Origin of the sequence: Paenalcaligenes hermetiae (genome assembly GCF_039543645.1) — a bacterium.
GTDB classification, from domain to species: Bacteria; Pseudomonadota; Gammaproteobacteria; order Burkholderiales; family Burkholderiaceae_B; genus Paenalcaligenes; species Paenalcaligenes hermetiae.
Genome location: NZ_BAABKD010000009.1, coordinates 229950 through 287620 on the forward strand (window position 1 = coordinate 229950; position 57671 = coordinate 287620).

A 57671-nucleotide genomic window follows, 5' to 3' on the forward strand; every position below is an offset into this window, starting at 1 on the left:
CTAAAAATGGGGTTTTCACCTAGAAAAAAGGGCATTTATTTTTACTTTAGATGGCTAAAATTAAGAAGTAAACTATTTATTCGGAGAGTCACTATGGAACCCACTGGGCTCGTAGACCAATTTGCACGCAATCATTTACCGCCCTTAGATCAATGGCCTGTTTTATTACTGGACAACAACCCAGACATTGCCTACCCAAAACGACTCAATGCGGCCATCGAGCTCCTGAGCCAACAAGTGCATAATGGCTTTGGCGACCATATCGCTTTAGAGTGGCTGGAGAATAATGAAAAAAAGCACGTCACCTATCGAGAGCTCGACCAGCTCAGTAATCAAATTGCTCATGTTTTTGTCGAGGACATGGGGTTAGTCAGTGGTAATCGCATTTTATTACGTGGTCCCAACAACCTGATGATGGCAGCGAGCTGGCTCGCCGCACTTAAAGCGGGTCTGGTCACCGTACCCACCATGCCCTTACTGCGTGCCGTAGAACTTAAAACCATTTTAGATAAAGCCGAAGTGCAAGCGGCTGTGTGCGACCAACGCTTAGCCGAAGAACTAAACTACTGCATGGATCCAGAGCACCCTCATTACAGCCCTTTTTTGCAAACGGCTATGTTTTTTAACTCGGATCAAGCACAAAGTCTGGAACAGCTGGCTAAAACTAAACCTACGGATTTCTCCGCCTGTGATACGGCGGCAGATGATGTGTGCCTCATCGCTTTTACCAGCGGTACCACCGGTCAGCCAAAAGGCTGTATGCACTTTCACCGTGATGTCTTAATCATGTGTGACACTTTTGCCAAGCATATTTTACGCTTACAGCCACAAGATAAAGTTTGTGGTACCCCACCTTTAGCTTTTACTTTTGGATTAGGTGGTTTGCTCTGCTTTCCTTTACGCGCAGGAGCCAGCGCTGTACTAGCAGAAAGCCTAAACCCGCGCACGATGCTGGAGTACATCGATCGCTTTCAGGTCACAATGACGTTTACCGCCCCCACGTTCTATCGCCAAATGGCAGGACTTGTTCAAAACTTTTCCCTAAAAAGTCTGCACAGCACAGTCTCAGCGGGTGAAGCCTTACCACAGGCTACGCGAGAGTTATGGAAAAAAGCAACAGGGATCGAGATGATCGATGGCATAGGCGGCACCGAAATGATTCATGTTTATGTCTCTAGCCGTCCCGAAGACGTTCGCCCGGGAGCCATTGGACAAGTTGTGCCTGGTTTTGAGGCTCAGGTCGTGGATGATCAGCTGCAACCTGTTCCTAACGGTACCGTCGGCCGTTTGGCAGTACGCGGCCCTACGGGCTGTCGATACCTGAGCGACCCTCGTCAAACACAGTTTGTCCAAGGGGGATGGAATTTACCCGGCGATACATTCATCATGGACGATGATGGCTATTTATATTATCAAGCTCGCAATGACGATATGATTATTTCATCTGGGTATAACATTGCCGGTCCAGAGGTTGAAGACTGTTTGCTCAAACACCCAGCAGTAGCTGAATGCGGTGTGATCGGTATTCCTGATGAAGTTCGTGGCCAAATCCTAAAAGCTTTTATCGTGCTAAAAGACGAAGCAGAACCAAGCGAAGTATTAATTAAAGAGCTGCAAGATTTTGTTAAACAAAATGCCGCTCCCTATAAATACCCGCGCGCCATAGAGTTCGTGGAAGCGTTACCACGTACAGAAACCGGTAAACTGCAACGCTTTATGTTGCGTCAAATGGCAACCACAAACTAAGGAAAATAAATTTCGATGCGCAAGCCTCCCAATGGTGAGCGCATCGCCTCGATACTCCCCCCATACAGCAACACCAAATCGGCCACAATAGCCAAACCGAGCCCTGAGCCGGGAGCCAACTCGTCCGCACGCACACCCCGCTGAAAAATACGTGAATATGCTGAAGCGGCGATTCCTTTACCATCATCATCGATGGTGATTTTTAATGCATTTGGTCGACCTAAGGCCTCTGCCCGCTGTACTTGCACCTGTACCCGCGTTTCACACCATTTAAAAGCATTATCCAGCACGTTACCTAAAATCTCATGCAGATCTTGAGCCTCGCCTTTAAAGTACAACTCTTTTTGCCCTGAAAGCAGCTCAACCTGTACCGACTTAGGCTCATAAGCACGTTGCAGTAGTTTCACGAGACTATGCAAAGCGGGCAAAATCTCTGTGCGCACCCCTACGGTTTTTACCGCTGCCGCCACACGAGCGCGTGATAAATGATAATCCACTTGCTCTTGCGCAGCATGAATCTGCTGCAACACCAGTTGCGCAAGCTGCGGATCCGGTTTTTTCGCTGCATTAGCTAATACTGCTAAGGGTGTTTTAATCGCATGGGCCAAATTTCCCGCTTGGGTGCGCGCACGCTCAGTTACCTGGGCCTGACTACGCAAGACCCGATTAAACTCGGAAACCAATGGCTGGATCTCTTGTGGATATTGACCATCGATAGAGTTTGCGCGCCCCTCATGAACGGCCGCTAGTCGTTGGCGTAACTGGCGCAAAGGACGTAAACCCAGTTTTAGTTGCCACCATACCCCCACCACCAGCACACAGCCCAAAACCGCTAACGTTAACACCAGCATCCACACAAAACGCTGTAAAGGCTCAGCAATCCAGCTTTTTTGTGCCGCCACCCATACTTGATAACGTTGTGCATGAGAGGGCTCAGCTAACGCAATACTACGCCCTATCACATAGAGCTCCCCAAGCTCTGGATCCTTATAGCGAAACCACGTTTCTTTATCAATTTGTAAGCGCGGTGGGGTTAAGGTTTCATCCCATAAAGAATGCGAGAACAACAAAGGCTGGGACGACACATCAATCTGCCAATACAAACCGCTAAGCGGCTGCTCAAAGCGGGGGTCATTTAATGCCTGCGAAAGCCCCAGCTGCCCTGCTGAGTCCAGCGTCATCTGTGCAATCAATTGCATCATATGCATATTGAGTTCTTTATGCAGCTGTTCTTCAATATGTTGTTGAAAAAGCTGGTTCAGCAATGCCCCTGCTACCAATAAACTGCAAAACACCCACAGCATCGCTCCAACCAATAAACGCTGTGTTAGTGAGAGCTTGGTGAGCGTTTTTTTAAGCATGGGGGTTAATGAGCTTGTAGCCCAAGCCACGCACAGTTTGAATGTATTCTGCTGGAATTTTTTTACGTAAACGCCCAATAAACACGTCGATGGTATTTGAGTCTCGGTCCTGATCCTGAGCATAAATATGCTCGGTGAGATCAGCACGGGATACGACTTGCTCAGCGTGATGCATTAAATAAGCTAAAACCTTGTACTCGTGCCCAGTTAACGTTAAGGGCTGATGGGCAAATAAAAACTGGGATTGTCGTGTATCCAGCACCAAATCCCCACACACAAAGGTTGCACTGGCTTGCCCAGCGGCACGACGTAATAAAGCCCGTATGCGGGCTAAGAGTTCCTGAATATGAAAGGGTTTGGTTAAATAGTCATCAGCACCAGCATCAATGCCACTGACTTTTTCATGCCATGTATCACGCGCGGTAAGAATCAGCACTGGATACGTGATTTGTTCATTACGCCAACGTTTTAGGACGGTGAGGCCATCTACCTGTGGTAAGCCCAGGTCCAAAACAACAGCATCATAGCTTTCTACCGCCCCCATATAATGGGCCTGCTCGCCATCGGTAGCGGTATCCACCACATACCCCTGTGCTTGTAATGACTCGGTGACTTGTTGTAATAAGTTGAGGTCGTCTTCTACAACCAAAATACGCATGTTTATTTCCTTTGGGCTTTACGACTTTTTACTTTTAAGACCTCTGCTGTCCGGGCATCGACATAAAGCTTAAGCACATATCCCCCATGTTGCAACAAGCGAATTTTATAGATGTACTGATGGTGGTGACGATCCAAGTCCACATCGAGAACACGCCCTGGATACTGGTGATGAATTTGGCGCAAAACCCAACGAAGTGGTTTGATATCACCACGGTGCCGGGCTTCGCGCCGTTGCTCTGGTGATAGGCTCGAGGCGTGCGTGGGCATAGACACGGTCGTGCTCACACCAATCCATAAGCAAAGGGCTAAAAAAAAGAGACGCATGAAGGAGTTTTAGACTTGCACCAAATAAAAAGCATAGGACAAACAAGATGAACCGATGATGAACAACGGCTTCATTTTGGGTTCATCCGGATTCCTGCACAATGGAGTCATTGATGATTCGCGTTCCTTCTAAGGAGAAACAATGAAAGTAACGATCCCAACTTTAGCCGCTATCGCTACCACCGCTGCCTTAATCAGTGCCCCAGTCATGGCCACCCAGCCTGTTACCCCGATGAACACCATTATCGTTGCCGCCAATCAAGCCGATGCTCCGGACGTTAAAGGCGGTAAAGCACCTAAAGCTGAGCTTCCTGCTCGCTCCGAGTGGATGACACTCAAGCAAGCCTATGCAGCATTAGAAAAAGCCGGCTATCAAGACAAAGATATACGTAGTATCAGCAGTAGTCGCTACGGTTATATAGCACGTGTGGTCGACAAAGATGAAAAACGTATTCGCTTACTCGTGCATCCAACCGATGGCACCGTCACGATCCAAGAGCGTCGCAAAGACGATCGTCGTAAACACCGCCATCATAAAAACAACACAGATAACACCTAAACCGATTTTCTCTCGTTCTTTAGTTAACCTTAATTTAAAAAGGGCCTTCGTTTTCCGAAAGCCCTTCTTTTTTTACTGTCTATTTACCTAGCATACGTGGCATCACATCTTCCTCGCCACCAGCAATTCGGTGCTTAATTGTCATGACAATGTGCCCAGCAATCAATAAAAACAACAACCAGCCCAAATTACCGTGTAAGCTATTTCCTAAATCAACCATCCACTGAATTTTTTCGTCAGAACCGGATAAAATAGGAATCGTATTCCAATAGGTAAAAGGGCGACCGCTACCAATGGTACGTAACACTGCGATAAAAGGAACGGCTAGCATTAATACATATAAAGCCAAATGCCCAAGCTTAGTTATGGTGTTATTGTGTGGACGATGTTTGCTTTGACTAATCGCCCATAATATACGCAGCACACCTAACCATAAAATGGTAAAACCCACTTGCCCATGATATTGAAACACCGCTTTAGTAAAAGCAGCATCTTTATCAATAAAACGGGCACAAGCGGTTAAAAACATCCACGCAAATCCCAACGCCATAAACCAATGGAAAAAACGCGAAAGCGTACCATAACGCTCTGTGGTGTCACCCATCATCTACATCTCCTAATCAATATAACGATATAAACATCTCTTTATAGTGTACTGACCCTATATCACAAGGCAATTACTGCACAGACGGATGCGCTCCGTTATGCACCCATTCACGCCAAATGGCTACTAGCAAAGCCATCAGAACCGGACCGATAAATAGCCCCACAATCCCCATCGTTTTCACACCGCCCACCAAACCAAAAAAGGTAGGTAAAAAAGGAAGCTTGACCGGCCCACCTACTAAACGAGGGCGCAAGGTTTTATCCACAATAAATAGCTCGATAGCCCCCCATAAAAATAAAGCTATACCAGCCACGGTTTTACCAGAACCAACCAAATACAGGGAAACCAATGTAAAAGACAGCGGTGCGCCCCCAGGAATAAGCGCCATAAAGCCCGTCACGGCACCCAATAATGCGGGAGATGGAACGCCAGCAATCCAGTAAGCGATCCCTAATACGACCCCCTCGCCAAGCGCAATTAGCCCCATGCCTGTAACAGTGGAGTTTACGGTTGCGGGCACCACGCGTGAAAAACGCTGCCAACGCGTCGGCAAAATGCGCTCACCCACAATATCAATTTGCGCCAAAATACGATAACCGTCTTTATAGATAAAAAATAGCGTAATCAATAAAAACAACAGTGTGAGCAACAAATGAAAAACATTACCCGTAGCACTCAATACCATCCGGTATATATTACCCAAGTGCTCACCACTGACCATTTCGACCAAAGCCCCTAAAGCATGAGGCTCACCTAAATACAGTTCCCAGTATTCTGTGATCCTAGCACCAATAACAGGGAGTGACGGAATCCAATCCGGTACAGGCATGCCATATCGGTTTGCTGCCAACGCCCACACCACAAAAGAGCTAGCCTCTTTAATGACATAAGTTAAAGCAAATGACAGCGGAGCAATAATCACCCCAATCACAATTAAAATTGCTACCGTAGCGGCAACCAGAGATCGTCCTTTAAAATAAGCAAGTAGCCGCGTGTACGCTGGCCAGCTCGCCAAGCCAATGATTAAAGCCCCTAAAACCGGAACAATAAAATCTTTAAGAAAAAATAAACCCGCTAATACCACTAATAAAAGCAGCCAGCGGGCAATCAAAAACGGAGGGAGTACAGGTTGCATAAACGCGTCAAAAGGCCTTCAGAGGTGATGCAGGAAGTTGTCGCTTATGTGCGCCCTGGCGATAGTGACGCACAATAATATCAAATGCCTCGGAGCTAACAGATTGTCCTGTTAAAAAAGCATCAATATCCTCATAGCTTAAACCAAAAGCGGCCTCATCGGGGCGCAAAGGGGTTAAGGATTCTAAATCAGCGGTCGGCACTTTATGAACCAAATGCGAAGGTACGTCTAGCTGCATCGCTAAATCACGCACCTGCTGCTTAGTTAGTCCAGCCAGAGGCATCAGATCCGCAGCGCCATCCCCGTATTTGGTGAAAAACCCCATGAGCACCTCGGCGGCCTGATCACTACCCAATACTAGGCCGGCATTCGCTGCCGCTACGGCATAGCACACCACCATACGCTGTCGAGCTTTTACATTACCCAGTACAAAATCCTGCTGCTGAGGTGAAGAAAAATTTTGCCCGGCTTGTTTTAATGCGTGCTGAATGGCATCGGTTGCCGCCTGAATATTGATATGCAAAAAGCGATCGGGTTGAATATGCCGAATCGCGTCTTCGGCATCCTGTGCATCGGCTTGCACCCCATAAGGTAAACGTAACGCGATAAATTGCGCATCGTATTGCTCTGCGCGCAACTGCTCTACCGCTTGCTGTGCCATGCAGCCCACAACGAGCGAATCAATCCCACCACTAATACCGATCACTAAACTTTTGGCACCGCTTTGACGCACATAGTCTTTCATAAAAGCGATGCGCTCAGTGAGCTCCTGCTCGGCAGAAATCTCTGGTTTTACACCAAGTTCGGTAATAATTTGTTGTTGAGTACGTTTTTGCTGTGAGCTGAGCATGACACACCTATGTATTATTTAGGTAAGACTTGGCTGACATCACGCACGGCGCCTCGGTCGGCCGAGGTAGCCAGCGCCGCATAAGCACGTAAGGCTTGAGATACAACACGATCTCGCTGCTCTGTAGGCTGCCAAGCGTCTTTGCCACGGGCATTCATCGCATCGCGACGAGCCTGTAGTTCTTCGTCAGATATAGCCAAATGAATACGACGGTTTGGAATATCAATTTCAATGGTATCACCATCTTCGACCAAGGCAATATTACCGCCCTCTGCTGCTTCGGGAGAAGCATGGCCAATCACTAAGCCAGACGAACCACCAGAAAAACGTCCATCGGTCAATAAGGCCGCACTTTTACCTAGCCCCATGGATTTTAAGTAAGAAGTCGGGTAGAGCATTTCTTGCATACCAGGACCACCTTTAGGCCCCTCATAGCGAATAATTACAACATCGCCCGCTACGACTTTGCCATTTAAAATCCCATCAACGGCTGATTCTTGGCTTTCAAATACACGGGCTTTGCCAGTAAACTGCAAAATACTGTCATCAACCCCAGCGGTTTTCACAATACAACCATTTACTGCTAAGTTGCCATACATGACCGCTAACCCGCCATCCTGCGAATACGCGTGTTCTTTGCTGCGAATACAGCCATTTTCACGGTCCGTATCCAAACTCTCGTAATAACGATCTTGGCTAAAAGCGACCTGAGTGGGCACCCCACCTGGGGCACTACGATAAAATGTATCCACCGCTTTGGCGTTTGGCCCCATCACATCCCAGCGCTGAATGGCCTCGCCCAGTGTGCCGCTGTGGACATTGCCTACCTCTAGGTTTAGCAAACCAGCACGTGCAAGCTCGCCTAAAATCCCCATAATGCCACCAGCACGGTGCACGTCTTCCATATGATATTGTTCAGTCGCGGGAGCGACTTTACACAAGCAGGGAACATGACGTGAGATACGGTCAATATCGGCCATGGTGAAATCCACCTCGGCCTCTTGGGCGGCGGCGAGTAAGTGCAGCACCGTATTCGTCGACCCCCCCATTGCTACGTCTAAAGCCATCGCATTTTCAAAGGCTTCACGCGTGGCGATGCTACGTGGGAGCACCGAATCATCCTCTTGTTCATAATAACGCTTGCATAGCTCTACAATTAGCGAGCCGGCTGTCTCGAACAACCCACGGCGGCGCGCATGTGTGGCTACTAGGCTACCATTACCAGGCAAAGCTAATCCTAGGGCTTCGGTTAAACAGTTCATCGAGTTTGCTGTAAACATCCCTGAACATGAACCACAGGTAGGACAAGCGCTACGCTCAATATCAGCCACCTCTTCGTCACTGACAGAAGCATCTGCCGCTTGAACCATGGCATCTACTAAATCTAATTTACGCACCACGGTTTTACCGTCTTTAGCCATGACTTTACCGGCTTCCATGGGCCCACCCGATACAAAAATCACAGGGATATTAACGCGCAAAGCCGCCATTAACATGCCGGGGGTGATTTTGTCGCAGTTTGAAATACACACCATGGCGTCGGCACAATGGGCATTCACCATATACTCGACTGAGTCTGCAATCAGTTCACGCGAAGGCAACGAGTACAGCATCCCGTCGTGCCCCATGGCGATTCCGTCATCAACAGCAATGGTATTGAACTCTTTTGCTACTCCCCCTGCTGCTTCGATTTGGCGAGCCACGAGTTGCCCGAGGTCTTTAAGATGCACATGACCCGGCACAAACTGGGTAAACGAGTTAACAACAGCAATGATAGGTTTTTCAAAATCCCCATCTTTCATCCCAGTTGCGCGCCACAAAGCGCGCGCGCCGGCCATGTTACGGCCATGAGTAGAAGTACGTGAACGATATTGTGGCATTTGATAATCTCTAGCAAAAAAGCATAATAAAGCGTTTATGATAGACGGCTCTGCCGCTTTAGGCGAATACTATTCGTATTCTAACGCGAAGCTGTCCATCCTTCATCCTACCGGTGCCCGCCTGATCTGTCATTCATGGCACAATCAAGGCTTGGCAAAACTAACCCCTATTGTTGATTTCATCATGCAGCATCTTCATACCCCGATCTACCCCCGTGGGCTTCCCGCCCTAGAGCCCGAGTTATTACCGCTTTTAGATCAGCATCAAGCTCAATTAAGCGCACTAATTCAAGCCCATCAGGGTTTTTTACCCTATGATCAATGGATGCAAGCAGCTCTATATGCCCCCCATTTTGGCTATTACACTGGTGGCAGCACAAAATTTCATACCGCTGGGGACTTCACTACAGCACCAGAAATCACCCCCCTATTTGGGCAAACCCTAGCAAACCAAGTACAACAAATTCTACAACAATGTGCTGGGACAACAATTTTAGAGTTCGGGGCCGGATCCGGTGCGTTAGCGGAGTCCATACTGGTCAGCCTCAATCAATTGGGACTCCCTAACATACAGTACTGTATCTTAGAGCTATCTCCCACACTACGACAGCGCCAACAAGCCCGTCTTGCTCCATTTGCTAAGCAAGTCCAATGGTTGGAAACCTTACCGTCTGCTTTTACCGGTTGTGTTATCGCTAACGAGGTACTGGACGCCATGCCCATCCATTTGGTACAACGCGACCAAAATGGCACGATCCTAGAGCTAGGCGTTGGGCTCAACACAGATACATCTGCCTCTGCCCCGAGCCCTTTTGTTTTATTAGGTCGCCCAGCCTCAACCGAGTTGGCTCAGTTGGCACACTCTCGCCTACCTGATCTAGCTGGATACCGCTCTGAAATCAACTTACACGCTGAAAGCTGGATACAAGCCATGGGCCAATGGCTCAAAAAAGGTGCTGCTCTACTCATTGACTACGGCTTTAGTCAACGCGAGTACTACCACCCCCAACGCCATATGGGCACACTCATGTGCCATTTCCGTCATTTTGCTCATGACGAGTCCTTAATCCTACCTGGCTTTCAAGATATTACCGCTCATGTGGATTTTACCGCGATAGCGGATGCCGCTATCGCGGCGCAGTTAGATGTGCTTGGCTATGCCTCCCAAGCCCATTTCTTATTAAATAGCGGGCTACCACAACATTTAGAACAATTACAAACCCAACTCGATATGCAGCAACCCGCCCATCTTCAAAGCTGGACCCAACAAGTCTCTGCCGTACAAAAACTACTCTCCGAAGCAGAAATGGGTGAACTCTTTAAGGTTATGGCGATCGGCAAGCATATCGAGCCCCCTTTATTAGGTTTCACAGCTCGCGACCGTCGTGACTATCTCTAAAGGCGCGACACATGAATACCGTTCCTACTCAATCTTTTGCCCGCCATATCGCAATTTTGATCTTATTATGTGTGGGCTGTAGTTTTGCCAGTGCGCATATTGCCGCACGTATTTCCTTTGACCATGGTACAGGGCTACTAACGGCTGTGGTTTTTCGCTCGGGTATTAGCCTACTTTTACTCGCTCTGATTGCGCTTTGGCAAAAGCAAAGTCTGCGCATACGCTGGTCTATTGCCCCATGGCAAATCCTATTAGGCTTACTGATTGCAATACAAAGTATTTGTATTTATTCCGCTGTCACCCGTATTCCTGTCGGCATTGCGCTATTAACGGCTAATACCTTTCCTGCACAACTGGCTTTGCTTTCTTGGGCTTTAGGGGGGAAACCACCCAGCCGTAAAGCCAGTGTGCTCATGGGAATTATTCTCATCGGCCTGCTTCTGGCGCTTGATATCCCAAGCCTAATCGAAGCCGGCACGGACCATCTTTATATTTGGCTCACCGGCATTGCTTTTGCGCTTACCGCCGCCTTTTCTTTTTCTATTGGTTTGTGGGTCACCGAAAACAAACTCAAGCACCTTAAAGGCAGCGCCCGTAGTTTTTACACCATGCTCACCGTATTAATCACCACTTTTACGGCAGGACATCTAGGCGTAATGCCTGGCGGCCTTAGCTGGCCTGAAAGTGGTACTGGTTGGGGGACGTTGATCTTACTGAGTAGCTTATATGCGCTGGCTTTTATTACGCTTTTCATGCTGGCGCCCCGCCTAAACCTAGCTCAGAATGCGCCTGCGATGAATATCGAACCCGTGGCCTCATTAACCCTAGGTTGGATTATTTTGGGTCAGCAATTAAGTACCATGCAAATCATTGGGGGTGCCTTGGTGGTTTCTTGCATTGTGGCCTTTGCTTACGCTAAAGATGAGCGCTAATGGCAGCAAGGCGCGCCTGCCAGATAGCCTGGGGGATCGCCGCGCCCTGGCCCGCATAGTGCTTTGCAATCGCTCCGGCATCCACCGCACAAAAGGCGTGTGCCCACTGGCGCCACTGCTCAATGTCTAAGGGTATAGCGCAAGCAGCTGCTTGCAACACACTTTCAAAGCGCTCTGGGCGACGTAATACATCCATTTGCTGTAAAGCTTGAGCCACCTGCTCTGCACTCAGGTCTGACTGTAGCTGCTCAATAAACAACGGCACAAGTCGGACTAAATCCACATAGGCTGCAGGAGTGCGCAGCTGTTTAACCAATGCAAGGCGAGTAGGGCTTTGCCACAAGAGTAGTGCTAAGCGCTGTGCTGTAGTAAGCCCCTGCTGCACGGCTTGTGTCATCGCCTGCTCAATCTGCGTATTCACCACCAGCCCAGGCAAAATGCGCGTTAACGCCCCGCACTGTGCTAATACTGCCATCATACGCAAGGGCTGCTCAGTAGCCAATGCTTTATGCAGCTCTTGCCAGACCCGCTCAGGCACCAACGCATCAACCTCGCCATTTTCTACCAGCACCGTGGCAAACTGCATCGTGGTAGGCGCAATAGAAAAATCAGAAAAACGCGCTGCAAAACGCGCTAAACGCAACAACCGGACTGGATCCTCGATAAACGCATCGCCGACATGGCGTAATATACGTGCTTGTAAGTCCGCATACCCATGCAAAGGATCATGAAGCTGCCCCTGCGCGTCGACGGCCATCGCATTGATGGTAAGATCACGCCGTTGCAAATCGGCTTCCAGAGTCACGTCCACACCAGTATAAAACGTAAAGCCTTGATAACCACGCCCAGATTTACGCTCTGTCCGCGCTAAAGCGAACTCCTCTTTGGTACGAGGGTGAAGAAAAACAGGAAAATCCCCTCCCACTGGAATAAAGCCGCGTTGAGCAAGCTGCTCTGGTGTGGCACCCACAACGACCCAGTCTTTATCCCCTGCCTTCAACCCAAGCAATGCATCGCGTACCGCACCCCCTACCACATAGCAGTCTAACCCAGCTAACAACGGATCCTGTGGTCCAAATAAGGCTTGCAGCGCCTGCTGCTGCGTATCCGACAAGCGCATTAGGGTAGCTCCGTTTTTGCTCTTGCCTGCGGCGCAATCGTACCAAGCCGCTGCTTTAATGATTGCGGTTGACCGCTAAACACCATGGAATAGTAAGTGGCATTAGACAGTACATTTTTTACATATAAGCGGGTTTCTGTAAACGGTATGGTTTCAGCAAATATCGCCCCCTCTACAGGGCCTTGTAAACGTGAGCGCCAATTAATGGGACGCCCAGGTCCCGCGTTATAACCAGCCGAAGCCAATACCTCGGAACCATTTAACTGCTGTAATACCATATTTAAATAGTTTGTCCCCAAGACTGTGTTGACCTCAAAGTCATTGACCATGGCGGGCTTAAAGGTTTTCATACCAATTTTATTGGCAGTCCATTTGGCTGTTGCTGGCATAAGCTGCATCAAACCCGATGCCCCCACGCCAGAGCGGGCATCCGTCATAAAGCGCGACTCTTGCCGGATTAAGCCATATACCCAAGCGGGATCCAAGCCAATTAAACGTGCTTTTTCTGTAACTTTACCCTCAAATGGCGCAACAAAACGTTGGCTAAAATCAATTTCCTGTTTGGTCAGCAATGAGGTGTTTACGACCCGATCATAAACCTGATGGTGACGTGCTAGCTCTGCAGCGGCGCGTAACTGTCTATCGCTCATTCCTCGGATCCCATACCCCCACTCTGCAGTCGCTTCTGGGCGCCAACCCAGTTTAAATAACTCTAGCGCACGTAATAACGCTGGACGAGTCTGCACATCTTGCATATCGGCAGCAGTCACAGCAGGAGGAGCAGGCGGCAACGGAATAGCTCGCCCGAGCTCTTCATTAGCTAGCTGGCCATAAAAACCCAAGTCATCCGTAATCGACATAAAGGCTGCTTGCGCCTCGGTGCCTTTGCCTTGTGCTGCCAAAGCACGACCACGCCAATACACCCACACCGGCTCTGATGCCTGTCGAGCCGACATTTTTGCTATCGCTTGCTCTACCCGCACCCAGTCAATTGGATACTGCCGAAGCTCAGCCCGCACTTCCCAGGCATGGTTATAATCCGTTTTTGGGCTTTTCCCTGATTTTCTATACCAACGCGCAGCATCGTTTTCCACCCGCAAGGCCGGCACTAACCCAAACTGCCCCCACACCCAATCTATATTTTCTTGCGGCAGTTTGCTTTGCCACTTTTGTTCAATATATTGAGCCTGCGTGGCTCGATTTGCTTCACGAGCTAAGCGTGATAAAGCCAATGTGACAAGCTCCTGATCGGCTTGCCCTTGTACCGTGGTTTTCTTATCTAGCCATTGACGAGGCGTTTTCATCAAGGCAGTGTAATCCTGCATTTGTTTACCATCAAAAATAATGGCGGCAAAACGACGCGCATCGTTTGTTTTGCCCTGTTCTAAAGCGGCGCGCATTAAATCACGCACAGCCTGAAAGCCCACCACCTTATCGGACCATAGTTGGTCTAATAACGACCAGCAAGTCGCCCCAGGCCGAAACGAACGCAACAAAGCCTCTGTGTCTAAACGCTGCCCCTGCATATGTAAACCATAGGCCACCGCACAACGTACCTGTGTATTACCTAAGTCTGCTGGATTTAGCTGATTGATCAAAGCAAAATCACCGGCTCGCACCGCCGCAATGGCCCAATCCCCTTTTAAGCGTTGGGCTAAGTATTCATCATCATACTCACGTAAAAACTGCCACAACTGATCTGAAGGCACAGGACGTGTTGTATCGTAGAGCTGTTGACGCAAATGCCAATAGGCAGGATAAGCACCCAGCACCGGATCGGCTTTTGCCGGCTGGACCAACGCCTCTAACTGTTTCCAGTTTTTGGCTTGTACTGCCTCTCGAGCCTGTAAAACAGCTTGACGCGCTTGCGCTGGGACAGGCGGTAAGCCTTGCCAACGCATGGCGGGGGGTGGTGCTGCTTTTTGGCTAACTACTGTCTGGGTTTGGACTTGTGCATTCGAATCAGAGGGCGCATTAGCTCCAGCGCAGCCAACTAATAGCAAGCTGCCTACCCAAAGCGCCACTTGTGAAGAAAAACGTTGTCCAGACCAAAACCTGCCTGAAACCTGTTTTTTCTGATACCGTAATTGCATTACCATGTATTCGCCCTTTTAAAGAAAAGCTTATGTCTCTAAACCCAACTGATTTACGTCAAACCCTACTGCGCTTACGCGCCCAACAAGACCCAGCCGACTGCCGACGCGGTGCCCTATTGATGCGCGGCCGTTTATTTACGTGGTTAAATAGCTATAAAAAGCAATGGTCTCACCCAGATCGGCCTATACATATTGCTGCGTTTTGGGCATTAGCTCAAGAACCTGATCTACAGCCGCTTTTACAGCAATGGGCGGATGATAAGCAGTTACGTCTTAGCCTACCCTGTATAGTTGCAGAGAACGCCCCACTGGTATTTAAGCCTTGGCAGCCTACCACCCCCATGAAAAGCGCGCTGTTTGGCGTTCAAGAACCCGATACACTGGAGATTGCCCCCCATCCGGATATTATTCTTGTGCCCACGCTGGGCTTTAGTCGTCAAGGCGACCGCTTAGGTTATGGTAAAGGCTACTATGATCGCACTTTAGCACAGCTCCAAGCCCAATCCCACCCTTTTATTAGTATTGGAATAGCATGGGCTGTGGGCGATTTATCGTCTTATTCTTATCACCCTCAAGCCCATGATGTGCCACTTGATGCCGTATTAACTGACAAAGGCTGGGCGGTACCTGCCCCGACCTTTACAAGCTAAGACGATTAACAATATTCATGGTGGCTTCCGCGCCGTTTAGCGTGTAAAAGTGCAAGCCCGGCGCGCCACCATCAATTAAGTCTTGTGCCAATTGGCTGACCACATCTAAACCAAACGCCCGGATAGAGGCACGATCGTCACCAAAATCCGCTAAGCGTAAGCGAATCCACCGAGGAATTTCCGCCCCACACATATTTGAAAAACGTAACAACTGTGAGGAATTAGTAATAGGCATAATGCCAGGGATGATAGGAATCGTGACACCAGCTTTTTGTACTCGCTCCACAAAATCAAAGTAAGCACCAGCGCTATAAAAATACTGCGTAATCGCTGCGTCTGCTCCTTGGTTAACCTTATGGACAAAATGACGCACATCCTCATCAAAAGAAAGGGCCTGTGGGTGCATTTCTGGATAAGCGGCTACCTCGATATGAAAAGCGTCCCCACTGTGTTCGCGAATAAATGCCACCAGATCGCTGGCATAACGCAACTCGCCCACAACCCCTCCCATACCGGAAGGTAAATCCCCGCGCAATGCCACTAATCGCTTCACGCCTTTTTGTTGATAATAATCCAAAATCTCAGCAATATCGGCTTTGCTTGCGCCAATACAAGATAAATGCGGCGCCACATCAAAACCCAAGTTTTGTAAAAGCTGCACCGCATCCGCTGTACCCGAGCGGGTGGAGCCTCCTGCCCCAAATGTCACACTCACGTAACTAAGGTTTAACCCCATTAAGGATTTCGCTGAACGCACAAGTTTTTCCTGTGCGGCAATATCGCGCGGAGGGAAAAACTCCGCGCTAAGAATCGCTTTAGCACTCATTTATTTTTAAATTATGGAATAAGTTTAGACAATAAGCTGGTAGCGATACTGTACACAATCGCCCCAATAAACGCCCACCAGAAGCCTGTTACCGTAAATCCTTTGAGGATAGAGCCGGCCAGCCAGAATAACAGAGCGTTAATAACCAATAGGAATAAGCCCAATGTCACAATCGTGAGTGGCAGTGTTAATACTTGTAGCACTGGCTTTAGCAGCATGTTTAACAGCCCTAGAACAACGGCTGCTATCAGTGCTGAACCAAAACTAGCCACCTGAATACCGGGTAATAAGTAGGCTACGATCAATAAGGCTACGGCGTTTAAAATCCATACGAGTAATAAAGTCATCTTCCACGCTCCGTTATAAAAAGGGCATCTACCTTGCAGATGCCCAAAAAAAATTAATAACGATAATGATCGACCTTGTACGGCCCCTCTACGGGAACGTTAATGTATTTAGCTTGTTCTTCTGTTAGCGTGGTTAAATTCACACCAAGCTTAGCTAAATGCAGGCGAGCGACCTTTTCGTCCAAGTGCTTAGGCAATACGTATACCTTACCACTTTCGTAACGCTCACCGTGATTGAAAAGTTCAATTTGTGCAATAGTTTGGTTCGTAAACGACGCCGACATCACAAAAGAGGGGTGACCCGTCGCACACCCTAGGTTGACAAGACGCCCTTGAGCTAACAAGATGATACGCTTACCATCAGGGAAAATTACGTGGTCCACCTGAGGTTTGATTTCCTCCCACTCCAGATCCGCCAACGAGGCCACGTCAATCTCATTATCAAAGTGACCAATATTACATACAATGGCTTGGTCCTTCATGCGCTCCATATGCTCGCGTGTGATCACATGGTAGTTACCTGTGGCCGTCACAAAAATATCCGCCTTATCTGCTGCTTCTTCCATGGTAACGACACGATAGCCTTCCATCGACGCCTGCAAGGCACAAATGGGGTCGATTTCAGTAACCCAAACCTGAGCGCGTAGCGCTTGCAAAGCTTGCGCACAACCTTTACCCACATCCCCAAAACCACATACTACGGCGATTTTGCCAGCCACCATAACATCAGTGGCACGCTTAATCCCATCGACCAAGGATTCACGGCAGCCATACAAATTATCAAATTTAGACTTAGTCACCGAGTCATTGACGTTGATAGCAGGAAAGGCTAGCTCACCTTGTTTAGACATCTGATATAAACGCTGTACTCCCGTGGTGGTTTCTTCGGTAACGCCTTTAATCTGCGCCAAACGTGTGGAGTACCAGGTTGGATCCTGCTGCAAGCGTGCCCGGATACTAGCGAACATGACTTTTTCTTCGGAGCTACCTGGATGATCCAAAACGGATAGGTCTTTTTCTGCTTTTGCCCCCAGATGCAAGAGCAGTGTGGCGTCGCCCCCATCATCAAGAATCATATTGGCTTGTTCACCCGGCCAATTAAAGATCTCATGGCAATATTCCCAGTACTGCTCAAGGCTTTCACCTTTAATGGCAAACACGGGAATCTGGTTAGCCGCCATCGCTGCCGCCGCATGATCCTGAGTGGAGTAAATATTGCAAGATGCCCAACGAACCTCGGCGCCTAATGCCACTAAAGTTTCAATCAACACAGCGGTTTGAATTGTCATATGCAGGCTACCCGCAATGCGCGCGCCCTTTAGAGGCTGAGCGTCAGCGTACTCTTCACGCGTAGCCATTAGGCCTGGCATTTCAGTTTCAGCAATGGCGATCTCACGACGACCCCATTCGGCCAAACCAATATCGGCAATCTTGTAATCAGAAAAGGTAGACATAAAAGCTCCTGTGATGCGGTGATCAGAACAGGAGCAAAAAAATAGCTCACCTACTCTGATCACAGAATTAAGGTGAGCGTCGTTAAAACGATATCTGTTTTACTTCACAAACCTGAGCCTGGCCAATAACGGTCGCAACGCTCCTCAGGTTTGGGGGTGGCAGCAAGCCCTATACGGCGGATTTTACCATCCGCCACCATAGAAAGTGAAATTAAAGCGCCGCTTTTAACGCTGCTGCTTTATCCGTGGCCTCCCACGTAAATTCGGGCTCGCTGCGACCAAAGTGTCCATAAGCCGCCGTTTTTGTATAGATAGGACGCAATAAATCAAGCATTTGCACAATACCGCGGGGACGCAGATCAAAGTGATCACGCACCATCAAAGCAATTTGATCATCAGGAATGATGCCTGTGCCGTTGGTATAAACCGTAATGTTGATTGGCTCTGCCACACCGATTGCGTAGCTAACCTGAACTTCACATTGGCGCGCCAAGCCTGCTGCTACAATGTTTTTAGCTACATAGCGCGCCGCATAAGCAGCAGAACGGTCTACTTTAGATGGATCTTTACCTGAAAACGCCCCACCACCATGTGAGCACGCCCCCCCGTAAGTATCCACAATAATTTTGCGTCCAGTTAAGCCACAATCCCCGTTAGGACCACCAATCACAAATTTACCAGTAGGGTTCACCAAAAAACGGGTTTTTTCTGTGAGTAGACCTTCAGCAAAAGTGGGACGAATAATTTCCTCGATCACTGCCTCGTGAATGTCCTTTTGGCTGATTTCTGGATCATGCTGAGTAGACAGCACCACAGTATCGACCTCGGTAGGCTGACCGTCTACATAGCGGAAAGTGACTTGGGCTTTAGCGTCTGGACGCAGCCATGGCAAACGTCCATCTTTGCGTAGCTCGCTTTGACGCTGCATCAGACGATGCGAATACCAAATGGGCGCTGGCATTAAATCAGGGGTTTCATCGCAGGCATAGCCGAACATTAAACCCTGATCGCCAGCACCTTGATTCATGATTTCCTCAGGGGTGCGGTCTACACCTTGAGCGATATCAGGAGATTGTTTATCGTATGCAACCAACACCGCGCAGCTTTTATAATCAATGCCATAATCGGCATTATCATAGCCAATGCGCTTTAGTGTATCCCGTGCCACGTCAATGTAGTTCACATTGGCCGTGGTGGTGATCTCGCCAGCCAGCACAACTAAACCCGTATTACATAGGGTTTCAGCAGCAACGCGTGCGTTAGGGTCTTGGGTGAAAATCGCATCAAGAACAGCATCAGAAATCTGATCGGCGACCTTGTCTGGATGGCCTTCGGAAACGGATTCGGAAGTAAAAAGAAAATCGTTATGTGCCACAGTAATACATCCTGTAGGTTTTTAGTTAAAGCAAGGGCGTTGCACCACAAAAAAGCCTAAACAAGACATATCAGGGCGCGACGCTTTAGCGGGAATTTAGGTCTCTATATGAGAGTATCGCTCCGCAAGTTGTCGGTTAACTCAGCGATAGTTCTATTTTAAGCAAAAATAGCCGAAGATTCATACTATATTGTTATTTATCCACACCGCATTCACTTATTATGTTTTTGTTTCTGCTCAAACTGATTGCTAAACTCCCTTTACGCTGGCTTCATGGCATAGGCCGATGCCTTGGGGTTCTCGTGTATTTATTTCCTGGCCGCTATCGCAATCGTTTACGCACCAACGCTGCCCAAGCTGGCTACGACTCCCCTGCTTTTGCACGCCAAGCCGCAGCAGAAACAGGCGCCATGATTTTAGAAACCCCTAAAGTCTGGTTAGATACCCCAACTTGTTTACATAAATGTATATCCACTGATGAGCACGTCGTTACGCAAGCTCTCGCCGAGGGCAAAGGTGTATTGTATTTAACGCCCCACCTTGGATGCTTTGAGATCACAGCGCGTACCTTAGTCAAACATGGCCCAATTACCGTCATGTTTCGGCCGCCCCGCCAAGCTTTTATCGAGCCAGCTATGCGCGAATCGCGTAATATGCCGGGGTTAAACGCAGTGCCTGCCTCCGTACGTGGGATCCGTGAATTTTTACGAGCTCTCAAACGCGGCGAGGCTGTGGGCATGCTGCCTGATCAAGTCCCAAGCTCAGGTGACGGCATGTGGGCTCCTTTTTTTGGGCGCGCCGCTTACACCATGACTCTAGCCGCCAAGCTAGCCCTGCAAACCAATGTACCTGTGGTATTAACCGCGGGTGAACGCCTGCCCAAAGGGCAAGGCTGGCGTATTCACTATTTACGATTACACTTGCCTGAGCCTGCCACGCTAGAAAGTATGGTCTATGCAATTAATAATGCCATGGAAACCTTAATCCAACGTTTTCCCGCTCAGTACCTATGGAGCTACAACCGTTATAAAATCCCTCCAGAGGCGCCTGCTATTCCTTCTTCTTTACAACGTTAGTTATTGTAGGATTTTTACCCATGCGTCATTACCCAGTTTCTGCAGAAGAGGTCGCACGGTTTTTAGCGCAAAACCCACAGTTTTTTTTAGAGCGCTCCGACCTACTTTTAGGGTTACGCTTGCCGCACCCTCGTACCGATAAGTTAATTTCTTTGGCCGAACGACAAACATTGCTCTTACGAGAAAAAAACCAACGACTCGAAAAGCAAATCCACCAGTTTTTACATAATGCACGTGAAAATGAGCTCATTAGCCAAGCCTTACTTAACTGGACATGTGAACTCTTAGCCAAACCGCAAACCGCAGCACAGATTTGCGAAAAAATGTGTGCAAGCCTACAAAAACAATATGGCTTACAAAGTATTGAGTTGCGGCTCTGGTGGGATCAACACCCTTTCCCCGTTGCCGACACTAGCCCCAACATAAAGGCATGGGTAAAGCGAAGAGAGGCCCCCTATACGGGACCTGTGTCAGGCAGTCCAGCTGGTGCTTGGTTTAAACAACCCATGGTCTCAATGGCGCTTATCCCTCTGTATGCGTGGGATAAGTCACACTGTGTGGGGGCATTAGCGTTAGGATCGGATATGGCCTCTCGCTTTACCTACAACATTGGTACGGATTTTTTAGTGGCGATGGGGAAAATTTTTATGGCTATGTTAACTCGTTATTATGAACCACAAAAGCACATTGCCTGATACAGAAGCAGCTATTCAACAATGGTTGCAGCACCTGCAATCAGAGCAAGCGGCAGCAGACACCATCGCGGCTTACCGACGCGACCTGGCTCATCTAACCCGTTTATATCCACTGCCCTCACCAGCTCGTTACGCCCCCAACCATTTACAATTTGCCCTGGGGCAACTTCAGGCCGAGGGCATACAAGCGCGCAGTCTGGCGCGCATGCTATCAGCGTGGCGTAATTTTTTTAACTGGTTTAGTCAGCACTATCAAACCAACTATAACCCTACGCTCCATTTACGTGCCCCAAGCGGTCCCATCCCCGCACCCAAAATTTTATCCATTACCCACACTGAGAAGCTGCTGAACGCGATCCCTGACAAGGATGCCGATGCCGTGGCTTGGCGTGACCAAGCTATGTTTGAGCTTTTATATTCCAGTGGCTTACGGCTGGCTGAGCTGGTGGCACTGGATACCCACCCTTTTCAAACCCCACACTACCAATCCAAAGCGTGGGTTGACCTTGAAACAGCCGAGGTCACGATTCACACCAAAGAAGAACGTCAGCGCACCCTGCCCATCGGTAGTAAAGCCATTACCGCCTTAAAAAAATGGCTAGATAAGCGTGCCGAACTCGTTTCCCCTGCGGTACTCCACTCACCGCTGACTGATATGGACAGTGCTGCCGCATTATTTTTAGGGGTACGAGGCCAACGCATTAGCCCCCGTGTCATCCAAAAACAACTGCAGCAACGCGCCCAACAGGTTGGCATCCCTAAACCGGTGTTTCCTCATCGCTTGCGCAATAGTTTTGCTAACCATTTACTTGAGTCTTCGAATGACACACAAGGAGTTCAACAGCTGTTGGGACACGCCAATATCAGCTCCACACAAAGCCTCAGCCAACTAAGCGACGAACAGCGAGCCCAGTTTTTTAAACTGCACCCGCGTCATCAACGTCCACCCGAAACCTAGGGCTCTAGAGCCTCTAGCAATGCTTCACCATTCCACTGCATCATACCCAAATACGTAGACGCAGCATGCGGGGCTTTAGCCAAAGCATCTGAGTACAACGGTTTGCCTATTTTAGCGTGGGTTTCCCGTGCAATCTGCTCTAACAGTTTAGGGCTGGAGATGTTTTCCATAAACAAAGCTTTAACATGATTGTCTCGCATATAATCAATCAAACCAGCCAGCTCCTTTGCCGAAGGTTCAGCTTGATTCGACGCCCCCAGTAGGGACAAAAACTCAATATCATAAGCCTGCCCAAAATAGCCAAATGCATCATGCGAGGTCACTACCGTACGATTTTGATCGGGAATCCGTGCAAAATCCTCGACAAAGCGTTGGTGCAATTGCTGTATGGCCTGAGTGTAATCCTTGGCTCGCTGTGAGTAGTACACACTGTTTTCAGGATCGACTTCGATTAAAGCTTCAGCAATGTTTTTCACGTACACTTGCGCGTGGGCTAAGCTTTGCCACGCATGTGGATCGTACTCACCGTGGTCATGCCCATGATGGTCATGCGCATCATGATGATCGTGACCAGGCTCATGCTCCTCTTCGTACGCTCGTAACGGAATACCCTCAATCGCTTCCACTACCTTACCTTGATACCCCGCAGACTGTACAAGCCGTGGCAGCCAGGCTTCAAAATGGGCTCCATTGATCAGGACTAAGTCAGCCTTCTGTAGAGTTTTAGCATCACTCGGGCGTGGCTCAAAGCTATGTGCATCACTCTCAGGCCCTATGATTGCAGTAGAAACCACCTTATCCCCGCCCACCTGCTGCACCATATCTGCCAAAATGGAAAAGCTACTTACAACCTCGAGCGGCTTTGCTTGTGCTGAGCCTAGCGCCCAAATCCCAAAAGCTACGCCAAACCCAACGGATTTAATCCACGTGTTTATCATTCTTTCCCCCAGTACTTACTCGTTGATAAGCGCGTATGGAACGACGTATCACTTGCCAAATCCCATCATAACGCCCAAAAAATATCGATAAAAAATAGATGGTTCCTGCTACCAAAATAATGGCTGGCGAGGCCGGCACATCAGCATGAAAGGACAACAGCAACCCAAAATACGATGCCACCACCCCCAGCCCCCCAGCACAGGCCATTTGCTGGCTAGCTGAATGCACCCAAAACCGAGCTGATGCCGCCGGCAGCATCATAATCCCTACCACCATCAATGTTCCCAATACTTGAAAACCCGCAACTAACGTCATAACTAACAGCACAAGGAAAATCGCATGTACCCACCCCATACGCTTGGACTGCAAACGTAAAAAGAACGGATCCAAACAATCCATCACTAAGGGACGATAAATCAGACTCAAGACGATCAAACTTAAAGTGGAGGTGGCTGTAACTAATAACAATGCTTCGTCATTTAGCCCAAGCACTGTGCCAAATAACACATGCAGCAAATCCATATTAGAGCCACGTAGTGATACTAAGAGCACCCCTAAGCCTAAAGACACCAAATAAAACGCCGCAAAACTCGCATCCTCGCGCAAAGGCGTCAAACGTGCCACGGCCCCCGCTAAAAGAGCCACCGTTAGCCCTGTCAGCACACCACCAAGCGCCATCGCCCCCAGCGATAAACCCGCCGTCAAAAAGCCCACTGCCACTCCAGGCAAAATGGCATGCGCCATCGCATCACCCATTAGGCTCATACGTCGTAAAATCAAGAACACACCCAGTGGTCCCGCCGCAATTGCCAGCGCAAACGAACCTGCTAGCGCACGGCGCATAAACCCAAAATCCACAAAAGGGGCAATTAACCAATCCATCAGCATGGCTAAAAGTCTCCCGCACAAAGATGGCGCGCCAAATGCAAATTTTCTGGTGTTAAGATCTCTGTGCTTAGCCCTTGAGCAATCAGCTGACCACCTAACAACACACACTGCGGGAAATGCTTCTGTACCATTTCCATTTCATGTAATACGGCGATCACGGTACGCCCTTGTTCATGCCATTCAAGTATCAATGCCAATAAGGCCTGCGTCGTGTCACTGTCTACTGCAGCAAAGGGCTCGTCCAATAAAATCACACCGGCCTCTTGTAGTATCATGCGCGCAAACAAGGCCCGCTGAAACTGCCCTCCCGATAGGGTATGAATACGTCGCGCCGCAAAACCACTTAAACCCACTTTTTCTAAAGCGTGCTGGATACGTTTATGCTCGGCTGAGTCTACTTTGCGCCAAGCACCGATTCGTGGCCAAGCCCCCATCGCAACTAGGTCATACACCGTAATCGGAAAACTGCGATCCATATCCGCCTGTTGTGGTAAAAAAGCCAGATCTTTTTGCAGATTAAAACCCAAACGTACCTGCCCTTGTAACGGAGCAATCTCTGTTGTTAGTGCTTTTAGTAATGTGGATTTACCTGCCCCATTAGGCCCCACAATGGCATATAACCCCCCTTGATGAAACTGTAGGCTCACATCGCGTAGTGCTGTTTTACCGCGCCAACCTAAACTGACATGTTCAAGCTCAATGATGGGTATACTCATAGCCAACCTAATGCCCAGGCACTTAATAGCCACATGCAACCAACGACTACCGTAACTAGCAGTAGTCGTTGCCCTACCGACCACAATAAGGTCGATCCGGTATATGAATGATTCTTTCGGGACTTCATGTTTTATCTCATCAAGTATAAGTTTGATATGTTATAACATATCGAATCTATTTTATACTATGCCTATGCCTATACATGTACTCACCCCTCAAGCGATAGAACAGCAATTGCATAATGCCGAGCAGCTCTGTAAGCAGCGTCAAAAACGCCTGACCCCCATACGTAAACAGGTATTAGAACTGCTCATCCGCGCGCAGCGCAGTTTAAAAGCTTATGAACTGCTTGATCAGATTAAAACCATCCAGCCTAATGCCGCCCCCCCTACGGTATACCGCGCCTTAGATTTCTTAACCGAAGAAGGCTTAATTCACCGTTTAGACGCCATTAACGCTTGGACGGCATGTGTGGATGTGGCAGGTGAACCACATGACCTACTAGTGGTTTGTACGCAGTGTGGAGCGGTAGCAGAAATGCGAGCACCGCGCCTAAGCGAGCAAATTAACGACTGTATCCTGCAGGCTGGCTTTGCTTTAGCAAGCCCAGAAACCGAGTTACGCGCTGTTTGCTTGCAATGTCACCAATCGTCCCCACATAAGTAAGCATCTTTTTTGTTGTTTGCGCTTCGGCGCTGGCTGTGCTGTAATCGCATAGATTTATTCGAGGGACCTTTATATGTCTACCGCTATTGAAAACATGGTGCCTGTCACGGTGCTTACCGGCTTTTTAGGTGCAGGAAAAACCACGCTGCTCAAGCGCATCCTGTCCGAATACCATGGGCGCCGTATTGCGGTAATAGAAAATGAATTTGGCCCTGAGAACATAGATAACGAATTACTTGTTCAGGATCGAGAAGAAGAAATTATCGAGCTCAGCAACGGCTGCGTGTGTTGCACTGTACGTGGAGACCTCTTACGCACCCTCAACGAGTTACGTGTTAAACGCCAACAAGGCGAACTCAATTTTGAGCGCGTTATTATCGAAACCACAGGCATGGCTAACCCTGGGCCAGTATGCCAAACCTTTTTTATGGATGACGATATTGCTGAGTACTATCGTCTGGACGCCGTCGTAACCGTTGTCGATGCTAAACACGGGATGACCACACTCGACAAACAAGCCGAGTCACAAAAACAAATCGGGTTTGCTGATAGAATCTTAATCTCGAAAAAAGACTTGGTCTCTGATGAGGAGTACGAGGCGCTGCGCAAACGCATCTTGCGCATCAATCCACGCGCACCAATTTCCTCTGTTCATTTTGGTGAAGCCGATCTAAACGAAATTATCGATATTAGCGGTTTTAATCTTAACGCTATTTTGGATATTGACCCAGAATTTCTTGCCGAAGAGACTCATGATCATCATCATGACCACGAGTGTGATGAACACTGTGATCATGAGCACCACGCACCGCATCAAGATAGCGTGAGTGCATTTGTATTTAAATCACGCCGCCCCTTTGACCCCGAACGTCTTGAGGACTTTCTTGGCGGAGTGGTTCAAGTATTTGGCCCCGACCTTTTACGCTACAAAGGCATTATTTACCTTAAAGGGGCTAACCGCCGCATGCTTTTCCAAGGGGTACATATGATGATGGGCGCAGAACCCGGTAAGCCGTGGTTGGGCAAAGAAAAACCTGAAACTAAACTCGTGTTTATAGGCCACAACCTTCCAAAGGAGGTCTTTATGCAAGGACTAGAGCAGTGTCTAGTGTAATCCTTGCTTTTGGCCTAAACTTTCAAGGCTTAACTTAGGCAGGAGCTTTAGCTCCACGATGATAAAAAGGGAACTATCATGGCAAGCAATGTCAGTACAAACCCAGATCAACTGTTAACAGTGGACGAACTCTTGGCAATGCCCGAATCCGATTACATGAATGCGGCACAGTTGGCATTTTTCGAAAATCGCTTACGCGAACTCGAACAAGAAATTCTTGCTAATGCAGGAGCGACCACCGAAAATCTACGAGAAACCCAGTTCGCTCCCGATCCTGCTGACCGTGCAACGATCGAAGAAGAGCACGCGCTCGAATTACGTACCCGTGATCGCGAGCGCAAGCTTCTAAAAAAAGTGCAACAATCACTAGCACTAATTGAATCGGGTGAGTATGGCTGGTGCGAGGAAACGGGTGAGCCCATTGGCTTAAAGCGTCTTTTAGCTCGACCTACAGCCACACTCTCTCTAGAAGCCCAAGAGCGTCGCGAAAAACGGCAAAAGCTCTATGGAGACTAATCCACTTTCAGCGCTTCAACCAAAGCCACTCATTGAGTGGCTTTGTTTATTAGATGTCTTGAAATATAAAAAATGACCCCCACGTACTATTACACATAACGTAAAGGATCAGAATGGAACAATTTCACGCCACTACTATTATCGCCGTACGACGCGGCAACGAGGTCGCCATTGGTGGCGACGGCCAGGTTACTCTTGGCAACGTTGTGGTAAAAGGCACAGCTCGTAAAATTCGACGTCTCTACAAAGACCAAGTCTTAGCTGGCTTTGCTGGGGCTACGGCTGACGCCTTTACCCTACAGGAACGCTTCGAGGCCAAACTAGAAAAACACCAAGGCCACCTACTCCGTGCTGCTGTAGAACTCACTCGTGATTGGCGTACAGACCGAGTCTTACGTCGACTTGAAGCAATGCTTATTGTCGCTGATAAAGAGCATACGCTGATTCTGACCGGTAACGGGGACGTGCTCGAACCAGAACATGGTTTAGCTGCGATTGGCTCAGGTGGGTCTTATGCCCAATCTGCAGGTCTAGCGTTATTACATAACACAGACCTATCTCCCGCCGAGATCGTAAAAAAATCCCTAGAAATTGCGGGTGATTTGTGTATTTACACTAATCAAAACCACATCGTCGAAACCCTATAATTTTTTGCATCAGGTCGTATCTATGTCCGCAACAACCATGACTCCCGCCGAGATCGTCTCTGAACTCGACAAACATATTGTTGGTCAGAATAAAGCTAAGCGTTCTGTGGCGGTTGCCCTACGTAATCGCTGGCGTCGCCAACAGGTCGCCGAACCCCTTCGTAATGAAATTGTGCCCAAAAACATATTGATGATTGGGCCTACCGGTGTGGGTAAAACTGAAATTGCACGTCGCTTAGCTAAGCTCGCTAACGCACCATTTATTAAAGTCGAAGCCACTAAATTCACCGAGGTGGGTTATGTTGGACGTGATGTGGAAACCATTATCCGTGACTTGGTCGATGCTTCTGTCAAGCAAACCCGTGAAGTCGAAATGCGTCGTGTCCAAACACAAGCCGAAGACGCCGCAGAAGATCGAATCTTAGACGTCTTGATCCCCCCTGCTCGTAATGCCATGGGCGAGCCAGAGCGCGAAGAAAACACGGCGCGTCAAACCTTCCGTAAGCGTCTACGTGAAGGCAAGCTCGACGATACCGAAATTGAAATCGAAGTGGCCCAGGCTATTCCTCACATGGAAATCATGGCGCCTCCCGGCATGGAGGAAATGACCGAGCAGCTGCGCAGTATGTTTGCTGGTCTAGGTCGCGACAAAACCAAAGCCCGCAAAATGAAAGTCAAAGAGGCATTCAAACTGCTGGTTGAAGAGGAAGCAGCCAAACGCGTTAACGAAGAAGAGTTACGCACCGAAGCCGTACGCAACGCCGAACAAAACGGCATCGTTTTCTTAGATGAAATCGATAAAATTACGGCTCGAGAAGGCAATAGTAGCGGCGAAGTCTCTCGCCAAGGGGTACAGCGTGACCTCTTGCCTTTGGTCGAGGGCACAACCGTTAATACCAAATACGGTGTGGTACGCACGGATCATATTTTGTTCATTGCCTCGGGCGCTTTCCATCTTTCTCGCCCCTCTGATCTCATTCCTGAGCTGCAAGGCCGCTTCCCTATACGCGTAGAATTAGACTCCTTAACCGCGGATGACTTTGTACAAATTCTATCGGATACGGATGCGTCTCTAACTAAGCAATACTCCGCACTGATGGCCACCGAGGACGTTACTCTTGAATTCCAAGAGGATGGGATCCGTCGCTTAGCTGAGTTAGCCTTTGAGGTCAACGAACGCACCGAAAACATTGGTGCCCGTCGTTTATACACCGTCATGGAAAAGCTGCTTGAAGACCTTTCCTACGACGCTGGCTCCAAGGGCCAACAGCATGTCGTCATCAACGCCGACTACGTGAATGAAAAACTGGAAGAAACTGCTGGCAGCCAAGATCTAGCCCGCTACGTACTTTAATTTTTTCCAAAGCAGAAAACCACTCGTTGTTCAAACGAGTGGTTTTTTATTATCTGATCCCGACTAAAAACAATGTCGATTATTTGCTGATTTTAATCACCACGTACTCACCGTTACGACGCTCTGCCGTGAACTTGACTTTGTCTCCCGGTTTAATATCCCCCAGTAAAGCCGGATCAATCAAATAAACCAATGTCATGCCTGGCAACTCTAACGCATCGATGCTACCGTGTTTTAGGGTGATTTTACCCGCGGCCGCATCTATCCGCCGTACCTCGCCGGTGGCCGTACCTTGTTGGGCGATGGCAGGAGACACCACAGCAACGGTTCCTAAGGCAAAGATCGTAGCGGCAATGTGACGAGTGGATAATAAAGACATACAATCCCCTTTTTAGTTAGTGTATTAAGTCATTCTACAACGAGGTTTTATCGTGAGCGAAATTTTTGGCAACTATGTGTTGCGTCCAGCGACCCCTGATGATATTCCACAAATTATCTGTTTGATGCGTGATATGGCCGAATTTGAAAAAATGTTAGATCAATTTGAAGCCACGGATGAAGCCATCTATGATAATTTATTCGGATCGGAGCCTGCTGCCAAAGCACTCGTTATCACCCCCCGCGATCAGCCCCAACACCTCGTTGCTTATATTTTTTGGTTTCATAATTACTCTACTTTTAAAGCCAAGCGTGGGCTGTACTTAGAGGATATCTATATTGACCCCGCGCATCGTCAACAGGGCTTAGGCGGATTTGTTTTAAAGTATCTTGCACAAAAAGCCATTGAGCTTAACTGTGGTCGCTTTGAGTGGGTAGTGTTAGACTGGAATCAAAATGCAATTGATTTTTATGAACACCACGGTGCCACGGTCTTGCCCGACTGGCGTATTGTTCGGGTAGAGGGTCAGGCACTCTCACAACTGGCAGCTCAACGATGAGTCACCGTCTTTCTATTATTACCACACGCTCCGGCGATGACGGCACCACCGCCTTAGGGGACGGTCAGCGTGTGCCTAAAACCCACGAACGTATTCAAGCCCTGGGCGATGTGGATGAGCTCAATAGTCATATTGGATTATGGCGCTGTGAATCTCTGCCTCAAGACGTGGATCTCTGTTTAAATCAAATTCAACACGATCTATTTGATATGGGCGCTGAGTTAGCCGTACCAGGCTATCAAGTGCTGACAGCACAGCATGTACTTTTTTTAGAACACCAGTTACAGCACTACAATGCCCAATTGCCCCCTTTAAAGGAGTTTATCCTGCCAGGCGGATGCAAAGCCGCTGCGTTGGCTCATATTGCCCGCACCGTAGCGCGCCGCGCGGAACGTGCGGTCATTCAACTTAATCAATCTGAAACCGGCTTAAGCGCACATAGTACTCAGTATTTAAATCGATTATCTGACTTATGTTTCGTCCTAGCCCGACATCTTAACAAACACCAAGGTGTGTCAGATGTTCTGTGGCAACGTTAAGATTAACGCCAACACGCTACTAAGGGGCTTCAAGCCCCCTAGCGCTTCCAGTATCCCGTTTGATGCAACTGGTTTTCCATCGACTGCAAATCCATCACGGCTTTTTTGCCCGTGCGCGCTAAAATCTGTTCTATTAACCCCTCTACCAATGCCACAGCCGCTGTACTCGAAGGGAAAAAAGAGGGTACTTCCGTACTAAAGATTAAATTGCAGTTCGCTTCTAAGGCTATCGGCGCCACCTGACTATCGCACAAAGCAATCACCTTACACCCACTTTCTAGCGCGGCCTCGTAAACCCGTACAATTTCCTGTGAGTACGGCGCAAAAGCCACCAGTACCACCACATCCCCCGCTTCTAAAGCACGCAACTCCATCTCTAGCGTCCCTGCTTCTGCACGCAACATCGTAATGGGGTTTCTAAATAGTCGATATAAATAATAAAAAGTAAAAGCAGGCGCATGCGAGGCCCGAAACCCCGCTACATACACCCGTTTTGCTTTGACTAATAAGTCCACCGCTTGTGCCATCGACGTGGCATTTTGCTCTGCGATCTTGGAGACATTTTGCGCTTGAGCCTGAACTGCTCGTTGCAACATGGCTAATGGTTTATTACGACCTTTGAGTACCGCTTTAGCCGAATCCGTATAAGCCATAGGACTAGCATGCAAAGACTGCACAAACACTGCTTTTAACTCAGTCCAGCCACTAAAGCCTAAGGATTGTGCCAAACGTACCAAAGTCGCTGGCAGCACACCGGCTTGTGTCGCCAGCGTACGCATTGAAGCGATCGGGACTTCATGCGGATGGTCAATTAGATAACGCGCCCCTATTTGAAACTGAGGGGGCATCGCTGCAAAGTCAGCTTGTAAGCGCTGAATCAATGCATCTACGTCTTGAGGTGGGCGATTTTTTTTACTCATAACGAGCAGTATATCGTTTTTTTACTACATTTAAATCAAAAAATCATGAATCAAAATGAATCATGGTGCGTTAAGTTTGATTTATTTGGTGCTTGAGCTATCCTTAAAAGAAACATACATTTCATTTAAGTATACAAATAAACATTCGATTCAAAATAAACTCTGGACGGATACCATCATGACTCACGTGTTCCACCGCCACCCAAAACAAAGCCTACCTACTGCCGTGGCAGGCGAAGGCATTACCCTCATTGACCAAAACGGCAAGCGTTATATTGATGCCTCTGGCGGTGCTGCCGTGTCCTGCCTAGGCCATAGTCACCCCGAAGTCATTGCTGCGATTCATCAACAAATTGATGCCGTAGCCTATGCTCATACCTCTTTTTTTACTAACGAGCCAGCCGAGCAACTGGCTCAATTCCTTGCACAAAGAGCTCCTGGTGATTTGGACTATGTATATTTTGTTTCCGGAGGCTCCGAGGCCATTGAGGCTGCACTTAAACTTGCGCGCCAATACTTCGTGGAAAAGCAGCAACCCAGTCGACGACTATTTATTGCCCGTCGTCAAAGCTATCATGGCAATACGCTTGGAGCCTTAGCTATTGGCGGTAATGCGTGGCGTCGTGCCCCCTTTTTGCCTTTACTAACCGAAGCGCACCATGTATCCCCTTGCTATCCTTATCGCGATCAAGGGGCAGATGAAAGTGACCACGCCTATGCCACACGCCTAGCCGACGAGCTTGAACAAAAAATCCTACAACTTGGTCCAGAGAACGTTGCGGCTTTTGTCGCAGAAACCGTCGTAGGAGCGACGGCAGGGGTGCTCGTTCCTGTACCCGGCTACCTTCAAGCCATCCGCCGAGTCTGTGATCAGTACGGAGTGCTTTTGATTTTGGATGAGGTCATGTGTGGCATGGGGCGTACCGGGCATTTATTTGCCTGCGCAGAGGACGAAGTCACTCCCGATATCCTCACCATTGCCAAAGGCCTTGGTGCGGGCTATCAACCCATCGGGGCCATGCTTGCCAGCCGCCGTATTTATCAAACTCTCGTGGACGGCTCAGGTTTTTTTCAACATGGTCATACCTACATGGGGCACGCCACGGCTTGTGCGGCGGCTTTAGCTGTGCAACAGGTCATCGAACGTGATCAGCTGCTACACAATGTGCGCGTGCGAGGGCAACAATTGCGACAAGGCTTACACCAAACCTTAAGCGCCCACCCTAACGTAGGCGATATCCGTGGTCGCGGCTTAATGGTAGGAATTGAGCTAGTGGCCGACAAACAAAGCAAAACGCCATTGGACCACCACGCCAAGACCCATACTCAATTACGCCGTGTTGCCATGGACAAAGGCTTACTCATGTATCCAATGGGTGGCACTGTAGACGGTGTGCATGGCGATCACATCCTATTAGCCCCACCTTTTATCTGCACTGCCCAAGACATCGACCATATTGTAGAATTAGTAAGCGCCACGATTTTCGAGGTGCTTCCTTTCACCCATCAACCTGTAGCGCTTAGCGCTTAGCGCTTAATGACTTGGAAATGATGTATGGCCCGTTTACCTTATGCCGATTTAAATCAAACCGAGCTGCAGCCTCTAGTCCAGCAGATCGAAGCGGAACGCGGTAGCGTCATTCACTTATATCAAATGCTGTTACACAGCCCTACGGTGGCTCAGGGCTGGCTAAACCATTTAACTGGTATACGCCTTCATAGCCAAGTCCCTGGCGATCTGCGAGAACTGATTATTATGCGTGTTGCTATTTTAAATCGCGCGCCCTACGAAGCCGACCAACACGCACCTATTGCTCTCAAAGAGGGCGTTACCCAAGAGCAGCTCGATGCACTAGACAACTGGCGTGATCATAAAGACTTATTTACCGATCAGCAAAAAGCCGTATTGGCCTATACCGATGAAATGACCTTAAATGTCCAAGTCCCACAAACCGTCTACGAAGACATTGAGCATTTATTTAACGAGCAGCTCATCGTAGAAATCACGGCGACAATTGCTACATACAATATGGTGTCTCGCTTTTTAGAGGCACTGCAAATTCATAGTGATGATGCAAAAAATTAGCTAATCGCCCTCAATCTAAGTCCCCTTGCTATAGCAAGGGGCTATACTACATCAAGAACAGCTCACATCTAAAACTTTTAGGCTCTCCTACGTCTCTTAATTAAAGCCACAACTAAAGCAGCTCCCACGCCTAAAGCCCCACCAACCAGCCCACTGATTACTACTATTAACGTTTTTTTAGGTTGTACTGGTTTTATAGGAACCTCTGCGGCCTCATCAATAGTCGCCACATTTACCTGTCGATCATCTAACTTAAAAGCTCTTAATAAAGCAAGTTTTGCCGCTAACTCTGGGTACTCATCTATAAAAGGAACCTCACTATCACGCTCTTCTAAAACTCTAATTTGTGCTTGCAAGGCTTTAGCTCCGCGCATATATAATAAGTTACGATCAACATAAGCAGCACCCTCTATCGTACTTTTACCATCCGGAAGTATTGGTTGCTCAAGCCCTAAGCTCTCTGCTATCCATAAGGCTTCTGTTAGCTTAGTTAACTCGCTCTTTCGTTCTTGCTCTGCTTGCTGTAATAATGATGCCAGTTGTGCCTCTAGGTCTAGCTGTACTCGCGTATATTCAGCCTCAACGTCTGCTTTTAGGCGTTGCTTTGCCTGCTGTACAGCCAACTCCACATACCCATTCGCTAGCTCCGCAGCATGCTCAGGATCAGAAAGCCTAACTTGTACTGTATATAAGTCTGGTGTGTTTTTTGGATCTGGTCGTCTAACGCTTACTATTTTCTCAAAGCGTTGCTGCAATGCCTGACGATTCAATATCTCCTCTTTCTCAGGCAGTCTAGGCAGATATAACTCCTCCATGATCTGATTACGTAGCTCTTTAGAATACAAGCGCTTCAAAAACGTATCATAGACCGACTTTGTTGTATGCTTCGTTAACCACGAGCTATCTGTATCCTTTAATGCTATTAGACCCTGGTTATAGCCCTGAATATCACTGGCGTGTGGTGGCAATAAAGTCACTTCCGTCTCATACACGGGAGTTGCAAATAAGGCATAAAATACTGCTAAGACCGTAACAAAGACGGTTACTAATAGCACTGTCACTTTTTCTTGCCAAATTAATAAGGCAAGCTCAAATAAATCAATCTCATCATCAGAACCTTGACGCTGTTGAGCAGGACTTTTCATAAATACTTACTCTTAATTTTTAAACCAATCTAATTTAACTGCTATAAAAATACCCTTACATCCAAACTATAGTGTAAGTTTTGATGCAAGGGTATAGATTTGAGCTTGCCGTAATATAACCAGGATCTACTAATTGGTATACAGAGGCTTGTAGTAAAATCACCACATAGCTCAATTACTCATATGGGTAATAGTTTACAACATCTCTCGACCTTCACGCTTAGCGGCACGAATATCTCTAAATAAAGAAACAAGCAACAAAGCGAGAATCCCTGTAGAAAGCACAGGCCAAATCAAGATATAAAATACTAAAGCATTAATACTCATGACGTCTCCTTATTTTTGTGTAGTCGTGGTTGCGCTTAACATCGCTTCTTGCTCTTCGTGGAAAGCGGTAACTCGTTTTGACAAGACCGAAAAATCAAAACGTTCTTTACTATTCCAGCTCATTGCTATACACACGACAGCGCTCACACCATAAGAGGTTAAGGAGCCAAGAAGCACGGTGTAATCACGCAAGAAACCAATAAAATATGGCATCAAACCAAATGCTACGGCAACGCCCACCCCAATAGCAAATAAACGAGGGAAAAAGGCAAAGGTCATCAAACCCGCCACTACCCCACCCCCAATTGCGGCGGCTATTTCAAAGAAAACACCAATGGCACCTGTTAAGGGAACAAGTTCAAAGCGAACTATGGTAAAGAGCACGACCGCACTGATAACAGCTGTAGTAAAAGCGCGATTGGTTACCTTTTCCCAATAGAAACTTACGATCACTGGGAAAACAATTGCCCCCCATAAGGCTCCTACAAAAACCAACATCACTAAAATGTCCAGGCGTAGGCTCGCAAAAACTACCCCCATCATGGTAGCGATGATCATGGTAAAGCGACCCCACCACAACATGCGCTGTGGGTTGGGTTTACCTTTAGCGATGTTTTTACCGTAGATGTCGGTCATCACAATCGCCGACAAAGCACACAGGTCTGCATCTGCCGTAGAAGACAACGACCCCACCACCAATAAGAAAAACAGCGCAATACCAATCGGTGGCAAGTACATAGACGCCATTTGCGGAATGATATTGTTCATATCGCCATTAGCTGGCTGAATCCCAGCAAATAAGGCTAGCAAACCAAGCATCCCCAGCCCAATGACCACAGCACCATAACCAATGGTAGCGGTTAAGAAGGTAGGACGAATCAGATCTTCGCGCACAGCAAACAGGCGTTGAGCAATCGTTTGGTTACCGATGGCATAAGCAAGTACCGCGACAAAATATGGCGCCCCCTGCTCTAAAATGGCCTTGGTAGAGAAGAAATTTGCCTGTTCCTCATCCAGACGCCACATGTTTTCCGCAAGAAAATCAGGACCACCGGCATTAAAGAATATCAGCGGGATAATAATCACAGCCGCCAAAATCATAGCAACTAACTGCGCAAAGTCTGTCAACACAGACGCTCTAAATCCTGACCACAAGGTGTAAGACAACACCCCTAAACCAGCAATCAACACCCCTTGAATAAAGCTCAATGGGCTCAGTACGGAAACTAAAGCACCCGCAGCCGTAAAGTTCACCATCAAACTAATACAGCTACCTACCAAGTTAGATCCGGCCATAATCAGCTGACTCGAGCGGCCATGACGAGCATGAATGACCTCGGCTAAGGTATGCGCCTCAGGAGCAAGTTTACGAAAACGACGTCCAAAGGGGTAGATGAATAAAATCATCAACGCACCCCAAAAACCGTAATGAATCGGGCCTGATAAACCGTACTTAAAACCAGATGTTGCACTGGCATAAAAAGAAGCCGCCCAGATCCACGTAGCAATCATACTCGCGGCCGACAAACCAAAGCCTACCGCGCTATTCGATACCATATAGCCATCTACGTTTTCATTTTTACGGCTAATCATGAGCGACATTAAAAATGTCAGCAGATAAAATCCAACCAACAGCAGTAAGGCTGTGGAGGATTTGAGTTGAAAAAACTCTGTCTCTTGCATGTTTTTATCAATCCTCTGTGTGTGTACAGGGTTCTTATTGGATTCATTTTGAACCTGACACCGTGCCGTTTGCGCATCGATACGATGGGCGGCACTCACCCCATTGCCTACACAAAAGCTTAGTTAAAGACGCAAGCAGCCCGCCCCCTATTAAGGGGACTAGCGATGCGTAACAAACAACTAGGTTCGTGTAGGCGCCATAGAGCATGGTGGATGTAGAACCACCCACCCTACACACAATCGAGGTGAATAAGAAATGGAACCAATCCATTTATTATGCACCTGCTCTATATCACTTATTGGCTAAAAATTAGCCAAACAGCGCTTAGGCATTGTAACGAGCTTCGCGCTGCACGTCTAGTTTTTACAAAAAACAAAAAAAATTTTTTAAATTTTTCAACAACTTATACACGAGTAACAGCTGCTAATAAAGGTAATACCCCTTTAGTTTTTACCAGGTCAATATGCTCCTGTTCGCGCACATAAATCATGCCCGCAAACGATAAAGCATTCAGAGGGATATCATGTATCTGTTCATAAACGCGTGGCACAATCAATAACCAGCCATCCTGCACCAAGATATTCATTGGTGGCATCAACCCCTGATCATCACACTGTAAACCCAGCTTTTGACAACCTAGTTGGTAGGCCTGATATAAGTTACGAGCATATTCATGTGCATCCTCGCTTAGCCCAACATAAATAAAAGCATGACGAAACCCCCAGCAGGGATGGGACTGAATAACCAGATCCTGATCGGCATCCAACACCTGTACAAAAGGCAATAAACTGGCATTATCTACAGCTGGAGGAATCCACTGCACGTGCAAATGACGCTGGCTCGCTCCTGCCTCCTCGCCCCCATTATAAAAACCTAAGCCTTGTAGCTCTGTTAAAAGCCATGCCCAAGCTAAAAAATCCTCGTATTGTAATACGCTACACTGCTCCGCAAACTCAATACGCGGTAAAACTAAATGATGCGCACAAACCGGAAATTTATTTAGCACAACATGATGATAATCACCCAATTTTCCTACGGTGAGCTGCGGATCTGGGGGCAAAAAAGGATTAAAATTAGGATCCCTAGGCCCCCCGGGGAATCCTGCTGGTTTGCTTTTGTCTTTAACTGATAATGCTGGAACCCAGCAAACATGAAACAACATATCTTTGGCGGGAACCTGATGTGCTTGAAACTCAATAGGCTGTAAATCCCCAGATGCCAAAGCGTGTTGCATGCGTTGGTCAATGGCGTGTAAAGACAACATGCAAAGATCCTCCATTTTCATGAATAGCCCCAAGTCGATGACAGGACTATTCGTTGTGATTCAGTTCGTGGTACGGTTGCATTATTCTTTTTATCCCATAGGTTTGATTATGCGGCACGCTTATTCTTTATACACATGGCTTAAACCCTTAGGTTATCTATTCAGTGTAACGCTTTTATCCAGTACCGTTGCACTTGCCCAAGAAACCCCTTTACTCGAGGCTTTTCCAGCTGCTCCCGACGGTTATAGCCGTCACGTTATTCATCTACCTATAGGTAATTACGAAAATAACCTGAAAATCGAACTTTTGCCGGGAAAAGTTCAAGAGGCGGACTGTAATACCTCGCACTTCACCGGTGTGTTCGAAGAAAAAACCCTAGAAGGTTGGGGCTATAATTACTATAAGCTCAGTGAGCTTGATGGTCCCGTACAAACTCGCATGGCATGCCCTGACGACAAAAAAACCTTGCAGTTTATCCCTGTTCATAGCAATGGCTCTCTTTTGCAATACAACAGCAGTTTACCCGTCGTGGTGTACTTACCCGAAGGGCTGGAACTACGTTGGCGCACCTGGGTAGCCACCCCTTACAACACTGCCCCCATCGAATAAATGCCCATTATTCTTGCTTTTGCCTCGCTTTTTGTGTTTCAGCTACTAGGTGAAATCTTAGTACAAAGCTTACGTATTCCCCTACCTGGTCCACTGATGGGCATGCTACTTTTATTTGCTGCCCTTGTTATACGTAAGCAAGTGCCAGCAGCATTACAAACCACCGCTAACACCTTGATCCAGCACTTAATGTTGTTATTTATTCCTGCCGTCTCTGGTGTAATGCTGTATTTTCATCGCATCCAGGATGAATGGGTCGCTTTTGTCGTAGCAGGTATTCTGGCAACGGTCATCACGCTAGTGGTCACCGCCTACTGCTTAACCTGGTTACTTAAAAGGCGCAGTTAACCCATGATTCGTGAAGACTTTTTTAGAATTTGGGTATTTTTAGCCGATACCCCTTTGTTATGGCTGACCTTAACGCTTTGCGTGTATTTAGCTTCACTTTATTTATATAGACGCTGCCACTCAAGTCCCTTTGTTTTGCCGGTGCTCACCTCGGTCTGTGCAATTGTAGGGATTTTATTGCTTACAGACACCCCCTACGAAACCTATTTTGAGGGGGCGCAATTTATTCATTTTTTAATTGGACCAGCTACCGTAGCGCTCGCCATCCCCCTCTACAACCAGCTCCCTAAGCTTAAGCTACTCTGGCGTCCGCTGAGCATCACCTTAGTCGTTGGAGCGCTTACCGGCTTAGTCAGTAGTGCCATACTTACTCTTGCTCTAGGGGCTAGTCCTGAAATGGTAATTTCTTTAATGCCTAAATCCGCGACCATGCCAATCGCGATGGCCATTTCCGATCATTTTGGTGGACAGCCTTCCTTAACCGCGGTGTCTGTGGCTTTTACCGGTATTATTGGCAGTATTTTAGCTACCCCTGTTTTTTATTTACTCAAGCTCAACAACCCTATTGTACGTGGGGTGGCTACAGGGGTTTCTGCTCATGCGATTGGTACCGCTCGTGTGATCCAGATCAATGAAACCATGGGGGCCTTTGCTGCATTAGCCATGAGCGTAACAGGTATCCTCACCGCGCTATTGATGCCATTGGTGCTGGAGCTGCTACAGGGTTTAAACTGGTTGTGATTATTTCCAATCGTCACGATAAACAAATTGCGGCATCTGCCAGTTAAAACGCAAAGCCAAAAAACGAAATAACAAGCCCACCCCCATCGGCACTAACATGCTAGCTAATTCATTTAACTCAAAATGAATCGCTAGCATGTACAAACCACCTGTCACCATGGATACACTGGCGTACATCTCTTTGCGAAATAACAGCGGAATATCATTACACAAAATATCGCGTAATACCCCACCTGCGCATCCTGTAATCATGCCACTTAATAAAATAATCGTGACAGGCAGCTCCATCTCAATCGCAATCTGACAACCAATCACCGTAAACGTCACTAAACCCAATGCGTCCAACGCCAAGAAAAGCTTATGTAAATGACGCATCATGCGTGCTGTCAGGGCTGTAAAGATGGCAGCCCCTGCTGTCATCCATAAATACTCGGGGTGTTTTACCCATGTTAGCGGGTAGTGCCCCAGCAACACATCACGTACCGAGCCCCCACCTAAGGCAGTAATACATGCAATCACACATACCCCCACCCAATCCATGTCACGCCGACCAGCGGCTAAAGCGGCCGTCATTGCTTCTGCTGTAATCGCGATTAAATAAAAAGTGAGCAGTAACATATCAATGCGAGCTTGCGTCTAAAGCTAAGATGATGTGACGTTTACGCCAAAGCAGCCATAAGCCGGGTAAAGCCAACAAAACGGTAATAATAAAAAAAGTAGACCAACCTAAATGCTCAACAAATAGCGGGGTTAACGGACCGGCTAAATAAGTACGCCCTACCGCCGATAATGCCGATAATAATGCAAACTGCGTAGCCGAAAACTGCTGATGACATAAAGCCATCAATAAGGCCACAAAAGCCGCGGTCCCCATACCCCCGCACAAATTCTCAATGGCAACTACCGCCCCCATAAACCAAAGATTGGGCTCGGAAACCGATAACCACCAATAACCAAAATTAGACACGGCTTGCAATAAGCCAAAAAGCATCAAGGATCGATACAAGCCCAATTTAGCCATCAGGCCACCGCCAACCAATGCCCCAATAATCGTGGCCGCCAGCCCAAAAATTTTATTGACTGTTCCCACTTCCGTCGCCGAAAATCCCGCACCACGGATTAAAAAAGTGGTCGATAATGCACCAGCAAAGGCATCACCTAGCTTATACAACACAATCAACACGAGAATGCTAATAGCTTCGGGACGTTTAAAAAAAGCTAATAAAGGCGCCACCACGGCTTCCCGTAATGAATGGGGTGCAGACACGACACGCTCAGGCTCTGGGGCTAAAAAAGTAGCAATAGCACACGCCAGCATTAAAGCGCCCATCAGCATATACATGCCATTCCACCCTAGCCACTGATCAGCAATCACTAAAGCAAAACCGCTAGAAACAATCATCGCTAAGCGATAACCTAACACTTTTACCGCCGCACCCGCCGCCCGCTCCTGCGCGCGTAACACATCTGTACTATAGGCATCAAAAGCAATATCTTGGGTCGCCGACATAAAAGCCACAAATACCGCTAATAAAGCGATGACGCCGAGTTGGTGACTGGGATTAAATAACCCCATCGCCGCGATAGATACACCTAACAACAGTTGGCTTAGCGCCATCCACCCCCGACGGCGCCCTAAAAAGGGCACCGTATACCGATCAATAAACGGTGCCCAAAGAAACTTAAGCGTATACGCTGAACCAACTAGCGTTAAAAAACCAATATCACGCAATGAAACCTGCTCTACTGTAGCCCATGCTTGTAAAGTGCCACTAGTTAGGGCCAGGGGCAACCCGCTGGCAAAACCTAAAACAAATAAAGCCGCAACACGCGGGTTTAGGTAGACATTAGACACGATGCATGATCACTACAAAGAGGGGGCAAAAGGCGACTCGAAACGATATACGGCTAGGGTACCACGCAGCCCAGGTAAAAAGCGAAGTTCTTTTTTACCATTAAAAACCACTCTGTCCGTGATAATTAAACCTAAGGATTTGGCCAAATCCTGAAAGTCTTTTAGGGTACATAAGTGGATATTGGGCGTGTCATACCACTCATAAGGCATTTCTTTAGAGACAGGCATACGCCCAGCTAAAATCGATAAGCCATGCGTCCAATAACCAAAGTTGGGAAAAGACACAATGCCATAGCGCGCCACACGCGCCATTTCTCGCAAAATATGTTCGGTATTTAACATAGACTGCAGCGTTTTAGACAGGACCACCGTATCAAAATGCTGGTCCTCAAATAAGGCCAGACCCTCTTCTAGATCCTGTTGAATCACAGGCACCCCCCGACGCACACTGGCTACCACCGCTTGGGGATCGCGCTCTATACCGGTGCCTTGTACATTTTTAGTACGCTGCAAATACGCCAATAATTTACCGTCAGCACAACCTAAATCCAATACATGGGTCGATGGCTCAATCCAACTTGCAATACGTGCTAAATCTGGGCGTTGCGCTAAGCTCACTGGCTGTACGGATTGCTGATGACTCATGCCAGAACTCCTGTAGTGCGTTGCCGCGGCCCTAGGCCCAATTGCTCGGCGATTTGATCATAATAGCCCTGCACCACACCGTGATAACGACGATCATCTAATAAAAAAGCATCGTGCCCATGGGGGGCATCGATCTCCGCATAAGTGACCGTTCTTTTGTTTTTAAGCAACGCTTGCACAATTTCACGTGAGCGCTCTGGTGTAAACCGCCAATCTGTCGTGAAAGAAACTAATAAAAACTTGGCTTTAACGGCCTCTAAGCTACGTGCCAAATCCCCGTTATGGGCGCGTGCCGGATCAAAATAATCCAAAGCACGCGTAATCAACAAATAAGTATTCGCATCAAAATACTTAGAGAATTTTTCGCCTTGATAGCGCAAGTAAGACTCGACCTCAAACTCTACGCCATAATCATAGCGGTACTGTCCATCTTCTTTAGGATCGCGCTGTGCACGACCAAACTTTTCTGCCATGACCTCGTCTGACTGATAAGTAATATGCCCAACCATACGCGCCACAGATAAACCTCGCTTGGGCACAGTATTACGACTGTAATAGTCTCCATCATAAAACTCAGGATCCGTAATAATGGCACGACGTGCTACCTCGTTAAAGGCGATGTTCTGGGCAGTAAGGCGAGGAGTGCTAGCAATCACAATGCAATTTTCTAAGCGATCTGGGCAGGTGATCGCCCAGCTTAACGCCTGCATACCACCTAAAGACCCACCCATGACAGCAGCAAATTTTTTGATCCCTAAGTAATCCGCTAAACGCGCTTGGGCATGCACCCAGTCCTCGACGGTTAATAACGGAAAATCTGCGCCCCAAGGTTTACCAGTTTCTGGGTTGATTGAGGCTGGACCCGTAGAGCCAAAGCAAGATCCAATATTATTGACACCGATCACAAAAAAGCGATCTGTATCAACGGCTTTACCCGGGCCAACCATGTTGTCCCACCAACCGATATTTTTAGGGTCATTTGGATCAATGCCCGCTACATGATGTGAGGCGTTTAAAGCATGACAAATCAGGACGGCATTATTACGATCGTCATTAAGCTGACCGTAGGTTTCAATGGCGAGCTCATACTGGGGTAGAACCTGACCACTAGACAAGTGCAACGGCTCATCAAAAGCAATAATCTCGGGTTGAACCACACCGACCGAGCCATCAGGAATAATAATAGAAGCTGTATTGGAGACCATAGACGGACCTCTTTAGCTGGATTTATGGAGCGCCCGCAAGCGGATCAAGCAAATCGGCGCCAACAAAAAAGACAAGCAAATAGTTTAGCACCTTCGAAAACAAAAATCCCGTCATGCCCCTAAAACAAGAGTTTGAGCTAAATAAAATCCCCTAGGGTTAATACCAGCCTCTCAGATCTTGAGTATTTTAAAAAAGACTTAAACAATGGCATCGAAGTCATAATTTGTCATTTTCATGATACTGAGGTTAATGTATGAACGAAGAACTAAGCTTGAGAGAAATCGCCTGCTTACAACTCATCGCTCTAGGAAAAACCAATGTTGAGGCAGGCAAAGCTCTGGGACTTACGCATCACACTGTGCAGTACCACTTGCATAATGCATATCATAAACTCAATGTTTCTAACCGCGCCGCAGCCATTAGCAAAGCCTATCACCTGTCCTTAATCAAGCTGCCCATCGAACCCCCTGTCACAAAAAGCGGCTAAAAACCGACGTCCCCCTAGCCTCCCTACGTGTGTCTTTCCCTTTATTTGGATTGCGCATTACAATCGACCACATCATAAGTCGGATAATAAGTGAACGTAGGTAATGACATTGAGCCAGAATCCAATAAAAGCCCTTGCTTCAAATTTAACCCTCCTGAGCGACATCCGTCGGGGAGTTGAAAAAGAAGGGCTCCGGGTAGATCACTCTGCTTTTCTTGCCTCTACCCCTCACCCTGTTGCCTTGGGCTCAACCTTGTGCAACAGCCGTATCACCACGGACTATGCTGAAGCCCTCTTGGAGCTAATTACCGCTCCCTATGCCTCTGTTGAGGATTTACGTACAGAGCTACAACATGTGCACCAATTTGTCGTACGCCACTTGGGTGATGAAATCATCTGGAATCAATCGATGCCTGCTCACTTACCCGAAGAGGCCGATATTCAAATCGGTTGGTATGGCACTTCCAACACCGGTATGTTCAAGCACGTCTATCGACGCGGCTTAGCAGAGCGCTATGGTAAGCGCATGCAATGTATTGCCGGCGTGCACTACAACTACTCGCTGCCCGACCGTATTTGGCCTTTATTACAAATTGACGGGCGCACCTTCCAAGAGCAACGCTCCAATGGCTATTTAGCTTTGATTCGCAATTTCACGCGTTATTCTTGGCTACTTATGTATTTGTTCGGCGCCTCGCCAGCCGTGTCCAAGGATTTTCTGGGTGAGCACCAGCTCCCATTAGAAAAAATTGCGCCTGATACCTATTGTCTGCCTTGGGCAACTAGCTTGCGCATGAGTGATCTTGGCTATCAAAACAAAGAGGCGCAGGCCGAGCTCCAGCTCTGTTACAACGATCTGGATACATTTTTACTACGCATGCGTCGTGCCGCTACCACAAGCTGGCCGGCATATGCGGATATTGGTACGCACCGTAATGGCGAATGGATCCAACTCAACACCAATATTCTTCAAATCGAAAACGAATACTATTCCAATATTCGCCCTAAACGCACGCCTAAAGCCAATGAGCGCCCTTCTAGCGCTTTAGCTAACCGTGGCGTGGAATACATTGAAGTGCGCTGCTTAGATATTGACCCCTTTGATCCTATCGGTCTATCAGCGGAAACCGCACGCTTTTTGGATGTGTTTTTATTATTTTGTGCTACCGAGCCTAGCCCCGTCTTTCCTGATGGTGGATTCTGCCAAGACAGTAAAAACAACTTTGCTAAAGTGGTTGTCGAGGGTCGTAAGCCCGGGCTGCTACTACGTAATCAAAACAAGCAAGACGTGGAGCTAAAAAGCTGGGGAGAAGATTTAATCCTTGCCATGCAACCCTATGCGGCGCTTTTCGACAAAGGGGCAGAGCAACCGCTCTATCAGGCAGCGCTGGATGCCCAAATGGCCAAAATCCAAGATGCTAGCCTGTGCCCTTCTGCTCGTGTCCTCAAGCAAATATCCGAGTCTGGGCAAAGTTTTGTGGATTACACCTACGCCCAAAGCCTAGCGCACAAAAACCACTTATTAGATTTGCCTTTTTCGGCCGAGCTACAGCAAGAGTTTGAGCAAGCGGCCACCGACTCGATTGCAGCCCAACAACAAATAGAGGCTGCCGAAAAAGATCAATCTTTTGAGGTGTACTTACAAAAATATCAGGCATTATTAGATGCCTAAAAAACAAAAAGACCCGTCGCGGGTCTTTGTTTTTGGCGCGCCCGCCAGGAATCGAACCTGGATCGAGAGCTTCGGAAACTCTAATTCTATCCATTGAACTACGGGCGCAAAAAAGCTATTTTACCCTGTATCTGACTTTTTGTTTAGTCTATTTTTATTTTTAACTGCTCACCTAGTACAACAATGCCACCCCATAGCCGATTTAGTTCGCTATAATTACCGGTTGGTATACTCTATTTACTATCAATCTTGCGGCCCCAGTAAGTCCATTTTTCGGTGGTCCGCCAGCCCCACTTAGTACGAATTCGCAGGATCCGACTATGAGCCTTACGGAACAACAAAATCACAATAACGACGATAAACAATCTGTGCACGTCAAAAACCCAGCCCGCATTTTCTGGCTATCCATTCTCTTTTTGCTTGTGGTTGGCGCCGCTATGTTCTACATAGACAGCAACACCAACGACCTGCGTATGGGTAAAGCACGCCCTGACACATCCGAAAGCGTCGCTGCCCGTATTCAACCCGTGGCTCAATTTGCCCTTAATATCGTCGAGGCCGACCGGCCCCTTAAAACGGGTAAAGAGGTCTACGATGCCACCTGTACAACCTGTCACGCCACAGGTGTAGCTGGGGCACCTAAATTTGGTGACAAAGACGCTTGGGCACCTTATATTGCTGCCGGCTACGAAACTATGCTCCAAGTTGCACTTAACGGTAAAGGCGCTATGCCAGCCAAGGGTGGTAACACTACCCTGGATGACCTAGAGGTTGAGCGAGCCATGGTCTACATGGCCAACGAAGCAGGTGCTGGCTTTGCTGAGCCCGGCGATAACCAAACTGAAGCCCCCGCACAGCAGGCCGATGCCAACGAACAAAAAACCGATTCAGCTGCTGATGACAGCGCTGAAACCACAGCAGCCGCCACTTCTGGCGATAACGCCATCCCCGCCGCTACCGAGGAACAACTTGCTGCGGGCAAAAAGCTTTATGATGCCGCTTGTTTCGCTTGCCACGGCTCGGGGGTTGCCGGTGCGCCTAAATTCGGTGACAAAGACGCCTGGGCGCCTTATATCGAAACAGGTTTAGATACCATGCTACAAGTGGCCATCACAGGTAAGGGCGCCATGCCTCCACGTGGCACAGCCATGAATGCCTCCGACGATGATTTACGCGATGCTATTCTCTACATGATTGAGCAAGTGCGCTAATTGTTCTTTCCATTAAAAAGCTCGCCCCCTGCTCAACACATGGGGCGAGCTTTTTTATTGCAGGCGTTTTTATACGCGACGGCTGGTTTTTAATGACACGCCTAGCTGCACTCGGCGCTGCAACCACAAACTCGGGCGATAACGCATATCACCAGTAATCATTTGCATAGACTGTAAAATCTCAAGCAACATCTCTGCTCCTAACGCGTCTCCTAACGCTAAAGGACCTCCTTTCGGGTAGCCTAACCCCAAGGATACAGCAGTATCGATATCCTCCGCGCTCGCGATCCCCTGCTGCGCAATATCACACGCGCCATTCACAATGGATGCCACCAAACGCTGTGCGACAAAACCAGCTGAGTCCTCAATTACACTTACAGGAGAGCCATCGCTACCAAAAATGGCTCGCGCTGTCTGCACCCACTCATCTGCGGTCAACAAAGAGCGCATCACTACACGTCGCTGTCCGACTTCTAAACCAAAAGCGGTGTCCAAGGCCACCGTACGCGTTGCATCCAAACCAAAATGCGCCACAATCGTAGCTACATCCTCGCCAAAAGGCGTTGCGACCAACAGTGCATCCTCTGGCGCCTCTTCTGCTTCAACCAGCTCTACATCTAAGCGTTGCAAAAGCGCTTGAGCCCGCTCATAACCTTCTGCATGATGAGGCACAAGCCAAACCTTGACCCCAGCATCTAAAGCAGGAATAGCAGGTTCCTCGGGCAATTGCTTTTTACCGTCCTCGTATCGGTAAAAGCCTTCTCCTGTTTTACGCCCTAAAATACCCCCTGCATACCGTATTGCCGTAATAGGAGAGGGTCTAAAGCGCGGCTCTTGGTAGAACTGATTGTAAATAGACTCCATGACCGGATGCGATACATCCAAAGCTGTTAAATCCATCAGCTCAAAAGGCCCCATTCTAAACCCAGCCTGCTCACGCATAATAGCGTCAATGGTAGCAAAATCAGCCACCTGCTCTTGAGCGATTTTTAAGCCCTCAATATTCATGGGTCGCCCAGCGTGATTCACAATAAAACCAGGCATGTCTTTTGCTCGAACCGGCGTATGTCCCATGGCTTTTGCCATGGCTACTAACTGTTCACATACTTGTGGATCGGTGCGTAACCCCTCGATCACCTCGACCACCTTCATCAAAGGCACCGGATTAAAGAAATGGAAGCCAGCTACCCGCTCTGGACGCTGACATGCCTGTGCAATAGCTGTAATCGATAAAGACGAGGTATTTGAAGCCAAAATGCATGTCTCTGAGACTAAGGCTTCTAGATTTTGAAAGACCTCTTGTTTGATCTTTAAGTTTTCAACAATCGCCTCGACCACTAAGTCCGAATCAGCTAACTGCTCTAACTGGGAACAAGGCTGAATCAACGCATAGGCGGCTTCCGTTTGCTCAGAGGTCATACGCCCTCTTTCTACCTGACGTTGCCAAATGGCCTGTAATTGCTTTTGTGCCGCCGTCACTGCCTCAGCTCGTGTATCAAACAAATACACGGTATAGCCAGCTTGAGCCGCAATTTGCGCAATCCCTTGGCCCATCGCACCTGCACCAACCACCCCAATTTTTTTCATCTCAGACATGCTGTCTCCTATTTCAATAAAATCCAAAACGACACAGTTATTCTGACTATTATCAAATATATGAACCATGTCGTAAATAGAGCCCTGTCATTTCATGCTCTATACCTATTTGTCTAGTACTCCCCCCAAAGAAAAAGCCAGCTTAATCTGAACTGACCCCAATAAGTTGGACACTCCTCTAACTTTTTGGGGTCTTTTTTATGGCCAAATACAGTGCTGAGCTTAAGCTACGCTTAGTTCAGGGCGGGGAAGGATAGCGCGGACGGCGCAGCCGTCCTATAATGGCATTGCTGCCGACAACCAAGGCAGCCTACGGCAGGGCATGCCGGAAGTAACGCCTGTGGAGATACGAGCAGCGGTTGCGCACTCGGCCCAGGAACCCACCGAAGCGACTCAGGAGTGGCTCAATGCCGCGCCTGAGCGCCGTAGGAATCTTCGGCCTTCAGGCCGGGGAGGATGTCAATAACGCAAGTCAAAAGGATCACCAATACCTAAGACTGCATTGACCTCGTTAGGACTTAAATAATCATGTAGAGAAGTTTTTGTACTATTCGCATACGCTTGCAGTACATGTGCCCAGGTGGCGTTATTAGTAAACTGCATCCCAAAATCATCCAACGTACCACCACGATTAATGTAACCAAGCACCGTACTGTGTGCGGTCTGAGGGAATAGATGCCATAAATGCCCTCTAAAGACCTCTGGACGCATATGGGTTAAAGCAATACGATAGGTATACGTATCTGGACATAACCACTGACACTGCTCTGGAGTTAATGTTTTTTCGAGCTCAAATCTATCTCTAGCTTGACGTAAACGCCCGGGCTCTTGGATATAAACTAAGCGATAGCCACGACCTTGATCCTGAAGCCGCTCAGCCGCCAATTGCATTTGCTCCAGTTGGTAACTACCATTCGCTAAAAGCAATACAGCTTGGGGACCTTCGTATTCACGCACCACAATAGCCCCTTGCTCGGCCAACTGCTGAGCCTGCTCTGCATCAAATACTGTTACCCGCTCCCGCTTCGGAGCCACCACACAGGCAATCTGCCCGCGACTATGATAAATCGTGGGTAACAATGCCATAAAACTATTATAGTCTGCTGGAAACAATACCCGACACACATCGCTCATCTCGCCTAGTAAAGCCTCTGCAAACGTGGTGTCTTGGTGTGACTGCTGGTTTTTACCATTTTCCCAAGTATGTGAGGTGGCGACCACCGGCCACGATAACCACTGAGCTGGACGCCCAATTTCTTTTTGTTGCCGCGCAAAAATAATACGCTGGCGTAACGCCCCTAGCATCTTTACGCAAAACGCCTCATAGCTCGCAACTAGATTCAAACCACTCTGATTGCCTATGCAAGCAGAAACAACGGCCTCTTCGTTTAGAGCAGTAATAATATCGCCATGAATAGACTCTAATTCACTTTCTGGATCTGTGACGCGATGTTTTAAATGGGCTAGAACCCCTGATAAACGATTACTAGCTAGCTCATCTGGATTACCCACACGAGGACGTAAGGATGGATTATTTTGTACTAGCTCTACAAAATATGTATCCATTGCTGCCATCGGGCTTAATGCCTTTCCGAGTGGCTTATAGGTAGTTTGTGGCAAAGAAGGCAAATCAGGACAACGATTTGCCACCGGGTTATCTCTTTCTAGGACGCGCCCCTGATCCTGATGCGTGCTGAGCTGCTTAATACTATGATGAAGTTCCTCGGGGGCCACCCATAATGGCTGCGCATACTGATTAAATAATGCTCGCGCATGGGCATCATGACGAGGATTCGCGGGCAGGGGAAGGTTATGCGCCGCGTTTTCATCTGCTCCATAAAAACCAAAGCCTTTAACCGTATGTGCAATGCCATACGGAATCGATAAAGGATACTGAAGATGTCCCGCTTTTAATAGCTGTACTCGCTGCGCCAACCGCTTCTCCATATCCCAAAGGGTATAAACAAACATGGCCGGATCACGCCCATCAAAAGCAATTGGATCAAAACCACAACCTTTTAAATGCTCAATAAAACCGCTTAATCCTTCTAATGTTCCCATTTGGGTGCGCTGTTCAATACGACGCCCATTCGCGATCATGATTGGTAATGCCATTCCTGAGTCTTCCGCTCGCCACCAGCGTGGAATCCAGTCACTACCACGCTGCTCTTCGGCAGCGCCATCCGATAAAAAAGCAACCAGTTTTTCCCCCGGTAAAGGCATGTGGGCATACTGTAGCTCAGCAAAACCCAGATATCCCCCTTCGATGATCCCGCCTGCTGTATGTGGATTCACATGGCTACCTAGCGGAGCAGCCGGTGACCCATCCGCAGCCAAAGCATAGCCATAAAAATCTTGTAACAAGCGATTGAGCCCCGCCTCGCCATCACCATAGGCTTGGGCTTGCTCTGGGTGTAGATTACCCAAAAGAACATTCAATGCCTCAATCGCGGCAACACTGTGCCCTTGTCCCATTAACCAGGCGCGCGTTTCCCCTGTTAAAGCATTAAGCGTCATGTAAGCAGCATAGGCTGGCACCATATTTAAGGCCCCCCCTGTATGCCCTTCGGGCTGCTTTTTAAAATCTTCTGCCTCTAATGGCTGTCCATCTACATGCAAACGATTAGCATACGTCATATGCACCACTACCCACATACCAGCAGCGGTTAAACGATCCAAGGCGATCAGTTTTTCATAGACGGCATCGGTAGTCGGTTGCTTACCCTCTGCAACTAATTCTTGCGCCATGTTTTTGATATATTTTTGCGTTTCTTCGCTATGGGTGATCGGACCGTAACCTTGTTGCCAACGGGAAAAGAGGGTACTAGCCATATGTGCTCCTAATTAAATCATCACTTATTTAAAGATAGCGTATTTCTGCCTTTTATGTATGAGCAGAAATACTACACTTTTGCTCTTGCATTAGGGTTTACCCTTGACTCAAACCTAGGGAAAACCCTACAATTCAAATACTGTCAGTTCCAACGCTTACTCATCTAAGGACATTTATCATGGCAACGCTACCTGCTGATTTTCAATACACCCGCTGGAGTGACTCTATCGAACGCTCCGTTATGAACCAAGTGCTTAGCAATGGTGAGGCGGTGTCTATGAAAGACATCGGCGGTACCATGTTAAAAAGCTGCAAAAAAATCGGCCACGCCTTAGGTAATGCTATCTGTAAAATGGCTGAAGCCCTCTACGAAGCTCGCGCCAAAGAAGCTCGTAGATTAATCAGCAATTATTACTAATACTAAAAAGCCACTCTTCTGAGTGGCTTTTTTCATGCACTAACTTTTTAATAAGTCCTTTAACATAGTTAAGCGCTCTTTTGGACTCATATGCACTTGAGCGGCTTCAACAATAGCGCTTTCTGCTAGCCCCATTTCAGCAATAAAACGGGATTTCTCCCGAACCGTATATTCTTTAGCTCGGCGGCGCCGTTTACACCAACTAACTCGTAAACTTCTTTGTGCACGTGTGATCCCCACATACATAAGACGGCGCTCCTCTTGAATGCGCTGCGTTAATACTATTTCTTCTTGGCCCACCGGTATATCTTCATCGTCACGGCCTAAATGTGGTAGTAAGCCTTCCTCTACCCCAATCAAAAAAACATGTTTGTATTCAAGCCCTTTAGCCGCATGTAATGTCGACAAATGCACCGCGTCCGTGTCCTCATCTTTTTCATTTCTCTCGAGCATCGTAATTAACGCGACATGCTGCGACAAGTCGAGCAAACTCATCTCATCAAACTCGGCTTTAGATTTAAGCCAATCCACGAGCTCCAATACATTTTGCCAGCGCGCTAAGGCTGGCTTATCATCAAAAACATCATAGAGGTAACGCTCATAATCAATAGCAGCAAGCAGCTCATCCAACACCGCAGCCGCCGCTTTACCAGTTTGCTCTGCTTTTTGTCGCATACGGGCAATAAACTCAGCAAAAACCTGTAATGTTTTTACCTGTCTATCGGCTAAACGACCTGTTAAGTGAACCAAATCGATCGCCTCAAACATTGAAAGCTGGTGCTCAACGGCGACCTCACCAAGTTGAGTTAATGTTGTTTGACCTATACCGCGCCGTGGTGTTGTAGCAGCACGAATAAATGCAGGATCATCATCAGGGTTAGCAATCAAACGCAAATACGCTAAGATGTCACGAATTTCCGCTTTATCAAAAAAGCTTTGTCCACCACTCATCACATAGGGGATGCGTAACTCTCGCAGCTGCTGCTCAATAAGACGCGCTTGTTGATTACTACGATACAGTACGGCAAAATCCCCCCATCTCGCTTTACGTTCAAACTTTTCAGCCGATAAGCTAATGCCAACCCACTGCGCCTCGGCCTGCTCGTCATCGCAGTCCTTTATTTTAATGGGCTCTCCTATGCCTAAATCTGACCACAGCTTTTTACCAAAAACCACAGGGTTATGGCCAATCACCTGGTTTGCTGCTTCTAGAATACGCTGGGAAGACCGATAGTTTTGTTCTAGTTTAATCAGTTTTAGCTGTGGGTAATCCACCGTCAGTTGGTGCAAATTTTCTACCGTAGCCCCTCGCCACGCATAAATGGCCTGATCGTCATCCCCGACTGCGGTGAACATTGCCCTATCGCCAACCAACAACTGCACCAGCCGATATTGACAAGCATTAGTATCTTGATACTCATCTACTAGCAAATAATGCACGCGTGCCTGCCAACGCTGGCGTACCTCTTCATTAGTAGCTAACAGCTGTGCTGGTAACCGTATTAAATCATCAAAATCCACTGCTTGATAAGCACGTAATGTTTCATCATAGCTGCGATAGACTTTAGCAGATTCAGCTTGGCTAGGCGTTTGTACCGCTTGGGCTGCCGCATCAGGGCTCAATAACGCATTTTTCCATAAAGAAATATCTTGCTGCACCGCACGCAATCGCCCTTTATCTGTAGTCGCTAATAGCTCTTGGATAATCCCTAACGTATCATTTGCATCCATAATGGAAAAACGGGGCTTCAAACCAGCATACTCAGCCTCTTCACGCAATATTTTTAAACCCAATGAGTGAAAAGTACTAATCGTTAGCCCTTTTGTTAGGTGCTTGTCCAGTAGCCCTTGCACCCGCTCTTGCATTTCCTTGGCCGCCTTATTGGTAAAAGTCAGCGCCACAATACGTCGCGCACTGTATCCACACTCACCAATTAAATAGGCGATTTTTTGAGTAATCACTCGGGTTTTACCACTCCCAGCCCCAGCTAAAACGAGAGCCGGACCATCTAAATAACGTACAGCCTCGTACTGTGCGGGGTTTAAACCTAATGCCGACATCTTAAATATCCTGAGGATCGATTTCTAATACAAACTTACAACGATAGTATTTCGCTAGCTCATCTAATTGCGGAGCCCAGGCTCGTATAAAAGCGTGCAAAGCCAACCGGTTAGGGCTTTCTATGAGTAATTGTGCCCGTTCAATATTAGCCACGCGCATGATACGTAAAGGCACCGCATCGTATACAAACACATGCTCCATGCCTGGCAGCTCTGGATGCTGTGCCCACTGTTTCGCATGACGCAAAAATGCCATCGCCTGATCTAATTGCTTTGACTCGGCCGTTATCAACGCTAAGTACACAAAAGGCGGTAAGCCAACCTGCTGCCGCTGCTGCAACTGGTGTTCCGCAAACAAGGGATAATCTTGCTGTACCAGAGCTTGATACACAACATGCTCGGGATAATCCGTTTGCACTAAAACCCTAGCTCCAGTCTGATGGCGTCCTGCACGCCCAGCGACTTGCATCAACTGTGAGAATAAGCGTTCTGGCGCTCGAAAGTCTTGTGCGAATAACATGGTATCAGCATTCAACACCCCAACCAGAGCAAGCCGACTAAAATCATGCCCCTTGGAGACCATCTGCGTTCCCACCAAAATATCCACTTCCCCAGCATGGACCTGAGCAAATAGTGCCTCTGCGCTACCTTTACGACGCGTGCTATCGGCATCGATACGTAATACCCTAGCCTGCGGAAAACGTTGCGCTAAATATTCCTCGACCCGCTGTGTGCCTTTACCCAGAGGGGTTAAATCCACATAACCACAGTCGGGACAATGCTTGGCCACGGGGCTCTGGCCACCACAATGGTGGCACTGCATATAATGTTTATATCCTTTATGTAAGACAGCATAAGCGGAGCAATGCGGACATTGGCTCAACCACCCACACGACCCACAGTGCAATACAGGCGCATACCCTCGCCGATTAAGAAAAATCAGCGCTTGCTGGCCTGCCTCCAAGGTCTTTTCCAAGGCAGTAATTAACTGTGGACTATAGCCTTGCTCTAATTGGGCACGTCGCGTATCAACCAGCTCAATGGCGGGTAATGGTACCGACTTAGCCCGTTGCGATAAGGTCAAAAGCTGATAGTGCCCTTGCTGCGCATGATGCCAGCTTTCTAAAGAAGGCGTGGCAGAGCCTAAAACCACAGGTATCTGTTGCTGCTGTCCCCGCCATAGAGCTAAATCTCGTGCAGAATAACGTAAACCTTCTTGCTGCTTATACGAATGATCATGCTCCTCGTCCACGATAATTAAGCCAAGATTAGGCATAGGCGTAAAAAGCGCCAATCGCGTGCCTAATAAAACGTTCGCATCACCCTCGTAAACCTGCAGCCAGTTTTCTAAACGCTTGCCCGCAGCTAAACCACTGTGCATCACCGCAATACGATACGGCTGATTATGCTCATCAACCAAACGCCCACGTAACATGTGCTCAAATTGTGGGGTTAGGTTAATTTCAGGCACCATAAATAGCACCTGCTTTCCCTGTGCCAACACCTGTAAAGCGACCCGCATATAGGTTTCTGTTTTGCCACTACCAGTCACCCCAAATAACAAATAACGCCGAGCACCTTGGTCAATATGAATCTGCTCAAGTGCTGCTGCTTGTTCTGCGGTTAATTCCGGCGCAGCAATCGCTTTAGCACGCTTAGGCGGAGTGGAGGATTTTTTTTGACGTGCTCGCAACCGTGCGACGGGACCGCCTTTTGACAGCTTTCCAGTATAAGCTGCTGGTCGTCGCAATGGACTAGGCAACACAGGTATGACCACCTCGCCTAAAGGGCGATGATAGTACTGCGCCGCAAACTGAGCTAAAGCAAGCCAATCCCTTGGCATAGGTGACACATCATCCAAGACCATACGAATGGCCTTTACTTGCTCGGCATTATATTCAGGTTGCTCAGGGGTTTGGATCACCATGCCAATTAACTGGCGTACACCAAACGACACTAACACTCGTGTCCCAATTGCTACTGGCTCTTCATGATAATAATCAAAGAGCCCAGCTAAGGGTACGTCCAATGCCACACGTAACCAGTATTTAGCCATAGAGTAAAAAGGCTCAAGATAACTTGAGCCTAGAAGTATATAAGTTAGGGATTAAGCCTGGTGGTATTGCGCACTATAACTATGTACCTCGTCCACTAAGACCTTCACCATATCAGGATCTGTGAAGCGTGAAATACCGTGACCAAAGTTAAATACATGACCACCTTGTCCTATCGGACCAAAGTCATCAATCACTCGGCGTACTTCTTTACGAATCGCTTCTTCGCCGCCAAACATGACCATAGGATCCATATTGCCTTGAAAAGCCACCTGGTCTTGTAGACGCTGGCGCGCTTTGGTCAAGTTAACCGTCCAATCAACCCCTACTGCATCAGCACCACACTGCACAATGTCTTCAAGCCACTGACCACCACCCTTAGTGAAAACAATCACAGGCACACGGCGACCATCATGCTCACGGATTAAACCATCTACGACTTTTTTGGTATAACGCAATGAAAACTCTTGGAAGAGTGAGTCGGCCATGACACCACCCCAGCTATCAAAAATCATAGCTGCTTGCGCCCCGGCTCGGATCTGCTCATTTAAGTACTGAATGGTTGTCTGAGCATTGATTTCAAGAATATGGTGCACCAAGTCTGGACGCCCATACATCATTCCTTTGATCAGGCGATAATCAGCAGAACCTTGGCCTTCGACCATATAGCACGCGATTGTCCAAGGGCTACCCGCAAAACCAATAAGAGGGACTTTACCGTCGAGCTCGCGGCGAATAAGATTTACCGCATCAAAAACGTATTGCAGCTTTTCCATATCAGGAACGGCCAAACGCTTAACGTCCTCTTCAGTTCGAACCGGGTGAGCAAATTGAGGGCCTTCGCCGTGAACAAAATCCAAACCTAGTCCCATGGCATGGGGAATCGTTAAGATATCCGAAAATAAAATCGCCGCATCAAGATCAAAACGACGCAAGGGTTGGAGTGTAACTTCGCAAGCGTATTCCTTATTTTGCGCCAGTCCCATAAAAGATCCAGCCTCGGCACGCGTTGCACGGTATTCGGGCAAATAGCGGCCGGCTTGGCGCATTAGCCATACGGGGGTATAGGGAACTGGCTCGCGCAATAAAGAGCGCAACAAAATATCGTTTTTAAGTTGTGGTAATGACACGGCAATTCCTAAGTAATCAATGCCTGCTTATTTTAGTGGATTAATGGCTGATCTGGGCAGGCAGACACCCTAAATTTCTCAGCATTAATATTATGTTTGCGCATCAGCTCCCAAAAGGAGCGTCTATGCTTTTGTGCAGCACGCGCTGCTCGCGTAATATTGCCTTGATTTTGCATTAAAGCAGCGCAAATGTATTCTTTTTCAAAACACTGTACCAGCATTTTTTTTGCTTGCTGGAATGAATGATGCTGCAAACCAAACTGTTCATTCATCGTCGCAACATATTGCTCGATAGGAGCAGAAGCATCTTGCAATACGGGTTGCGGCAAATGATCAAAATTTTGGTCTGAAGAGGTATATTTTACCGCCATGGACTGGCGAGCACGCTGCACTAAAATCTTAACACGGATAGGAAGCTCGATTGGGACGCTATAATCCATAATAAAGTCCAACGCGCCCACATCCGATAAGTCCTGTATAGCTAAAGGATGCAAATTACGCACTATAGCTAGCACCGGACAACGCAAGTACGGTCGAGCATAATATAAATGGCTACGTAACCAAGAAAGATTATCCGCACTTGCTGCAACAATAATTGCATCATATTGGTTCAGACAATCGGCCCAGTGCAAAGTGCCTTGCTGCTGACTATCAACATCCAACAAGGACTCAAAAGATCGTTTCTCAAGGCAAATATTTTTATATTTTGCCTCATATAACGAGGCCCATTGACTTTTCTCATCAAGTAGTAATACAGCTCGTAAATCTCTCAACATTATGTAGTACTCCTCTTACGATTAGCTGCTACATAATACTGACACTTGAGCAAAAAAAAGACTCGTATAAGCCGTAATAGTTAACTATTTGAGTAGGATAAAAACCTCATAGTCGTTACGTAAAAAATAGGCGCCTAGTGGCGCCTATTTTTGCAAAGCAGAAAATCGGATTAGTGGCGAACTGATTTACTAAACTTGCGAGCAGCTTGCGCTTGAGCCGCTAACATTGCTAAT

The 57671-nt window shown here is 47.8% G+C and carries 57 protein-coding genes, 1 tRNA gene and 2 riboswitches (1 of these 60 only partly in view); of the genes, 24 read left to right on the forward strand and 34 right to left on the reverse strand.

Annotated features, from left to right (window positions below):
- Window positions 1-93 precede the first annotated feature (93 nt).
- Window positions 94-1746 carry an AMP-binding protein gene (locus ABD980_RS06810; protein WP_345370541.1) on the forward strand — a complete coding sequence of 551 codons (1653 nt, stop codon included), beginning with the start codon at window positions 94-96 and terminating at the stop codon, window positions 1744-1746.
- Here ABD980_RS06810 and ABD980_RS06815 read toward each other — a convergent pair.
- From ABD980_RS06815 to ABD980_RS06825, 3 genes are read right to left on the reverse strand one after another with little or no spacing between them, the layout of a single operon-like run.
- Window positions 1743-3107 carry an ATP-binding protein gene (locus tag ABD980_RS06815; protein WP_345370543.1) on the reverse strand — a complete coding sequence of 455 codons (1365 nt, stop codon included), beginning with the start codon at window positions 3105-3107 and terminating at the stop codon, window positions 1743-1745. The two genes, ABD980_RS06810 and ABD980_RS06815, sit on opposite strands and share 4 nt — an antisense overlap.
- Complete coding sequence (locus ABD980_RS06820) at window positions 3100-3765, reverse strand: response regulator transcription factor (protein WP_260649438.1); 666 nt, start codon at window positions 3763-3765, stop codon at window positions 3100-3102. Before ABD980_RS06820 ends, ABD980_RS06815 begins: the two co-directional genes overlap by 8 nt.
- 2 nt (window positions 3766-3767) lie before the next feature.
- Window positions 3768-4052, reverse strand: a complete 285-nt coding sequence (locus tag ABD980_RS06825) for a PepSY domain-containing protein (RefSeq protein ID WP_300646938.1) — start codon at window positions 4050-4052, stop codon at window positions 3768-3770.
- Between the two features lie 181 nt (window positions 4053-4233).
- On the opposite strand from ABD980_RS06825, the gene ABD980_RS06830 reads away from it, so the two are divergent.
- Complete coding sequence (locus ABD980_RS06830; RefSeq protein WP_300646937.1) at window positions 4234-4650, forward strand: hypothetical protein; 417 nt, start codon at window positions 4234-4236, stop codon at window positions 4648-4650.
- A gap of 79 nt (window positions 4651-4729) precedes the next feature.
- On the opposite strand, the gene ABD980_RS06835 is transcribed toward ABD980_RS06830, so the two are convergent.
- The 4 genes from ABD980_RS06835 to ilvD all read right to left on the reverse strand — a co-directional run bounded on the left by ABD980_RS06835 (window position 4730) and on the right by ilvD (window position 9122).
- On the reverse strand, window positions 4730-5257 hold the full coding sequence (locus tag ABD980_RS06835; RefSeq protein WP_345370547.1) for a cytochrome b: 528 nt from the start codon (window positions 5255-5257) through the stop codon (window positions 4730-4732).
- 70 nt (window positions 5258-5327) lie between these two features.
- Window positions 5328-6392, reverse strand: coding sequence for an AI-2E family transporter (locus ABD980_RS06840; protein ID WP_300646936.1), 1065 nt, complete (start codon window positions 6390-6392; stop codon window positions 5328-5330).
- Between the two features lie 7 nt (window positions 6393-6399).
- Window positions 6400-7242 (reverse strand): ammonia-dependent NAD(+) synthetase, encoded by an 843-nt coding sequence (nadE, locus tag ABD980_RS06845; protein WP_345370549.1) that lies wholly within the window; start codon window positions 7240-7242, stop codon window positions 6400-6402.
- A gap of 14 nt (window positions 7243-7256) precedes the next feature.
- Complete coding sequence (gene ilvD, locus ABD980_RS06850; protein ID WP_260649444.1) at window positions 7257-9122, reverse strand: dihydroxy-acid dehydratase; 1866 nt, start codon at window positions 9120-9122, stop codon at window positions 7257-7259.
- A 184-nt stretch (window positions 9123-9306) separates the two neighbouring features.
- Between ilvD and ABD980_RS06855 the strand changes: the two genes are divergently transcribed.
- Window positions 9307-10521, forward strand: coding sequence for a class I SAM-dependent methyltransferase (locus ABD980_RS06855; protein ID WP_377536147.1), 1215 nt, complete (start codon window positions 9307-9309; stop codon window positions 10519-10521).
- Between the two features lie 11 nt (window positions 10522-10532).
- A complete protein-coding gene (locus ABD980_RS06860; protein WP_300646933.1) occupies window positions 10533-11453 on the forward strand; it encodes an EamA family transporter in 921 nt (306 codons plus the stop codon).
- On the opposite strand, the gene ABD980_RS06865 is transcribed toward ABD980_RS06860, so the two are convergent.
- Both ABD980_RS06865 and ABD980_RS06870 read right to left on the reverse strand, forming a co-directional pair.
- Window positions 11437-12573, reverse strand: a complete 1137-nt coding sequence (locus tag ABD980_RS06865; protein ID WP_345370554.1) for a tRNA nucleotidyltransferase/poly(A) polymerase-related protein — start codon at window positions 12571-12573, stop codon at window positions 11437-11439. The two genes, ABD980_RS06860 and ABD980_RS06865, sit on opposite strands and share 17 nt — an antisense overlap.
- Window positions 12573-14672 (reverse strand): lytic transglycosylase domain-containing protein, encoded by a 2100-nt coding sequence (locus ABD980_RS06870; RefSeq protein ID WP_345370556.1) that lies wholly within the window; start codon window positions 14670-14672, stop codon window positions 12573-12575. Before ABD980_RS06870 ends, ABD980_RS06865 begins: the two co-directional genes overlap by 1 nt.
- A gap of 26 nt (window positions 14673-14698) precedes the next feature.
- Between ABD980_RS06870 and ABD980_RS06875 the strand changes: the two genes are divergently transcribed.
- Window positions 14699-15319, forward strand: a complete 621-nt coding sequence (locus ABD980_RS06875; protein WP_345370558.1) for a 5-formyltetrahydrofolate cyclo-ligase — start codon at window positions 14699-14701, stop codon at window positions 15317-15319.
- On the opposite strand, the gene metF is transcribed toward ABD980_RS06875, so the two are convergent.
- The 4 genes from metF to metK form a co-directional block, all read right to left on the reverse strand.
- A complete protein-coding gene (gene metF, locus ABD980_RS06880) occupies window positions 15309-16145 on the reverse strand; it encodes a methylenetetrahydrofolate reductase [NAD(P)H] (protein WP_345370560.1) in 837 nt (278 codons plus the stop codon). The genes ABD980_RS06875 and metF overlap by 11 nt on opposite strands.
- 11 nt (window positions 16146-16156) lie before the next feature.
- Complete coding sequence (locus ABD980_RS06885) at window positions 16157-16492, reverse strand: phage holin family protein (protein ID WP_345370562.1); 336 nt, start codon at window positions 16490-16492, stop codon at window positions 16157-16159.
- A 53-nt stretch (window positions 16493-16545) separates the two neighbouring features.
- On the reverse strand, window positions 16546-17946 hold the full coding sequence (gene ahcY / locus ABD980_RS06890; RefSeq protein WP_260649452.1) for an adenosylhomocysteinase: 1401 nt from the start codon (window positions 17944-17946) through the stop codon (window positions 16546-16548).
- A 67-nt stretch (window positions 17947-18013) separates the two neighbouring features.
- Window positions 18014-18098, reverse strand: a riboswitch (S-adenosyl-L-homocysteine riboswitch).
- 59 nt (window positions 18099-18157) lie between these two features.
- Entirely contained in the window at window positions 18158-19321 is a 1164-nt protein-coding gene (metK, locus tag ABD980_RS06895) for a methionine adenosyltransferase (RefSeq protein ID WP_345370565.1), read from the reverse strand.
- A gap of 221 nt (window positions 19322-19542) precedes the next feature.
- On the opposite strand from metK, the gene ABD980_RS06900 reads away from it, so the two are divergent.
- Genes ABD980_RS06900 through ABD980_RS06910 form a run of 3 tightly spaced genes read left to right on the forward strand, consistent with a single transcriptional unit; the run spans window position 19543 to window position 22050 of the window.
- Complete coding sequence (locus tag ABD980_RS06900) at window positions 19543-20397, forward strand: lysophospholipid acyltransferase family protein (RefSeq protein ID WP_345370567.1); 855 nt, start codon at window positions 19543-19545, stop codon at window positions 20395-20397.
- Window positions 20398-20417: 20 nt separating this feature from the next.
- The gene (locus ABD980_RS06905) at window positions 20418-21092 is read left to right on the forward strand and encodes a DUF484 family protein (RefSeq protein WP_345370570.1); all 675 of its coding nucleotides are present in this window, start codon (window positions 20418-20420) and stop codon (window positions 21090-21092) included.
- Complete coding sequence (locus tag ABD980_RS06910) at window positions 21067-22050, forward strand: site-specific integrase (RefSeq protein WP_345370572.1); 984 nt, start codon at window positions 21067-21069, stop codon at window positions 22048-22050. Before ABD980_RS06905 ends, ABD980_RS06910 begins: the two co-directional genes overlap by 26 nt.
- Here the strand turns inward: ABD980_RS06910 and ABD980_RS06915 are convergent.
- The 3 genes from ABD980_RS06915 to ABD980_RS06925 are packed head-to-tail and all read right to left on the reverse strand — an operon-like array spanning window position 22047 to window position 24593.
- Window positions 22047-22988, reverse strand: coding sequence for a metal ABC transporter solute-binding protein, Zn/Mn family (locus tag ABD980_RS06915; protein ID WP_345370574.1), 942 nt, complete (start codon window positions 22986-22988; stop codon window positions 22047-22049). The two genes, ABD980_RS06910 and ABD980_RS06915, sit on opposite strands and share 4 nt — an antisense overlap.
- The gene (locus ABD980_RS06920; protein WP_345370576.1) at window positions 22969-23877 is read right to left on the reverse strand and encodes a metal ABC transporter permease; all 909 of its coding nucleotides are present in this window, start codon (window positions 23875-23877) and stop codon (window positions 22969-22971) included. Before ABD980_RS06920 ends, ABD980_RS06915 begins: the two co-directional genes overlap by 20 nt.
- Before the next feature lie 2 nt (window positions 23878-23879).
- Entirely contained in the window at window positions 23880-24593 is a 714-nt protein-coding gene (locus ABD980_RS06925; RefSeq protein WP_300648483.1) for a metal ABC transporter ATP-binding protein, read from the reverse strand.
- A 187-nt stretch (window positions 24594-24780) separates the two neighbouring features.
- On the opposite strand from ABD980_RS06925, the gene ABD980_RS06930 reads away from it, so the two are divergent.
- The 5 genes from ABD980_RS06930 to hslU all read left to right on the forward strand — a co-directional run bounded on the left by ABD980_RS06930 (window position 24781) and on the right by hslU (window position 28891).
- The gene (locus tag ABD980_RS06930; RefSeq protein WP_377536113.1) at window positions 24781-25260 is read left to right on the forward strand and encodes a Fur family transcriptional regulator; all 480 of its coding nucleotides are present in this window, start codon (window positions 24781-24783) and stop codon (window positions 25258-25260) included.
- 73 nt (window positions 25261-25333) lie between these two features.
- On the forward strand, window positions 25334-26374 hold the full coding sequence (locus ABD980_RS06935; protein ID WP_345370579.1) for a CobW family GTP-binding protein: 1041 nt from the start codon (window positions 25334-25336) through the stop codon (window positions 26372-26374).
- 78 nt (window positions 26375-26452) lie between these two features.
- The gene (dksA, locus tag ABD980_RS06940; protein WP_260649461.1) at window positions 26453-26890 is read left to right on the forward strand and encodes an RNA polymerase-binding protein DksA; all 438 of its coding nucleotides are present in this window, start codon (window positions 26453-26455) and stop codon (window positions 26888-26890) included.
- Window positions 26891-27003: 113 nt separating this feature from the next.
- The gene (gene hslV, locus ABD980_RS06945) at window positions 27004-27537 is read left to right on the forward strand and encodes an ATP-dependent protease subunit HslV (protein ID WP_260649462.1); all 534 of its coding nucleotides are present in this window, start codon (window positions 27004-27006) and stop codon (window positions 27535-27537) included.
- Between the two features lie 22 nt (window positions 27538-27559).
- Window positions 27560-28891 (forward strand): ATP-dependent protease ATPase subunit HslU, encoded by a 1332-nt coding sequence (gene hslU, locus ABD980_RS06950; RefSeq protein ID WP_260649463.1) that lies wholly within the window; start codon window positions 27560-27562, stop codon window positions 28889-28891.
- A gap of 79 nt (window positions 28892-28970) precedes the next feature.
- Here the strand turns inward: hslU and ABD980_RS06955 are convergent, their stop codons facing one another.
- The gene (locus tag ABD980_RS06955; protein ID WP_300648490.1) at window positions 28971-29270 is read right to left on the reverse strand and encodes a copper-binding protein; all 300 of its coding nucleotides are present in this window, start codon (window positions 29268-29270) and stop codon (window positions 28971-28973) included.
- Between the two features lie 61 nt (window positions 29271-29331).
- Here ABD980_RS06955 and ABD980_RS06960 point away from each other — a divergent pair, with 61 nt between their 5' ends.
- On the forward strand, window positions 29332-29829 hold the full coding sequence (locus ABD980_RS06960; protein WP_345371139.1) for a GNAT family N-acetyltransferase: 498 nt from the start codon (window positions 29332-29334) through the stop codon (window positions 29827-29829).
- The gene (locus tag ABD980_RS06965; RefSeq protein WP_300648492.1) at window positions 29826-30368 is read left to right on the forward strand and encodes a cob(I)yrinic acid a,c-diamide adenosyltransferase; all 543 of its coding nucleotides are present in this window, start codon (window positions 29826-29828) and stop codon (window positions 30366-30368) included. Before ABD980_RS06960 ends, ABD980_RS06965 begins: the two co-directional genes overlap by 4 nt.
- Window positions 30369-30406: 38 nt before the next feature.
- Here ABD980_RS06965 and ABD980_RS06970 read toward each other — a convergent pair whose 3' ends face one another.
- Window positions 30407-31288 (reverse strand): MurR/RpiR family transcriptional regulator, encoded by an 882-nt coding sequence (locus ABD980_RS06970; protein WP_260649466.1) that lies wholly within the window; start codon window positions 31286-31288, stop codon window positions 30407-30409.
- A gap of 178 nt (window positions 31289-31466) precedes the next feature.
- On the opposite strand from ABD980_RS06970, the gene ABD980_RS06975 reads away from it, so the two are divergent.
- Both ABD980_RS06975 and ABD980_RS06980 read left to right on the forward strand, forming a co-directional pair.
- Window positions 31467-32819, forward strand: coding sequence for an aspartate aminotransferase family protein (locus ABD980_RS06975; protein WP_345370584.1), 1353 nt, complete (start codon window positions 31467-31469; stop codon window positions 32817-32819).
- A 24-nt stretch (window positions 32820-32843) separates the two neighbouring features.
- Window positions 32844-33374: a carboxymuconolactone decarboxylase family protein gene (locus ABD980_RS06980; RefSeq protein WP_300648496.1), complete on the forward strand. Its 531-nt coding sequence runs from the start codon at window positions 32844-32846 to the stop codon at window positions 33372-33374.
- 77 nt (window positions 33375-33451) lie between these two features.
- On the opposite strand, the gene ABD980_RS06985 is transcribed toward ABD980_RS06980, so the two are convergent.
- The 4 genes from ABD980_RS06985 to ABD980_RS07000 form a co-directional block, all read right to left on the reverse strand.
- On the reverse strand, window positions 33452-34519 hold the full coding sequence (locus ABD980_RS06985; RefSeq protein ID WP_345370586.1) for a Wzz/FepE/Etk N-terminal domain-containing protein: 1068 nt from the start codon (window positions 34517-34519) through the stop codon (window positions 33452-33454).
- 195 nt (window positions 34520-34714) lie between these two features.
- Complete coding sequence (locus tag ABD980_RS06990) at window positions 34715-34846, reverse strand: putative transporter small subunit (RefSeq protein ID WP_260649469.1); 132 nt, start codon at window positions 34844-34846, stop codon at window positions 34715-34717.
- 9 nt (window positions 34847-34855) lie between these two features.
- Complete coding sequence (locus tag ABD980_RS06995; RefSeq protein ID WP_345371141.1) at window positions 34856-36529, reverse strand: sodium:solute symporter family protein; 1674 nt, start codon at window positions 36527-36529, stop codon at window positions 34856-34858.
- 404 nt (window positions 36530-36933) lie between these two features.
- Entirely contained in the window at window positions 36934-37794 is an 861-nt protein-coding gene (locus ABD980_RS07000) for an ATP adenylyltransferase family protein (RefSeq protein WP_345370588.1), read from the reverse strand.
- Here ABD980_RS07000 and ABD980_RS07005 point away from each other — a divergent pair.
- The 3 genes from ABD980_RS07005 to ABD980_RS07015 are packed head-to-tail and all read left to right on the forward strand — an operon-like array spanning window position 37793 to window position 39493.
- On the forward strand, window positions 37793-38404 hold the full coding sequence (locus ABD980_RS07005) for an ecotin (RefSeq protein ID WP_345370590.1): 612 nt from the start codon (window positions 37793-37795) through the stop codon (window positions 38402-38404). The genes ABD980_RS07000 and ABD980_RS07005 overlap by 2 nt on opposite strands.
- On the forward strand, window positions 38405-38752 hold the full coding sequence (locus ABD980_RS07010; RefSeq protein WP_345370592.1) for a CidA/LrgA family protein: 348 nt from the start codon (window positions 38405-38407) through the stop codon (window positions 38750-38752).
- A gap of 3 nt (window positions 38753-38755) precedes the next feature.
- Window positions 38756-39493: an LrgB family protein gene (locus ABD980_RS07015; RefSeq protein ID WP_260649472.1), complete on the forward strand. Its 738-nt coding sequence runs from the start codon at window positions 38756-38758 to the stop codon at window positions 39491-39493.
- Here the strand turns inward: ABD980_RS07015 and ABD980_RS07020 are convergent, their stop codons facing one another.
- The 4 genes from ABD980_RS07020 to metX form a co-directional block, all read right to left on the reverse strand.
- Window positions 39494-40111 carry a trimeric intracellular cation channel family protein gene (locus tag ABD980_RS07020; RefSeq protein ID WP_260649473.1) on the reverse strand — a complete coding sequence of 206 codons (618 nt, stop codon included), beginning with the start codon at window positions 40109-40111 and terminating at the stop codon, window positions 39494-39496.
- Window position 40112: 1 nt separating this feature from the next.
- Window positions 40113-41348, reverse strand: coding sequence for a muropeptide transporter (locus tag ABD980_RS07025; protein WP_345370597.1), 1236 nt, complete (start codon window positions 41346-41348; stop codon window positions 40113-40115).
- Between the two features lie 12 nt (window positions 41349-41360).
- Window positions 41361-41993 (reverse strand): methionine biosynthesis protein MetW, encoded by a 633-nt coding sequence (gene metW, locus ABD980_RS07030; RefSeq protein ID WP_260649475.1) that lies wholly within the window; start codon window positions 41991-41993, stop codon window positions 41361-41363.
- Window positions 41990-43198 (reverse strand): homoserine O-succinyltransferase MetX, encoded by a 1209-nt coding sequence (metX, locus tag ABD980_RS07035; protein ID WP_300648509.1) that lies wholly within the window; start codon window positions 43196-43198, stop codon window positions 41990-41992. The genes metW and metX overlap by 4 nt, the downstream gene beginning before the upstream one ends.
- Window positions 43190-43268: riboswitch (SAM riboswitch) on the reverse strand. Its footprint overlaps the gene before it by 9 nt.
- A gap of 184 nt (window positions 43269-43452) precedes the next feature.
- Here metX and ABD980_RS07040 point away from each other — a divergent pair.
- Complete coding sequence (locus tag ABD980_RS07040; protein WP_345370600.1) at window positions 43453-43686, forward strand: response regulator transcription factor; 234 nt, start codon at window positions 43453-43455, stop codon at window positions 43684-43686.
- A 103-nt stretch (window positions 43687-43789) separates the two neighbouring features.
- Entirely contained in the window at window positions 43790-45358 is a 1569-nt protein-coding gene (gshA, locus tag ABD980_RS07045) for a glutamate--cysteine ligase (RefSeq protein WP_345370602.1), read from the forward strand.
- A gap of 33 nt (window positions 45359-45391) precedes the next feature.
- Here gshA and ABD980_RS07050 read toward each other — a convergent pair.
- Window positions 45392-45466: transfer RNA gene (locus ABD980_RS07050), tRNA-Arg, on the reverse strand.
- A gap of 212 nt (window positions 45467-45678) precedes the next feature.
- Here ABD980_RS07050 and ABD980_RS07055 point away from each other — a divergent pair.
- Window positions 45679-46569 carry a c-type cytochrome gene (locus ABD980_RS07055; RefSeq protein ID WP_345370604.1) on the forward strand — a complete coding sequence of 297 codons (891 nt, stop codon included), beginning with the start codon at window positions 45679-45681 and terminating at the stop codon, window positions 46567-46569.
- A 69-nt stretch (window positions 46570-46638) separates the two neighbouring features.
- On the opposite strand, the gene ABD980_RS07060 is transcribed toward ABD980_RS07055, so the two are convergent.
- Both ABD980_RS07060 and ABD980_RS07065 read right to left on the reverse strand, forming a co-directional pair.
- A complete protein-coding gene (locus tag ABD980_RS07060) occupies window positions 46639-48165 on the reverse strand; it encodes a 3-hydroxyacyl-CoA dehydrogenase (protein ID WP_345370606.1) in 1527 nt (508 codons plus the stop codon).
- Window positions 48166-48624: 459 nt separating this feature from the next.
- On the reverse strand, window positions 48625-50997 hold the full coding sequence (locus ABD980_RS07065; protein WP_345370608.1) for a phosphoketolase family protein: 2373 nt from the start codon (window positions 50995-50997) through the stop codon (window positions 48625-48627).
- A 179-nt stretch (window positions 50998-51176) separates the two neighbouring features.
- Here ABD980_RS07065 and ABD980_RS07070 point away from each other — a divergent pair, with 179 nt between their 5' ends.
- Window positions 51177-51416, forward strand: coding sequence for a hypothetical protein (locus ABD980_RS07070; RefSeq protein WP_345370611.1), 240 nt, complete (start codon window positions 51177-51179; stop codon window positions 51414-51416).
- Between the two features lie 39 nt (window positions 51417-51455).
- Here the strand turns inward: ABD980_RS07070 and ABD980_RS07075 are convergent, their stop codons facing one another.
- The 5 genes from ABD980_RS07075 to ABD980_RS07095 form a co-directional block, all read right to left on the reverse strand.
- Window positions 51456-53477 (reverse strand): UvrD-helicase domain-containing protein, encoded by a 2022-nt coding sequence (locus ABD980_RS07075; protein ID WP_345370613.1) that lies wholly within the window; start codon window positions 53475-53477, stop codon window positions 51456-51458.
- Between the two features lies 1 nt (window position 53478).
- A complete protein-coding gene (locus tag ABD980_RS07080) occupies window positions 53479-55533 on the reverse strand; it encodes a primosomal protein N' (RefSeq protein WP_345370615.1) in 2055 nt (684 codons plus the stop codon).
- Window positions 55534-55584: 51 nt separating this feature from the next.
- A complete protein-coding gene (gene hemE / locus ABD980_RS07085) occupies window positions 55585-56661 on the reverse strand; it encodes a uroporphyrinogen decarboxylase (RefSeq protein WP_345370617.1) in 1077 nt (358 codons plus the stop codon).
- A 32-nt stretch (window positions 56662-56693) separates the two neighbouring features.
- Complete coding sequence (locus ABD980_RS07090; protein ID WP_300646905.1) at window positions 56694-57437, reverse strand: helix-turn-helix domain-containing protein; 744 nt, start codon at window positions 57435-57437, stop codon at window positions 56694-56696.
- 170 nt (window positions 57438-57607) lie between these two features.
- Window positions 57608-57671, reverse strand: the final stretch of a protein-coding gene (locus ABD980_RS07095) for a F0F1 ATP synthase subunit epsilon (protein ID WP_300646904.1). Its footprint extends 359 nt past the window's final position; the window shows 64 of its 423 coding nt (coding positions 360-423); its start codon lies beyond the right edge, outside the window; it ends in the stop codon at window positions 57608-57610.

Coding starts and splice junctions, on each gene's coding strand:
- ABD980_RS06885 (WP_345370562.1), bottom strand. CDS start 16,492: ATGACTTTATTACTCGTATGGATTTTAAACGCCGTAGCCTTATTGATC.
- ABD980_RS06985 (WP_345370586.1), bottom strand. CDS start 34,519: ATGAAAAGTCCTGCTCAACAGCGTCAAGGTTCTGATGATGAGATTGAT.
- ABD980_RS06915 (WP_345370574.1), bottom strand. CDS start 22,988: ATGATAAACACGTGGATTAAATCCGTTGGGTTTGGCGTAGCTTTTGGG.
- ABD980_RS06910 (WP_345370572.1), top strand. CDS start 21,067: ATGAACCACAAAAGCACATTGCCTGATACAGAAGCAGCTATTCAACAA.
- ABD980_RS07040 (WP_345370600.1), top strand. CDS start 43,453: ATGAACGAAGAACTAAGCTTGAGAGAAATCGCCTGCTTACAACTCATC.
- ABD980_RS06975 (WP_345370584.1), top strand. CDS start 31,467: ATGACTCACGTGTTCCACCGCCACCCAAAACAAAGCCTACCTACTGCC.
- ABD980_RS07055 (WP_345370604.1), top strand. CDS start 45,679: ATGAGCCTTACGGAACAACAAAATCACAATAACGACGATAAACAATCT.
- ABD980_RS06970 (WP_260649466.1), bottom strand. CDS start 31,288: ATGAGTAAAAAAAATCGCCCACCTCAAGACGTAGATGCATTGATTCAG.
- ilvD (WP_260649444.1), bottom strand. CDS start 9,122: ATGCCACAATATCGTTCACGTACTTCTACTCATGGCCGTAACATGGCC.
- ahcY (WP_260649452.1), bottom strand. CDS start 17,946: ATGTCTACCTTTTCTGATTACAAGATTGCCGATATTGGTTTGGCCGAA.
- ABD980_RS06900 (WP_345370567.1), top strand. CDS start 19,543: ATGTTTTTGTTTCTGCTCAAACTGATTGCTAAACTCCCTTTACGCTGG.
- nadE (WP_345370549.1), bottom strand. CDS start 7,242: ATGCTCAGCTCACAGCAAAAACGTACTCAACAACAAATTATTACCGAA.
- ABD980_RS07015 (WP_260649472.1), top strand. CDS start 38,756: ATGATTCGTGAAGACTTTTTTAGAATTTGGGTATTTTTAGCCGATACC.
- ABD980_RS06990 (WP_260649469.1), bottom strand. CDS start 34,846: ATGAGTATTAATGCTTTAGTATTTTATATCTTGATTTGGCCTGTGCTT.
- ABD980_RS06965 (WP_300648492.1), top strand. CDS start 29,826: ATGAGTCACCGTCTTTCTATTATTACCACACGCTCCGGCGATGACGGC.
- ABD980_RS06870 (WP_345370556.1), bottom strand. CDS start 14,672: ATGGTAATGCAATTACGGTATCAGAAAAAACAGGTTTCAGGCAGGTTT.
- hslV (WP_260649462.1), top strand. CDS start 27,004: ATGGAACAATTTCACGCCACTACTATTATCGCCGTACGACGCGGCAAC.
- ABD980_RS06855 (WP_377536147.1), top strand. CDS start 9,307: ATGCAGCATCTTCATACCCCGATCTACCCCCGTGGGCTTCCCGCCCTA.
- ABD980_RS07090 (WP_300646905.1), bottom strand. CDS start 57,437: ATGTTGAGAGATTTACGAGCTGTATTACTACTTGATGAGAAAAGTCAA.
- ABD980_RS07005 (WP_345370590.1), top strand. CDS start 37,793: ATGCAAAGATCCTCCATTTTCATGAATAGCCCCAAGTCGATGACAGGA.
- dksA (WP_260649461.1), top strand. CDS start 26,453: ATGGCAAGCAATGTCAGTACAAACCCAGATCAACTGTTAACAGTGGAC.
- ABD980_RS06835 (WP_345370547.1), bottom strand. CDS start 5,257: ATGATGGGTGACACCACAGAGCGTTATGGTACGCTTTCGCGTTTTTTC.
- ABD980_RS06860 (WP_300646933.1), top strand. CDS start 10,533: ATGAATACCGTTCCTACTCAATCTTTTGCCCGCCATATCGCAATTTTG.
- hslU (WP_260649463.1), top strand. CDS start 27,560: ATGTCCGCAACAACCATGACTCCCGCCGAGATCGTCTCTGAACTCGAC.
- ABD980_RS06995 (WP_345371141.1), bottom strand. CDS start 36,529: ATGCAAGAGACAGAGTTTTTTCAACTCAAATCCTCCACAGCCTTACTG.
- ABD980_RS06920 (WP_345370576.1), bottom strand. CDS start 23,877: ATGCTGATGGATTGGTTAATTGCCCCTTTTGTGGATTTTGGGTTTATG.
- ABD980_RS06820 (WP_260649438.1), bottom strand. CDS start 3,765: ATGCGTATTTTGGTTGTAGAAGACGACCTCAACTTATTACAACAAGTC.
- ABD980_RS06955 (WP_300648490.1), bottom strand. CDS start 29,270: ATGTCTTTATTATCCACTCGTCACATTGCCGCTACGATCTTTGCCTTA.
- ABD980_RS06930 (WP_377536113.1), top strand. CDS start 24,781: ATGCCTATGCCTATACATGTACTCACCCCTCAAGCGATAGAACAGCAA.
- ABD980_RS06875 (WP_345370558.1), top strand. CDS start 14,699: ATGTCTCTAAACCCAACTGATTTACGTCAAACCCTACTGCGCTTACGC.
- ABD980_RS07010 (WP_345370592.1), top strand. CDS start 38,405: ATGCCCATTATTCTTGCTTTTGCCTCGCTTTTTGTGTTTCAGCTACTA.
- ABD980_RS07075 (WP_345370613.1), bottom strand. CDS start 53,477: ATGTCGGCATTAGGTTTAAACCCCGCACAGTACGAGGCTGTACGTTAT.
- ABD980_RS07065 (WP_345370608.1), bottom strand. CDS start 50,997: ATGGCTAGTACCCTCTTTTCCCGTTGGCAACAAGGTTACGGTCCGATC.
- ABD980_RS07060 (WP_345370606.1), bottom strand. CDS start 48,165: ATGTCTGAGATGAAAAAAATTGGGGTGGTTGGTGCAGGTGCGATGGGC.
- ABD980_RS07020 (WP_260649473.1), bottom strand. CDS start 40,111: ATGTTACTGCTCACTTTTTATTTAATCGCGATTACAGCAGAAGCAATG.
- metX (WP_300648509.1), bottom strand. CDS start 43,198: ATGGTCTCCAATACAGCTTCTATTATTATTCCTGATGGCTCGGTCGGT.
- ABD980_RS06935 (WP_345370579.1), top strand. CDS start 25,334: ATGTCTACCGCTATTGAAAACATGGTGCCTGTCACGGTGCTTACCGGC.
- ABD980_RS07070 (WP_345370611.1), top strand. CDS start 51,177: ATGGCAACGCTACCTGCTGATTTTCAATACACCCGCTGGAGTGACTCT.
- ABD980_RS06815 (WP_345370543.1), bottom strand. CDS start 3,107: ATGCTTAAAAAAACGCTCACCAAGCTCTCACTAACACAGCGTTTATTG.
- ABD980_RS06865 (WP_345370554.1), bottom strand. CDS start 12,573: ATGCGCTTGTCGGATACGCAGCAGCAGGCGCTGCAAGCCTTATTTGGA.
- ABD980_RS06925 (WP_300648483.1), bottom strand. CDS start 24,593: ATGAGTATACCCATCATTGAGCTTGAACATGTCAGTTTAGGTTGGCGC.
- ABD980_RS06830 (WP_300646937.1), top strand. CDS start 4,234: ATGAAAGTAACGATCCCAACTTTAGCCGCTATCGCTACCACCGCTGCC.
- ABD980_RS06810 (WP_345370541.1), top strand. CDS start 94: ATGGAACCCACTGGGCTCGTAGACCAATTTGCACGCAATCATTTACCG.
- ABD980_RS07080 (WP_345370615.1), bottom strand. CDS start 55,533: ATGGCTAAATACTGGTTACGTGTGGCATTGGACGTACCCTTAGCTGGG.
- ABD980_RS06905 (WP_345370570.1), top strand. CDS start 20,418: ATGCGTCATTACCCAGTTTCTGCAGAAGAGGTCGCACGGTTTTTAGCG.
- metW (WP_260649475.1), bottom strand. CDS start 41,993: ATGAGTCATCAGCAATCCGTACAGCCAGTGAGCTTAGCGCAACGCCCA.
- ABD980_RS06840 (WP_300646936.1), bottom strand. CDS start 6,392: ATGCAACCTGTACTCCCTCCGTTTTTGATTGCCCGCTGGCTGCTTTTA.
- metF (WP_345370560.1), bottom strand. CDS start 16,145: ATGAGTGCTAAAGCGATTCTTAGCGCGGAGTTTTTCCCTCCGCGCGAT.
- ABD980_RS06980 (WP_300648496.1), top strand. CDS start 32,844: ATGGCCCGTTTACCTTATGCCGATTTAAATCAAACCGAGCTGCAGCCT.
- ABD980_RS07000 (WP_345370588.1), bottom strand. CDS start 37,794: ATGTTGTCTTTACACGCCATTGACCAACGCATGCAACACGCTTTGGCA.
- gshA (WP_345370602.1), top strand. CDS start 43,790: ATGACATTGAGCCAGAATCCAATAAAAGCCCTTGCTTCAAATTTAACC.